General features: G+C 41.9%; 35 protein-coding genes (2 of these 35 running past the window's edge). 11 read left to right on the forward strand and 24 right to left on the reverse strand.

Features of this window, described 5'->3' with window-relative positions; all coding sequences use genetic code 11:
• On the forward strand, nucleotides 1–383 hold the 3' portion of the coding sequence (gene ribH, locus J4N25_RS23070; RefSeq protein WP_207424201.1) for a 6,7-dimethyl-8-ribityllumazine synthase. It extends 106 nt beyond the left edge of the window; 383 of the gene's 489 nt are visible here — the last part of the coding sequence; its start codon lies beyond the left edge, outside the window; it ends in the stop codon at nucleotides 381–383.
• Between the two features lie 382 nt (nucleotides 384–765).
• Nucleotides 766–1104 (forward strand): bacillithiol system redox-active protein YtxJ, encoded by a 339-nt coding sequence (gene ytxJ / locus J4N25_RS23075; RefSeq protein WP_207424203.1) that lies wholly within the window; start codon nucleotides 766–768, stop codon nucleotides 1102–1104.
• A gap of 65 nt (nucleotides 1105–1169) precedes the next feature.
• Here the strand turns inward: ytxJ and J4N25_RS23080 are convergent, their stop codons facing one another.
• Nucleotides 1170–1583, reverse strand: a complete 414-nt coding sequence (locus J4N25_RS23080) for an OsmC family protein (protein WP_207424205.1) — start codon at nucleotides 1581–1583, stop codon at nucleotides 1170–1172.
• Nucleotides 1584–1699: 116 nt separating this feature from the next.
• Here J4N25_RS23080 and lipA point away from each other — a divergent pair, with 116 nt between their 5' ends.
• The gene (lipA, locus tag J4N25_RS23085; RefSeq protein WP_207424207.1) at nucleotides 1700–2590 is read left to right on the forward strand and encodes a lipoyl synthase; all 891 of its coding nucleotides are present in this window, start codon (nucleotides 1700–1702) and stop codon (nucleotides 2588–2590) included.
• Between the two features lie 113 nt (nucleotides 2591–2703).
• Here lipA and J4N25_RS23090 read toward each other — a convergent pair whose 3' ends face one another.
• The 3 genes from J4N25_RS23090 to J4N25_RS23100 form a co-directional block, all read right to left on the reverse strand.
• Nucleotides 2704–4197 carry an NAD(P)H-hydrate dehydratase gene (locus J4N25_RS23090; RefSeq protein ID WP_207424209.1) on the reverse strand — a complete coding sequence of 498 codons (1494 nt, stop codon included), beginning with the start codon at nucleotides 4195–4197 and terminating at the stop codon, nucleotides 2704–2706.
• A gap of 100 nt (nucleotides 4198–4297) precedes the next feature.
• Complete coding sequence (uvrA, locus tag J4N25_RS23095; RefSeq protein WP_207424211.1) at nucleotides 4298–7141, reverse strand: excinuclease ABC subunit UvrA; 2844 nt, start codon at nucleotides 7139–7141, stop codon at nucleotides 4298–4300.
• 154 nt (nucleotides 7142–7295) lie between these two features.
• Nucleotides 7296–8093, reverse strand: a complete 798-nt coding sequence (locus tag J4N25_RS23100; RefSeq protein ID WP_242696000.1) for a lytic transglycosylase domain-containing protein — start codon at nucleotides 8091–8093, stop codon at nucleotides 7296–7298.
• A 275-nt stretch (nucleotides 8094–8368) separates the two neighbouring features.
• Between J4N25_RS23100 and J4N25_RS23105 the strand changes: the two genes are divergently transcribed.
• Nucleotides 8369–9766: a pseudouridine synthase gene (locus J4N25_RS23105; protein ID WP_207424215.1), complete on the forward strand. Its 1398-nt coding sequence runs from the start codon at nucleotides 8369–8371 to the stop codon at nucleotides 9764–9766.
• Nucleotides 9767–9953: 187 nt separating this feature from the next.
• Nucleotides 9954–11036 (forward strand): lactonase family protein, encoded by a 1083-nt coding sequence (locus J4N25_RS23110; RefSeq protein WP_242696001.1) that lies wholly within the window; start codon nucleotides 9954–9956, stop codon nucleotides 11034–11036.
• A 1-nt stretch (nucleotide 11037) separates the two neighbouring features.
• On the opposite strand, the gene bshA is transcribed toward J4N25_RS23110, so the two are convergent.
• The 5 genes from bshA to tilS form a co-directional block, all read right to left on the reverse strand.
• Nucleotides 11038–12171 carry an N-acetyl-alpha-D-glucosaminyl L-malate synthase BshA gene (gene bshA, locus J4N25_RS23115; protein ID WP_207424218.1) on the reverse strand — a complete coding sequence of 378 codons (1134 nt, stop codon included), beginning with the start codon at nucleotides 12169–12171 and terminating at the stop codon, nucleotides 11038–11040.
• A gap of 77 nt (nucleotides 12172–12248) precedes the next feature.
• Nucleotides 12249–14072: a serine hydrolase domain-containing protein gene (locus tag J4N25_RS23120; protein ID WP_207424220.1), complete on the reverse strand. Its 1824-nt coding sequence runs from the start codon at nucleotides 14070–14072 to the stop codon at nucleotides 12249–12251.
• 180 nt (nucleotides 14073–14252) lie between these two features.
• Nucleotides 14253–14507 carry a hypothetical protein gene (locus J4N25_RS23125; RefSeq protein WP_207424222.1) on the reverse strand — a complete coding sequence of 85 codons (255 nt, stop codon included), beginning with the start codon at nucleotides 14505–14507 and terminating at the stop codon, nucleotides 14253–14255.
• 398 nt (nucleotides 14508–14905) lie between these two features.
• Nucleotides 14906–15400 carry a hypothetical protein gene (locus J4N25_RS23130; protein ID WP_207424223.1) on the reverse strand — a complete coding sequence of 165 codons (495 nt, stop codon included), beginning with the start codon at nucleotides 15398–15400 and terminating at the stop codon, nucleotides 14906–14908.
• Nucleotides 15401–15404: 4 nt separating this feature from the next.
• Nucleotides 15405–16739, reverse strand: coding sequence for a tRNA lysidine(34) synthetase TilS (gene tilS / locus J4N25_RS23135; RefSeq protein ID WP_207424225.1), 1335 nt, complete (start codon nucleotides 16737–16739; stop codon nucleotides 15405–15407).
• Between the two features lie 83 nt (nucleotides 16740–16822).
• Here tilS and J4N25_RS23140 point away from each other — a divergent pair, with 83 nt between their 5' ends.
• Nucleotides 16823–18814 carry an OstA-like protein gene (locus J4N25_RS23140; protein ID WP_207424227.1) on the forward strand — a complete coding sequence of 664 codons (1992 nt, stop codon included), beginning with the start codon at nucleotides 16823–16825 and terminating at the stop codon, nucleotides 18812–18814.
• A 42-nt stretch (nucleotides 18815–18856) separates the two neighbouring features.
• Here the strand turns inward: J4N25_RS23140 and J4N25_RS23145 are convergent, their stop codons facing one another.
• The 4 genes from J4N25_RS23145 to J4N25_RS23160 all read right to left on the reverse strand — a co-directional run bounded on the left by J4N25_RS23145 (nucleotide 18857) and on the right by J4N25_RS23160 (nucleotide 26895).
• Complete coding sequence (locus tag J4N25_RS23145; protein ID WP_207424229.1) at nucleotides 18857–19147, reverse strand: hypothetical protein; 291 nt, start codon at nucleotides 19145–19147, stop codon at nucleotides 18857–18859.
• A gap of 13 nt (nucleotides 19148–19160) precedes the next feature.
• Entirely contained in the window at nucleotides 19161–25472 is a 6312-nt protein-coding gene (locus J4N25_RS23150) for a DUF2341 domain-containing protein (protein ID WP_207424231.1), read from the reverse strand.
• A 269-nt stretch (nucleotides 25473–25741) separates the two neighbouring features.
• Complete coding sequence (gene rdgB, locus J4N25_RS23155) at nucleotides 25742–26326, reverse strand: RdgB/HAM1 family non-canonical purine NTP pyrophosphatase (protein ID WP_207424233.1); 585 nt, start codon at nucleotides 26324–26326, stop codon at nucleotides 25742–25744.
• Between the two features lie 29 nt (nucleotides 26327–26355).
• Nucleotides 26356–26895: a hypothetical protein gene (locus tag J4N25_RS23160; RefSeq protein WP_207424235.1), complete on the reverse strand. Its 540-nt coding sequence runs from the start codon at nucleotides 26893–26895 to the stop codon at nucleotides 26356–26358.
• Nucleotides 26896–27145: 250 nt separating this feature from the next.
• Between J4N25_RS23160 and J4N25_RS23165 the strand changes: the two genes are divergently transcribed.
• A complete protein-coding gene (locus J4N25_RS23165) occupies nucleotides 27146–28495 on the forward strand; it encodes a peptidylprolyl isomerase (protein WP_207424237.1) in 1350 nt (449 codons plus the stop codon).
• Nucleotides 28496–28497: 2 nt separating this feature from the next.
• Nucleotides 28498–29460, forward strand: coding sequence for an AAA family ATPase (locus J4N25_RS23170; RefSeq protein ID WP_207424239.1), 963 nt, complete (start codon nucleotides 28498–28500; stop codon nucleotides 29458–29460).
• A 37-nt stretch (nucleotides 29461–29497) separates the two neighbouring features.
• Here the strand turns inward: J4N25_RS23170 and J4N25_RS23175 are convergent, their stop codons facing one another.
• The 6 genes from J4N25_RS23175 to mutL all read right to left on the reverse strand — a co-directional run bounded on the left by J4N25_RS23175 (nucleotide 29498) and on the right by mutL (nucleotide 36657).
• Nucleotides 29498–30394 (reverse strand): Cif family virulence factor, encoded by an 897-nt coding sequence (locus J4N25_RS23175; RefSeq protein WP_207424241.1) that lies wholly within the window; start codon nucleotides 30392–30394, stop codon nucleotides 29498–29500.
• Between the two features lie 155 nt (nucleotides 30395–30549).
• Nucleotides 30550–32010, reverse strand: coding sequence for a cysteine--tRNA ligase (cysS, locus tag J4N25_RS23180; RefSeq protein ID WP_207424243.1), 1461 nt, complete (start codon nucleotides 32008–32010; stop codon nucleotides 30550–30552).
• Nucleotides 32011–32068: 58 nt separating this feature from the next.
• Nucleotides 32069–33193 carry an endonuclease/exonuclease/phosphatase family protein gene (locus J4N25_RS23185; protein ID WP_207424245.1) on the reverse strand — a complete coding sequence of 375 codons (1125 nt, stop codon included), beginning with the start codon at nucleotides 33191–33193 and terminating at the stop codon, nucleotides 32069–32071.
• Nucleotides 33183–34046, reverse strand: coding sequence for a rhomboid family protein (locus J4N25_RS23190; RefSeq protein WP_207424247.1), 864 nt, complete (start codon nucleotides 34044–34046; stop codon nucleotides 33183–33185). The genes J4N25_RS23185 and J4N25_RS23190 overlap by 11 nt, the downstream gene beginning before the upstream one ends.
• Nucleotides 34043–34765 (reverse strand): rhomboid family intramembrane serine protease, encoded by a 723-nt coding sequence (locus tag J4N25_RS23195; protein ID WP_207424248.1) that lies wholly within the window; start codon nucleotides 34763–34765, stop codon nucleotides 34043–34045. Before J4N25_RS23195 ends, J4N25_RS23190 begins: the two co-directional genes overlap by 4 nt.
• Nucleotides 34766–34791: 26 nt before the next feature.
• Nucleotides 34792–36657, reverse strand: coding sequence for a DNA mismatch repair endonuclease MutL (mutL, locus tag J4N25_RS23200; RefSeq protein WP_207424250.1), 1866 nt, complete (start codon nucleotides 36655–36657; stop codon nucleotides 34792–34794).
• A 211-nt stretch (nucleotides 36658–36868) separates the two neighbouring features.
• On the opposite strand from mutL, the gene glgX reads away from it, so the two are divergent.
• The 3 genes from glgX to treY all read left to right on the forward strand — a co-directional run bounded on the left by glgX (nucleotide 36869) and on the right by treY (nucleotide 45243).
• The gene (gene glgX, locus J4N25_RS23205; RefSeq protein WP_207424252.1) at nucleotides 36869–39007 is read left to right on the forward strand and encodes a glycogen debranching protein GlgX; all 2139 of its coding nucleotides are present in this window, start codon (nucleotides 36869–36871) and stop codon (nucleotides 39005–39007) included.
• Between the two features lie 135 nt (nucleotides 39008–39142).
• Nucleotides 39143–40984 (forward strand): malto-oligosyltrehalose trehalohydrolase, encoded by a 1842-nt coding sequence (gene treZ, locus J4N25_RS23210; RefSeq protein ID WP_207424254.1) that lies wholly within the window; start codon nucleotides 39143–39145, stop codon nucleotides 40982–40984.
• Between the two features lie 35 nt (nucleotides 40985–41019).
• Nucleotides 41020–45243: a malto-oligosyltrehalose synthase gene (treY, locus tag J4N25_RS23215; RefSeq protein WP_207424257.1), complete on the forward strand. Its 4224-nt coding sequence runs from the start codon at nucleotides 41020–41022 to the stop codon at nucleotides 45241–45243.
• Between the two features lie 53 nt (nucleotides 45244–45296).
• Here treY and J4N25_RS23220 read toward each other — a convergent pair whose 3' ends face one another.
• From J4N25_RS23220 to J4N25_RS23240, 5 genes are all read right to left on the reverse strand, one after another.
• Nucleotides 45297–46142 carry a universal stress protein gene (locus J4N25_RS23220; RefSeq protein ID WP_207424259.1) on the reverse strand — a complete coding sequence of 282 codons (846 nt, stop codon included), beginning with the start codon at nucleotides 46140–46142 and terminating at the stop codon, nucleotides 45297–45299.
• A gap of 237 nt (nucleotides 46143–46379) precedes the next feature.
• Nucleotides 46380–46925 (reverse strand): GNAT family N-acetyltransferase, encoded by a 546-nt coding sequence (locus J4N25_RS23225; RefSeq protein ID WP_207424261.1) that lies wholly within the window; start codon nucleotides 46923–46925, stop codon nucleotides 46380–46382.
• A 131-nt stretch (nucleotides 46926–47056) separates the two neighbouring features.
• Nucleotides 47057–47932 carry a PorP/SprF family type IX secretion system membrane protein gene (locus J4N25_RS23230; protein ID WP_207424263.1) on the reverse strand — a complete coding sequence of 292 codons (876 nt, stop codon included), beginning with the start codon at nucleotides 47930–47932 and terminating at the stop codon, nucleotides 47057–47059.
• 19 nt (nucleotides 47933–47951) lie between these two features.
• Nucleotides 47952–50075: a cadherin domain-containing protein gene (locus J4N25_RS23235; RefSeq protein ID WP_207424265.1), complete on the reverse strand. Its 2124-nt coding sequence runs from the start codon at nucleotides 50073–50075 to the stop codon at nucleotides 47952–47954.
• Between the two features lie 84 nt (nucleotides 50076–50159).
• Nucleotides 50160–57671 carry the 3' portion of a LamG-like jellyroll fold domain-containing protein gene (locus J4N25_RS23240; protein ID WP_207424267.1) on the reverse strand. It continues 1848 nt past the right edge of the window, so 7512 of the gene's 9360 nt are visible here — the last part of the coding sequence; its start codon lies off the right edge, out of view; the stop codon is at nucleotides 50160–50162.

The raw sequence follows: 57671 nt of genomic DNA on the forward strand, positions 1-57671 counted from the left end.
CGGGAGCGCTTTATAAAGGCGCTTACGACCTTTTGCTTAAGCAGGGGGCTAATCCTGAAGATATTCTTTCGGTATTGGTTCCGGGAAGTTATGAACTGATCTCAGGAGCAGATCTACTGTTAAGCAAACAAAATCTCGATGCTGTTATTTGTCTCGGTTGTGTAATACAAGGTGAAACTCCACATTTTGACTATATATGTAATGCAGTCGCAAATGGAATCGCAAATGTTAGCATAAAACATGCTAAACCTGTGATCTTTGGAGTACTTACTACTTTAAACCAGGACCAGGCGATGGACCGCGCAGGTGGTAAGCATGGGAACAAAGGAGATGAGGCTGCGGCAACGGCGATACTAATGGTTGAATTAGAGAAGAATCTTTGAAACTAATTTGAAAACCTAACGTATTGAATCAGAAATATTAACAATATAAGATCTGTGAAGGCTTACATCTTGTTTTATAAAATAAACAACAGTTCGGCAACAGATTGAGAAACTATTTGATGATTTTTTTCATAAACTGTATCTTTAGATAATTTACTGCTTATGAAAAACTTATCTACAAAAACACAATTAATTCTGATGAAAAAGGTTGCTATCGGTCTACTTTTATTATTTTCAATGGCCACTATATTTGAATCATGTTCAAGTAAAATGTGCCCTGCTTATAATTCATATCCTCGACCAAGAAGAGCATAGTAACCCGTAAAACAGCGGGAAGCGATGGCGAGTGTGAGTTTGGCTGTTTTTTTGATTATCATTATTTATGAACTGGACATTATTAGAAAAAATCGATCAGTTAGATTCGATTAAATCTGCTACGGGCTATAGCTTAATATTTAAACATAGTACACGTTGCTCGATTAGCCTGATGGCAAAAAGAAAGTTCGAGTTTGAATGGGACTCTTTACCTGCTAATACTCCCGTTTACTTTCTGGATCTTTTGAATTATAGAAACATTTCAAACTCAATTGCTGAAATTTTCAATGTTCACCATGAATCCCCTCAACTACTCCTGATTAAAGATGGAGAATGTGTTTATGAGGCCTCCCATAGCGAAATTTCGGCAGAAGATGCTGCAGAACAGATGACAGTTAATTCCTAGAGACGACATTTTAAATAAAAGCAGTAAGAGTTGATTCTCACTGCTTTTATTTTATCTTTTCGTATTTAGCTTTTGGGGGAATACACAAAAGTGATATCCTTAACAATATCAGGGTGAAGGCTATAGAAAACAGGACAAGTTTTGGCTGAATGTTCCAAAATTGCTTTTTCTTTATCTGTGTAATGTCCGGGAAAAGTTATCTCTGCTTTAATTTCACTAACCCTTCTCGGGTCGGCAGCCATAACTTTCGTAATAGTACAGAATGTTCCGTCGATATCTATTCCTCGTTCCCTTGCTGCAATACCCATGATGGTGATCATGCAGTTCCCTAAAGATGTAGCCAACAGATCTGTTGGTGAAAATGCTTCACCCCTTCCTTTATTATCTACAGGAGCATCCGTTATAATCTTATCGCCTGATTGTAGATGAACCGATTCGGTTCGTAAATCTCCCAAGTATGTAATTTTTGATGTAGCCATAATGATGTTAAAGGTAAAAGGATAAAAGGAAAAGGTAAAAGTCTTGTCTATTGATTTAGCGTCAAAATCTTATCTCTTCTGCCTCACATCTCACATCTATGCTGTACATTTGTATTATGATTGAATTGCCGGTAATTCCTGCTAATCAGGTACAACAACAACGCAGACCAAGTTGGTTACGTGTTAAATTACCTGTTGGAAAAGAATATGCGCATGTTCGGGGACTAGTTGACGAACATAAACTTCATACGATTTGTGAGAGTGGTAATTGTCCTAATATGGGAGAATGCTGGGGAGCTGGTACGGCAACCTTCATGATCCTAGGAAATATTTGTACCCGGTCGTGTTCATTCTGCGCTGTTGCAACAGGCAGACCTTTGGCAGTAGACCTTGACGAGCCAAACCGTGTTGCCAACTCAATCAAGTTGATGAACGTAAAGCATGCCGTAATTACTTCTGTAGATCGTGACGATTTGAAAGACGGCGGATCTACTATCTGGGCTGAAACGATCAGAGCAGTGAGAAGAGAAAGTCCGGGCACAACGATGGAAACACTTATTCCTGATTTTAAAGGAATTTGGGATAATCTTTATCGTGTTTGTGAAGAAAGGCCCGAGGTGGTTTCACATAATATTGAGACCGTAAAACGCCTCACGAGAGAAGTGCGTATACAAGCAAAGTACGATCGCAGTCTGGAAGTTTTAAAACGCATCTCTGAATTTGGTTTACGTACTAAATCCGGTATCATGCTTGGTTTGGGCGAAACAGAAGAAGACGTTTTAGAAACAATGCAGGATCTGGCTGATGCAGGAGTGCATATTTTAACATTAGGCCAATATCTACAGCCAAGCAAAACTCACCACCCTGTACTCGACTGGATCCATCCGGACCAGTTTGCTAAATACAAAGAAGCTGGTATGGAAATGGGCTTCCGTTATGTAGAGAGCGGTCCCCTGGTTCGTTCTTCTTATCACGCAGAAAAACACCTGTTCGATTTACCGAGATAAGGTGAAGCTTAAACAACATAAAGGTCTTAATTTGAAAAGGTTAAGGCCTTTTCTTTTTAAATAAAATTTTTCTTTTATAGGGCCAATGAAGCCAATGCCTGCTATGCTTACTATTACAAAAACGCCTTCAGGCTGTGTTGCAATTGCTGGATTACCTCTGAAGCAATAACTACAGGTTTGGCAACATCCTCTCCCGCTTTTCCGTGTAAGTATACACCTAACAAAGCGGCATTCTCAGAGGAATATCCCTGGGCTAAAAAAGATGTGATAATCCCCGTCAAAACATCACCCATTCCACCTGAGGCCATAGCTGGGGTTCCGGTTGGGTTAAAGATACATTGACCGTCGGGTGTAATAATAATCGTATAGCGATTTTTAAGAATGATAAACGATCTTAAAAGCCCTGCTTTTGCCCTCCCTGTTTCCACCCTTTCCCACCAGGAATTGTGGTCACCAAAAAGGCGATCAAACTCTTTGACATGAGGAGTGAGAACAGAGCCTTCAGGTATAGAAGCTAAAAGATCAGGATTTCTAGCCAAAAGATTGAGTGCATCTGCATCAAAAACGATAGGTTTACTGAAGTTCTTGATAGTTTCCTCAAGAATAGCTTTACTGGTAGCAAATATTCCCAGGCCAGGACCAATAGCAAGGGCCGAGTACTTCTCCCAATTTAAATCTTTAGGTAATTCCCCATTAACCCGAAGTGCGGCCATAACTTCAGGAAGGCGAGCATTAAGTGCGGCTAATCCTTCTGCCGGAACACAAGCTGTCGTTAATCCAGCGCCTGTTTTCAACACCGCTTCAGAACAAAGCAGTGCAGCTCCCATAGTTTCAGGAGCACCGGCAACCACTAGTGCATGACCAAATGTTCCCTTATGGTCAAAAGGCTTCCTTTTCAACAACCTCTCCTTAATCAAATTACCTGTCAGAAGCTGGAAACCACTATCCTGAGATTGTATATACTGCTCATCAAGTTTGATATCCACTACCTCAAACCGTTCAATATAGGATTGAGATTCAGGAAGAAGAAAATTAATTTTAGGACGTTGGAAAGTTATAGTGAGGTTTGATTTTACAGCAATATCTTTTGCGCCTACAGGGCCTTCCGATGCAAAACCAGTAGGGATATCTACCGAAACAATCGTCCTGTTAAGGCTTCTTATCCAGATAACAAGCTCCTTCCAGGCACCCTCAAGAGGCTTGTTAAGTCCCGTTCCGAGCAAAGCGTCAATGATAAGCTCTGCATCTTCTACAGGGAAGGGATCAGTTTCTTTAATTTCAACTACGGGTATCTTAAGCGTTTGTATCCTATCAAAGTTTTCTAGAAAATCTAAGGTCCATCGAGATGCAAACCGGATAACTTTCACGGAAAGGTTCAAGTAGCCCTCCTGATCCAGAAGCCTTGCTATAGCCAAGCCATCTCCACCATTATTGCCAGTTCCGCAATAAATAGAAATCGTTCTTTCCTTTTCAGGATAATTTTCACGAAATACAGCAACGAAAGCCTGAGCCGCGCGCTCCATCAGATCAACGGAACTTACAGGCTCATTTTGAATGGTATAGATATCTGCAAGACGGGTTTGCTCCGATGTCAAAAGTTTCAACATTGTCAAGATTTAAACTAGCAGTATAAACATATAATACTTTTAAGCAATTATAGGTTTTGAAAAGATTGATCTAGGTCAGATCTTGTAATACCAGGCTCTCCTACCTCCCCATTTCGATCTTCAAAAATTTTCCTGTATGGCTTTCTTTAACTTTGATCAAATTATCAGGAGTACCTTCAAACAAGATCCTTCCTCCTCCCGAACCCCCTTCTGGCCCCAGATCTATTACCCAGTCTGCTACTTTAACCACATCTAAGTTATGCTCTATCACAAGCACTGTATTTCCATGATCTACTAATCGGTTAAGCACCCCAAGCAATACGTTAATATCTTCGAAATGAAGTCCGGTAGTTGGCTCATCGAGAATATAGAAGGTCTTTCCGGTATCTTTCTTAGAAAGCTCTGTCGCCAATTTCACCCGTTGAGCCTCTCCGCCCGATAACGTTGTGGATGACTGCCCTAATTTAATATACCCTAAACCAACATCGTTCAGGGTTTTTACCTTCCGGTAGATAGAAGGTATAGGCTCAAAGAACGCTACAGCATCCTCTATACTCATATCAAGGACATCACTTATAGATTTTCCACGATACCTTACTTCCAGCGTCTCCCGGTTATACCGTTTCCCCTGACACTCTTCACAAGGAACCTGCACATCTGGAAGGAAATTCATTTCTATTACCTTCATTCCTGCGCCCTGACAGGTCTCACACCGGCCTCCTTTTACATTGAAAGAGAAGCGGCCCGGCTTGTATCCGCGGATCTTTGCTTCGGGTAATTGCACAAATAACGCTCGTATATCAGAGAACACCCCTGTGTAGGTTGATGGATTAGAGCGAGGAGTCCTGCCTATAGGAGTCTGATCTATTTCAATAACCTTATCAATATGCTCCAGACCTTCTATTTTCTTATAAGGAAGTGGGGTTTTCTTCGCTCTGAAGAAATGATGATTTAAGATGGGATACAACGTTTCTGCAATTAAGCTCGACTTACCGCTTCCAGATACTCCTGTAACACAAAGGAATTTCCCTAGAGGGAATTCTACGGTAACATTTTTGAGGTTGTTACCAGTAGCATTCCTAATGATCAGCGAATGCCCATTCCCCTTTCTTCTTTCCTCAGGTATAGCAATCCCCTTTTCCCCGCTTAGATAAGCAGTAGTAAGCGTTGAAGCTTTTTTAACTTGTTCCGGAGTTCCTTCAGCTACCACTACCCCCCCATGTACTCCTGCTGCAGGTCCCATATCAATAACGTGATCTGCTTCCAGGATCATGTCTTTATCGTGCTCTACCACCAAAACAGAGTTTCCGATATCCCTCAGGTTCTTTAATGCGGAAATCAACTTGGCATTATCCCGCTGGTGAAGTCCGATACTTGGTTCGTCCAGGATGTACAGCACGTTCACTAACTGAGATCCGATTTGAGTAGCCAGCCGTATACGCTGCGCCTCTCCTCCCGAAAGCGTTCTTGCGGTGCGGTCTAACGTAAGATAATTTAATCCCACATCAAGCAAGAAACCAATCCTCGCTCTGATCTCTTTAAGGATTTCTTTAGCAATTACATTTTGCCTTTCACTCAAGCGCTCCTCTAAACCCTCGAACCATTCGGAAAGCCTGGACACATCCATGCTAGCTAATTCGAAAATATTTTTATTGTCAACCTTAAAATGCAAAGACTCCTTTTTCAAACGGGCACCACTACAAACAGGGCAGCTTTTCAGAACGCGGTAATTCTCCAGATCCTCGGCTGCTTCTTCGCTCTTACGCTCCGTTTGCTCCTCCAACATTTTAATGATACCGTCGAAGGTGATCTGGTAATTCTGAACGTTCCATTTATTATACTCTACGGGAACGGTAAGGATTTCCTCAGAACCGTTCAGTATAATATTAAGGATGTCTTTTGGAAGTTTTTCAATAGGGGCTGATAAAGAGAATTCATATTTTTTTCCAAGAGCCTTCAGGATCTGGAACATCCAGGTTTCCCTGAATTCACCCAAGGGAGCTAATCCTCCCTGTAGAATACTTAATTTTGGATTTGGAATTACTGAATTTTCATCAATTTCGTAGATATACCCAAGTCCATCACATTTTTCACATGCACCATAGGGTGAATTAAAAGAAAATGTATTTGGCTGAGGTTCATCATAAGAGATACCTGAAACCGGATCCATTAAATAACGGCTAAAGAAGAACTCGTTATTCTCCTGGTCTGCAATCTTGATAATACCTTTAGCGGTTTTTAAAGCTATTTGTATAGAATTCTGTAGCCGTTTGCGGTCATTCTCTGCTACAATCAGGCGATCGATCACCATTTCGATATCGTGGATCTTATACCTGTCCACCTGCATCTTGGGGGCAAGATCCATGATCTCGCCATCTACTCTGACTTTAAGGTAACCTTGTTTCCTTATTTGCTCAAACAACTCGCGGTAATGTCCTTTACGACCTTTAACTACTGGAGCAAGGATATTGACGGCCTTACCATCAAATTGCTCGAGGATATTGCTGATCATTTGATCTTCAGACATCCGCTGCATCTTCTCGCCCGTCACATAAGAATAAGCCTCCCCAGTACGGGCATAAAGCAAGCGCATAAAGTCGTAGATCTCTGTGATCGTACCGACTGTAGAGCGTGGGTTTTTAGAGGTGGTCTTTTGTTCGATGGCAATTACAGGACTTAAACCTGAAATCTTGTCGACATCCGGCCGCTCCATCCCTCCCAGAAATTGTCGCGAATAAGCGCTGAAAGTTTCCATATAACGACGCTGCCCTTCTGCATAAATAGTATCAAAAGCCAATGAGGACTTTCCGCTACCACTTAAACCCGTGATAACAACCAGTTTGTTCCTTGGAAATGAAACATCTATGTTCTTTAAATTATGGACCCTTGCACCGTAAACTTCAACTTCGCTTTGCTCTCCTAAGTCTGGGGTAGTTATACTCATATTAAATGATGAAATAAGGGGCAAAGATCACAAATTGTTTGATGAAAGCCTATCCTTTCAAAGTAAAAAGAGGCAGTACAAGAATCCTCCAGGAACCTTCACTTTCTAAAAAGGACCCGGTCTAATTCTAATACAACCTCTTTATGGTAAGTGTTTAATTAGCAAGTATGGTAAATGCCGGTGTTGAGCTCAATTCGGTATTGAAGCTAAACACGTTAATTTGTTTGGGAGCTGGCTCCCGCTTTGCAGCAAGCAAATTACGACTTCTGCTCACATAGCCATATTTTGTTGGCTTTTCAATAATTTCCTTTACCGATACGATCTTGTAAAGGTAGGTGGCTGTTTCGCGGTTAAGCCGCATCTTGTAATAGTTGCGCTGGCGCTGGCGATACATCTCCCTTCTAAGATTGTTCTCGCCAGTGTTGTAAGCTGCAGCCACTAAAGTCCAGCTGCCGAACTCTCGAAACAACTCCTTCAGGTACAAACAGGCTGCCACAGTAGATTTGCGGATATTTTTCCGGTCGTCCCTTTCATCATTCACCTTTAAGCCGTAATTGCGGGCAGTTCCGGGCATAAATTGCCAGTAACCTGCTGCTCCACGATGTGATACACCGTCAGAAAAGCCGCTTTCGACAAGAGGAATGTACTTGAAATCTTCAGGAATACCATGAAGCTTCAGGATCGGTTCAATCACGGGGAACCAACGGGCTGCCTTCTGATGCAGTTTGTTGGTACCAACATTTCGATAATAATGTGCTCGTAGATGCTTGTTTAAACGCCATGCCACACGGGCGTCATTAACAGGGATTCTTTCATTAGCAAACTCGAGCGTTTTTAGAGATTTTGTTGAAGAAACTTCTTTTTCTTCTTTCTCTTCAGAAGGGACGTCCACTTGTTGTGGAAACGAATCTATGCGTTTTCGGGATGCGCCACTGATAACGTATTTGAACATTACCGTGACTAAAAAAATCGCCGAACACGCAATCAAATGTTTCTTAATCATGCGTTCCGTTCTATAAGTTAAACAAAGAAAGTTTTACAAAGGTAAACAATATATACTTAATAATCAAACACTTACAATTTACAGCTCTATTTACGCTCTTATTTACAGGGGTTTACGTTTCGTTTTTTCTCTAAAAAACCTATAAATAAAGCAAAACAGATTCCCGGTTTGCCACGTTAAATTCCTATCTTTGCACCCCATTTTAAAGAGGTTACCAACGTATCATGTCATACAAAAACAACAGGAACAGTCGTGAAGACAAGTCCTTAAAACACAAACGTTTTGAAGGAGGTTCAAAAAAAGAACAACCGGACAGTTTCAACAGTGGAAAGAAGAAATTGTTTGGCGAAGGTCAGGACAAGCCCTTCAGAAGCCGTTCAAACTCGTCTGATTCCGGTAAAAAAACCGGCGACAAAAGCTTTGAAAAACGCGAAGGTCGCAGCTTTGAGAGCGGAGAAGGTAGAGGCCGACCAAGCGGAGGTTCATTCGCAAAAAAACGTTTTGAAGGAAGCAGATCTTCAGAAGGAGGATTCGAAAAGAAACCCTATGGAGACAAGAAATTTGGAGACAAGAAATTCGGTGAGAAGAAGTTCGGCGACAGGGATAAGAAGTTTGGAGATAGCGAAAGAAAATTCGGAGACAGAGATAAGAAGTTCGGAGATAGCGAAAGAAAATTCGGAGACAGAGATAAGAAGTTTGGAGATAGCGAAAGGAAATTCGGAGACAGAGATAAAAAATTCGGAGATAGAAAACCTTTCGAAGACAGAAAATCAGGAGAGAAGAGACCTCGCAGTACAGGCGAAAGAAAACCTTTCGATCGCAATGAAGGCAGGGAGTGGACGCACGAAGAGCGCTTAGCGCCAACAACCCGCAGCAGACAAAATGCACCTTCTTCCCGGGAACCTGAATTAATAAGATTAAACCGATATATAGCAAATGCAGGTATCTGCTCGAGAAGAAAAGCAGATGAATTAATTGAAGCCGGAGTAGTTTCAGTAAATGGAGAAGTTGTTTCCGAGCTTGGATTCAAAGTAAATCCTGCTAAAGATGTGATCCGTTATAACGGAGAAACTCTGAAGCGTGAAAAAATGGTTTATGTCCTTCTGAATAAACCAAAAGACTACATTACTACTACCGACGATCCTCAGGAGCGTCGCACTGTAATGCAATTGGTGGAAAAGGCATCCCGAGAAAGGATATATCCGGTTGGGCGATTAGACCGCAATACTACAGGACTATTACTTATGACCAATGATGGCGACCTGGCAGAGAAACTTTCTCATCCAAGGAATAGTATCACGAAAATATATCATGTAGAACTTAATAAAAGTCTCTCTCAAGGCGACTTTAACAAGATAGAATTTGGTCTGGAACTGGAAGACGGTTTAATTAAGCCAGACAATGTGAGCTATGTACAGGGTGCCAGCAAACGTGAAATTGGTATCCAGATCCATAGCGGAAAAAACCGCATCGTACGTAGGATCTTCGAACATTTAGGATATGAAGTGGTAAAGCTGGACCGCGTTGTTTATGCAAATCTTACAAAGAAAGATCTTCCTCGTGGTCGCTGGAGATATCTGGACGAAAAAGAGATCGTACAATTGAAACATTTTATAAAATAAAAGAATCAAGCTCCGGGTAACCGGAGCTTTTTTTTGCTCCACACTTCTCACTCAGAAAAATTCTACCCCTACATTTTCCCTCTAATCCTGAGCTGTTGAGAATTTGTTTAAGGAATGCTTAACTTGCAAAAACAATTTATCTGTTATGAAATTTATTGCACACACTCTTTTCCTAACATTTCTATCTATGACAATCACTAAAACAGAGGCTCAGAAATTAAACCTCCTCATTGGCACTTATACAAAGGGTACCAAAAGTGAAGGCATTTATGTTTACGAACTTGACGGCAAGTCTGGAAAAGCGACCTATAAAAATAAAGCCACGGGCTTAACTAACCCCTCCTATTTGGCTGTAACTAAAGATGGAAAGCGAATTTATGCGGTTTGCGAAGCAGAGCCAGGCAAAGGAGCCGTAGCAGCTTTTTCCTTCGACAAAAAAAGCGGTGGTTTAACTCTCCTGAACACCAAGCCCTCTATTGGTAATGGCCCTTGTTATGTATCGATCGATAAAGAGAACAAACAGGTTTTTCTTGCAAACTATGGAGGAGGAAGTGCTACAGCTATCGGTGTGAATAAAGATGGCTCACTTAATGAGAAAAGCCAGTTCATCCAGTACAAAGGAAGCAGTGCTAATAAAGAACGCCAGGAAGCTCCGCATGTGCATTCTACCGTTATCTCTCCCGACAACAAGTACCTGATGGTAAGTGACCTGGGAACGGATAAAATAAACATTCTCGAAATCACGGCGGATGCGGATAAACCATTAAAAGAGCGCGAGGTAGTGAACACCCGGCCAGGCAGCGGTCCACGTCATTTTGATTTTCATCCCAATGGAAAGTATGGCTACTCTATTCAAGAGCTCGACGGAAATATCAGTGCTTATAGCTACGACGCCGGTACTTTAACTCTAATCCAGGATATCTCCGGATTACCTGATGGCTATAATGGAAGGATCTGGGCTGCTGATATTCATGTGTCTCCTGATGGAAAGTTCCTTTATGCTTCTTACCGGGATGATATTAACGACCTGGCAATCTTTGCAATAGACAGCAAAACAGGTAAATTAACCTTAGCCGGAAGACAATCAACGCTTGGAAGAGCACCAAGAAATTTCGCAATAAGTCCGGATGGGAATTTTGTATTAGCAGCAAATCAGCTAAGCGATTCGGTAGTAATTTTCAAAAGGGATAAGGAAACCGGATTATTAAACGATACAGGAGAACGAATTACTGTCGCAACTCCTGTATGTATAAAATTCGTTAACGAATAAGCTAAACTAAATTAGCTTCAAGGACCTCCCTGTAGTATTGTTCATATATAGGGAGGATCTTGCTTAGCTCAAATGTCTTCGCATGAGCGAGTGCATTTTCTTTGAACTGATTTAACCTGTCTTTATCTTCCAGGATATAAATAGCGTTCTTCGCCATTTCCTCTACATCTCCAACGTCGCTCAGGAACCCTGTTAAACCATTTACATTTAATTCTGGCAGACCACCAGTATTAGAAGAAATAACAGGCACCTTACATGCCATTGCCTCAAGAGCAGCAAGACCAAAGCTTTCTGAATGTGAAGGCATCAGGAAAAGATCAGCTACTGAAAGGATCTCCTCTATCGCATCCTGCTTACCCAGGAACCTAACATCATTACCAATCTCCAGCTCGCGACTTAGTTGTTCGCAGTTAGAACGGTCAGGCCCGTCGCCTACCATTAGTAGTTTTGAAGGCAAAACATCATTAACCTTTTTAAAAACCTTCACAACATCGGTAGCCCTCTTTACTTTTCTGAAGTTAGAGGTGTGAACCAATATAACTTCATCATTCGGTGCTATTGCCTTCTTAAAGTGATCTTTCTTCTTTAAGCTGAAACGGTTAAGATCGATGAAGTTCGGAATTACCTTTATTTCCTTGTGAATGTCGAAATGCTCATATGTTGCTTTTCTCAGATCGTCGGATACAGCGGTAACTCCGTCAGATTGATTAATCGAGAATGTAACTACCGGTTTAAAAGTTACATCTTTCCCGATAAGCGTTATATCTGTTCCGTGCAAAGTAGTTACTACCGGAATATGAATGCCATACGTAGCAAGGATCTGCTTAGCCATAAAGGCAGCTGAAGCATGCGGAATTGCATAGTGAACATGAAGGATATCTAACTTTTCGAATCGCACTACATCAACAAGCTTGCTTGCAAGAACGGCTTCGTAGGGCGAATGATCAAACAATGGATAGTTTGAAACAGAGACCTCGTGATAATAAAGATTCTCAGAAAAGAAATCCAGCCTTGCCGGCTGACTATATGTTATAAAATGAACCTGATGACCATTACCTGCGAGCGCCTTTCCTAATTCGGTGGCAACAACACCGCTACCCCCAAAGGTAGGATAGCAAACAATTCCAATCTTCATATACAAATTAAAAGAGAAATTATGAAGAGATTGTTTCCTGCCCGTCAATTCTTTAAGCTTAAACAAAGAAGCAACAATTATGTCCTGGCTTTTCTCAATGCTTCATAAATCGCGTCCTGTATTCTGGGTCGTATTTTTAGGGTAGATAATTTATCTGACACTTGCGGATTAACACGATTAGACAAAAAAATATAAATAAGTTTATATTGAGGATCTACCCAAACACATGTTCCAGTATAACCGGTGTGACCAAAAGTTTGGGGAGAAGCAAGTTTGGACGGGTAGGTGCCTGTTTCCGGATCCCACCTGTCAAACCCCAGTCCCCGCCTGCTAGTCTCAGACTGTCTGGAGGTGAACAAAGAGATGGTAGAGGGTTCAAAATACTTCACCCCCCCATAAGTTCCCCCATTTAATATCATCTGAAATAAAATTGCCAGATCATTAGAGCTTGCAAATAGTCCTGCATGACCTGCAACCCCTCCTGCCATGGCAGCCCCCTGATCGTGAACGTAGCCTTCCAACAAAGTCTTCCTGAACAGCAGATCCTGCTCCGTTGGAATGATCCTACTTTTGGGAAAGCGCATCCGTGGATTAAATCCTGCTGTCTGCATTCCCAATGGTTGATAAAACTCCCTTTCAACGTATTGATTAAGTGGCAGGGCTGACTGCCTCTCAATGGCCTCTTTCAGGAAATACATACTCAAATCGCTGTACTCATATTTACCTCTTTTATTAATTGAGCTTCGCAACATTTGAGGAAGCATTACCTCTTCGTAATAGTTCTTTCTTAAATAATAACCATCTGCAACCTTCACTGAATAAAGCCCAGAAGAATCCCGGTTAAAATCTACAGGCTTAATATTCCGATAGAATGGGATAAAAGGAGTTAACCCCCCTTCATGAAGCATTAACTCCTTTAAGGTAAGATCGTTCTTAGTGGTAGACCGGGCAATAGGAAGATAGGTTCCAAGGCCTTGGTTCAAATCGATCTTTCCCTGCTCGCATAATCGCATGGCCGCAATAGTAGTAGCAGAAATTTTAGTCACTGAAGCAAGATCAAAAATATCCTCTACCTTATCTTTCTCTTTACTACTATAGGTATGAGAACCATAGCTCTTATTAAAGATCACCTTTCCATCCTTAACAACCATTACCACCGCCCCTGGAGTAGCTTTCGCTGTTAGAGCCTCACTCATTATTTTATCTACTGGCAGTGCCAGATCTTCTGTCCGTATTCCCAGCTCTTCCGGCACAGTGTATTTCAAACGAATAGCTCCAATTTCAAATCCATCTCCTTTCTTAAAAAAACGGGATACTGTAGTTGATAATCTTGCCTTGGACTCTACTCCTCCAAAAACGAGTTGAGCGGTATGAGTAGCAGATACCTCTGACTTCTCCGCTGTCCAGATCACAGGTACCTCCACATTGTCCAAATGCTTCAAACTCTGGGCTTCACCGAAAAGGACCAACAGAACCGACTTACTTTTACTGAGGTCAAGAATAAAATGAAGGATGCCTGGATCTGAAACTGTACTATCAGTTAGTTGAACTATAACGGTTTGATAAAGTTTCAGGTCAGTATTCAGCTTGTCTAATCCCAGAGCCTCAGTATACTTAGACGAGGAGAATTTATCGACTTTGGCAAATTTGTTCAAAAGACTGTCAAAGGTTAGGGCATACCGAAATCCTATATTCACGCTAGCGATGCGATTAGACACAATGTCTTTAATAGGAACAAGTCCCGGGGCATTTCTTAGCAATACTGTCGAACTCTCGACTCTCTTTGCTTCATCCAGCCAGGATTGGTTATCCTTATGCGGAAGTTCTGCCGAAAGGAAAATGAACAGTGAAGCAATAATCAGGGGAAATAGAATGAAATATTGTAAAGAGAGTTTTCTCATTAATCTGGTCGATGCAAAAATTTATTAACGAAAATAACACAGACAGGTGATATAATGCTAAATAAAGTTTTGGAAAACCTCAATAAGTAGTAGAATAAAAAAAGTTTGATTGATGAGATGTGTATAAACTAATTAGGTTAGGTTAAATGGTGTAATAAAACCCGCAAAAAACTACTCTTCCTAGTTGAAGGTACGTCTTTGCATAACGAGCGCTTGAACCTCATGGGGTTCCAGTTGTAATAATAGGGAGCCTAAAAGAACGGCATTTTTATCCCCAGACTTGAAGCCCCGGATCACTGCCTTACGAATAAGATTATAGTCAACCTTTCCGTCGTTACAATAGTTAGAAATAGTATGTAAAAAAGTGTTTGACGGCCTCTTTGCCATCTTATACAGAATTTCCTTTACCTGACCTTCCACTTCTGCTTTATCCATAAACGTCAACAGAGTCTATAGGCTGGTATAAATTGCAAGTGATAAAACTACCATAAAAAGTAGCAGATACATAAAGGCATCAAATCTTCTGTTTTCTGCATAAGAGAACTTCGATTTGTGGTAGGGAGCCTCTTCCGGAGTGTACGTTTTCAAAATCATAAAAAATGGGATTTAAGATGTGACAATACTAAAGCAAAGTTTAGTCCATAAGATTGAAAATCAGTGTACTCTGTCTCCTTCTACCGAATAATTAAGCAGGGAAATTAAAAATTAACTTTTGGTTTAATAAAAGGTGTAAGAAAATCAGCACACTGAACAAAAAAGTGGTCGCAGTGTATAGCTTTTTTACATATGTACTAAATACACTATGCTAGCTGTTTTCCAAGGAATTAGATGTCCTAATAAGCAGTTTTCTTCATCAACTCGCTCTTTATTGCCCTCTCCAATTCATCAGGTTTTCGCGTGCCGATAATGTATTCAAGCCCATCCCTGTCAGTTAAATAAATAGCTTCTTTACCACTGGCATAGAAGCGGATCTTACCATTTTGATGGAGATTGTAAACAGGATTATTGATGATAAAAGAATTGTACTTCTTGCGTTCCACTCTTACAATGCTGTTCAAATCAATCTTAACGAGCTTGGTAGTCCACAGCCCATCAAGTATAAGACTTCCGTTCCTGACAGCCGTTCTGTAATGGACCATAAACAACATAATGATTGAAACAACAAATATCCCTGCTCCTACTAATAAGAACAAGTCACCATTCCTTTCCTTCCCTTCGGTGATATAGTAGGCGGCAATACAAAATAGGATCATCACAGCACGAATGCTTATGCGGTTAAAATCACGTCCCAGGTATTGTTTTTCTTCGAATACAGGCTTGCTGCTCATGCTCTTAGATTTGCTTGAATATACTAACTTTTTTTGTTTCGGGGCCTACCCTATAACGGTCGTCTGTTCTGTAGCCAATTACCCACAAAATATCCCCGTTACCGTTAACTAATAGGGGAACACGTTTTTTTTGTGTTAGTGGAATTTTCAACTCCCGTAAATAATCGCTCAATTTCTTCTTCCCTTTCATACCAAAAGGAAAGAAATAATCACCGTCGTTCCATAGACGCATCTTCAAAGGGTATTGTAACAAACTTTCATCAAAAAAAGCCTTCTCCCTGTTTTTTTCAATAAAGACATTTTCAAAATCAAACGATTCCCGCTCGTAATTCTTTGCCATAAAATCAAGCTTGACCAGATCGATTGACCAGATTACTTCTTCTGCTAATTCAAACAATTTCTCCTCCAGAAGCAATTTGCCACGATCCAGAACAATAAGATGAGTAGCCGATTCGTAAACTTTCCCAGGCTCCCCTATCCAGGTTGCTACTAAATCAGCAAGAACATTTTCTGAGAAGCCAAAGGGTCTAAAGAGCTCAAACAGTAATAATTCCAGGGGCTCCAATTGCTTTAGTTGCTGCAGATCGATCTCAACTGTCCCCTCGGGAAGTTTCTTAAAAAGAACTTTCCTTAATTCATTAACCTGTATGTTCAAAAATTCCTCAAGCTGCCCAAATCGTCTACTATTCCTTTCAAAAGTTTCGTCTAGTGCAGGGTTTAACTCCTTCAGCTTTGGAATAACTTCTAACCTTATCTTATTTCTGGCATATTTGGCCGAAAGGTTTGAACTATCTTCCCTAAATGAAATCGCTTCTGATCTGATAATATCATCTATATCTTGACGCTTAAGAAATAGCAGAGGGCGCACAAAATTCGCCCTTTTTGCCTGAATGCCATGCAATCCGGCAATTCCAGTTCCCCTTGTAAGGTTAAGCAAGACAGTTTCTGTAACATCGCTGCCGTGATGGGCCAATCCTATGACTTCATAATTATGATCCTGTCTTATCTTCTCCAGCCAGTTATGTCGCAACTCCCGCGCAGCCATTTGAATTGACAGTTTATGGTCAGCAGCATAGTCAAGGGTGTCAAATCTTACAGAGAAGAAACATACCTGTAACTCATCAGCAAGCTCTCTTACAAAAGCCTCATCTCCATCTGATTCTTCCCCCCTTAATCCAAAGTTACAGTGCGCAATACCAAAAGGGAGCGATGCTGCGTTAAACAGCTTTACCATTAGTACCGAATCGCGACCGCCACTTACTGCCAGCAAAACTTTCTTGCGAGTATCAAAAAGCTGCTGCTGTTGAATAAATGTTAAAAAGCGATCGGTTGGCAACATAGGTCAAAAGTATCATTTTATTGTTTAAAGACTTATAATACCCTGTGGTACTATTTATCTTTTTAAAAGACTAATTTTGCGTTGTGAGAAAATTTTGTTTTCTAATACTATTTACCCTTGCCGCGATCAACAGCTTCGCCCAAAAAGGGAAGCAGGTGCAACTTACTTCCTCCGAATCCTTCAAAGGCTTCACAAAGCAAGGAGTAATGCGGATACTTAAACCTATCTTTTCACAGGAAGGATCAACCCTTACTGCTGATAGTGCAGATTTTAACCAGAACGCCAATACTTTTGACGCCTTTGGAAACGTAGTGATCACCCAGCCGAATGGAACAACGATTTATTCTGATCTGTTGAACTATAATGGTACAACCCGGCAAGCTATCCTTACAAATAACGTCAGGTTAAATGACCGTGGGACACTTCTAACAACCAATTTCCTAACGTACAATCTCGGTACCAGGATCGGCACTTACCTTAATGGAGGTAGGATCGACAATCAGGGAGATATCCTTACCAGCAAAAACGGCTATTATTTCGCAACCACCCAGGATGCCTATTTCCGTTACGATGTGGTAGTGAACACCGCGGATGCGATTATTAAGACAGATACGCTGAAATATAATACCGCGAATCGCATAGCTTACTTTTACGGACCCACCAATATTAAAGGTAAAAAAGATCGCACCAATCTGTACACAGAGAATGGCAATTACAATACTTTAACTGGCCAAGCCTACTTTGGCAAAAGAAACACTTATACAGATGGAAGTAAAACGTTAAAGGGAGATAGCCTCTATTATGACCGCAGGATAGGTAATGGACGAGCTATTGGACGAGTAACCTTTATCGATACGGTTCAAAAAAGCACACTTAGGGGAGACATTGGCGTTTACAATCAGCGGGACGAGAGCGCTTTCGTAACCGGACACGCATACGTGATCCTGGAAACTAAGCAGGATTCTAATAAGGTTGATTCGATCTATATGACGGCAGATACTTTAAGGACTAAACTGATCCTTTTGAAAGATCTAAGACCGGCAAATGAGGAGGAATTGAAATCAAACGAAGAGGTTGCTCAGGAAGAGCAGACAGCAGAAGGAGCTGCTCCGGAAGGTGCACCTGCAAATACATCCGGAGATACCCAGCCAGCAACCTCCTCTACAGGAAACTCAGAGCAGGAAACAGTACAGGAGACACCGGCGGAACAACCGGAGAACGAAGAGAAGAAAAAGCCTGCAAAGAAGAAACGAGGTCTTCTGGGAATATTTAACAAGAAAAAAACGGCACAACAAGATTCTGTCACCAATATCGGTAAACCCACTTCGGAGGATAGAAAAACTGCGACACTACCGGCGAGTAGAGATTCAGTAACAGCTGATTCTGTAACTTTAGCCAAGGCAGTCGCTAAAAACCCTGCTTTAGACACCGCCCGCACACGTATTGTACTGGCTTATCATAAGGTGAAGATCTTTAAATCAGACCTTCAGACAAAGTCCGATTCGGCCTTTTATAGTTATGCAGATTCGATCATTAGATGTTATAAAAGTCCAATCATCTGGACTCAGGGCTCTCAACTTTCAGCAGATACCATTTTTCTTAAGTTAAAGAACCAAAGGCTGGATAACATGCTCCTGCAACATAATGGCTTTATTGCCAGCACGCAGCTAGACTCAAGCAAGTTTAACCAGGTTAAAGGGAAAGTACTAACGGGCATTTTTAAAGACAATAAGCTTTATCAAATGTACGTGGATGGGAATGCGGAAAGCATCTACTACACAGTGGAAGACAGCGCTTATTCGGGGATGAACAGGACATTAAGTAGCAGGATGCGACTGCAGTTCGAAAACAACAAAGTGCAAGAGGTCATGGTGATTCGAAAGCCGGAAGGAAAGTATCACCCGATAGAAAAGATAAACAAGGACGATGAAATATTGAAAGGTTTCATATGGAAACCAAATGAGCGACCGAAATCAAAAGAAGAGATCCTTGGCATAAAAAGAACAACTCCGGTTAAAAGAAAAGTCCCGGCAACGAAGCCTGCCGCTACTTCAACCCAAAAGAAAAAGGGGTAGGCCGTATCGGTCTTACCCCTTTTTCTTTGATCGCCTGGCTTACTACTTGTCAAGCCCGGCGTTCTCCTTCAATTCGTGTTGTCTCTTGTACATTTTAACCGCTCCGAATAGTACAGCTGCCATGAACAAGAACGGCACACCGCCATCCAAGGGCATGTCAATGTTATTGTCACTCCCACAATAGGGATACATATCTGCATAGTCCTCCGGATCCAATTCGCCCGCCTCCACTGCTGCTTCAGCTGCTGCACATCCCCTATCATCTGCAAAACATGGTTTATAAAGAGCAGAGAGGATGAATATAATCCCTGTAAGAAAAAATCTTTTTATCATGATTGCGCTAAGTCTAGTTTTTGATGAATTTTAACCTTGCTATGATCTCAGAAACTTCACCTCTCAAATCAAGTATATACACACCTGGCTTCAGGTCTGCTACATTCAAAGGCAGCATATGATTATTATCCACTTGCTTCTGTCGGATAATTTTGCCTTCCGGACTCACTATGCTCCAATGTTTAACCGAATAGGCTTTATCGATTACAACGTTCAATACATTGCTGGCTGGATTTGGATAAAGAGAGACTTTAGCGTTGTTTTTCAGGCTATAGTTTATAAAAGCCAGTGAAGTGTAGGCAGATTCATCGTTTTCATTTAGTAATGTAAGCCTGTAGTAATTAATACCTTCAGCTGGATTTTGATCACTTAGGCTATATGTTCTCTTTACAGAGGATGTTCCTGATGCTTTAACACGGTTGAGCTCAGTGAATTCAAGACCGTTTAAAGACTTTTCGATGAGGAATTCTTTAGACCCATTTTCAGAAAGTGTTGTCCATGACAACTTCACTTCATTGTTTTGCTTTTTAGCTACGAAGCTTCCTTTTTGGAGTGGGAGGACTGAAGGAGGACTGATGATAAGTTTCAACCTTCCCGTTCCATAGCTTGCTGCAACAGATTTATCAATTGTGAAAGGATAGCTTACACTAGTAGAAGTAACTTCCACGGTCTTGTTCAGGTAATTATCCACCAGCGCCATTTGAGAATTGCCAAGGGCGGAAAGATCTGTAAAGCTCAATTTTACATCTTCTGTACTCTCTGCGTTCACATTTAAGGGAATAATAGTGGTTGTAGTTGGTGAAGGCAAAGCGTTGATCACTAATCTAACATTATCAGAAGAAAGGCTGCTGAATGTTACTGTGCTGGAACCGAAGGCTGTTGCATCTTCATTAACTACTGCCTTAGAGTTAAAGCTCGGGTTAAATAACACTACAGCTTCCTCTATATTGCTTTTACCTTCGAGATTCATCCTTAAAATCTTAGTGGATGAAATTGCCTTAACTGAGGGCTTTTCTACTCCAGGTATTGATATCGACAAGTCACTTTGGCGGGTCGACAGAAGTTTAGCCGGGGTTTCTGTACCGGTTGATATTACTTTGTCACTCTCTTTGAACTTCACGTAAGATCCGGAACCTGTGGCTTTAGCATAGAAAGCTAAGCCTGGTTGGATGTAACGAAGAGTGCCACCAGTGTAGGTGGATTTGTCGGAAGCGTTTACAGTAACGCCATTCAAATATGTTGCAAATCCTCCCTTAGGCTTTGCAACCACCAATTGGGTACCCACTCCAGATTTCTCCACAGTTTCCCAGTCAATCACCGCCTGGTAAGGATTTCCGATCAGGTTAAAACCATCCCGGGCTGTTTCTTTATTATCTGTGAATGTAAAATCCACTCGAACATCGCCTTGGTTTAAGGTACCTTCCAGCCTTACTGCCGTACTTTCTGGATTAGCAAAAGGCTCTTTAAGCTTATAAGAACTTGTAGAGTTTTCCCTGGTGTAACCACTTCTGTCACCGCGATAGTAGACAAATACTCCGAAGCCAGGCGGCAAGGCCTCTTTAATATTGGCAACGTCAACAAACTGCGATTGCGTAACCTTAGCTGGTTCCCAATACCTGGTTAAAGTAGCAGCATCGGGCCTCAAAGCTCCTCCAGGATCGAAACCATTACTTGCTCCTCCAGGTCCAGTAATGATCATTGATTGTTGCAACTTTTGATAAGTAGTTGAACTACTGCTTTCTTTAACAGGGGAAGAGAATGATCTTGCCCCACGCATTTCATAACCGCCGCCTGTAAAAAAGATCTCAGCATTTACATTGCCGACGATTGAAGTACCACTAAGTAAAGGTGCAACGGCCGCTGTTGTTGTAGCACTTGCTTTTAGATTTAAAAATCCATTTGAATTCAGGGTATTTCTTGATATCTCTACCAGATAGTAAACGTCCAGTCCTCCGCCGGATAAAGTAACGTCTCCCCCTGAATTATTTATTACAAGCTTTCCAACCTGCCCATTCGTGGTAGCGTTTCCGATGTATTTTTGCTCCGTTAAGGCTCCGTTGAAATTAAGCGCAGAACTATTTTTATCGTTATAGAGTAAACTTCCATTATTGTAGAAGTCACATTTAACATACAGTTCCTTACCATTTAAGGATAAGCTTGCACCCGACGCAATGGTTAACCCGTAGGCCTTGAGATCCGCGGTTAGCACTGGAAACGTGGATGCTCCGGCAGGAATAACGAGTGTCACATTTCCATTATTCGCTGGAAGTAATTTATCTTCTCCACTGGTGGTACAGGTCCAATTACCGGCGGCGCTTGGGTCTGTACTAACTGCACCAGTCCAGGTATAGGTTAGAGCTCCCGGCATTAATTCGGCTTTTTCATAGTCAACCTCTAAACTTCCATTGCTGGTATAGACCGACTGGTGGCCTTCAATATAGGTTTTAGCTGTATTCCAATCAGAACTTGGACTTGATGGTTCACCGATGTACGTAGCGGCAGTAAAAGCCGGTGTATGGGTAGCATCCGCCACCTCAGTACCAAAATAAACGTAGATGCTGTTTGGAGTAGCGCTTAAACTCGGCAGTTTTACTCTCACTCTAATCGTCCCAGTAATGGCATCGTACCCTTGTATCTCGTAATTGAGCTGCTCGGGATAGCTAGGATCAACAATGGCAATATCTGGATAGGATGATGAATTGACCGCGCCCACACAGTTATTTGATAACTTTAGATTATCATCCTGAATAGTAAGCAACGCAGGAAAATTAGTCAGGCTGGAACTAATCCCTAAATCGCCATTATTTAAATTAACAGTTTTTATGAAGGCGTATTTGGTACTAAATTCATTAAAGTCTGTAACCGAAATAGTAAAGTCCTGTGTAATTGTTTTGGTACCGTCGTCGGCCTTAACAGTAATAGTGTGAGAGCTAGCAGTTTCGAAATCAAGACTTGACGCAACAGTTACAACGCCAGTTGTTGGATCGATCTTAAACCTTCCGCCGGCGTCATCTACAAGGGTAAAACTTACGGAAGGAGCTCCCTGGTGTTCTGCATAGGCAGTGATCGGAACAACAGCACCTTTTCTCACACTCTCAGAAACAACATTAACAGCTGCATTTTTATCAACAATATCTGACAAAGGTTCATCCACATTCAGCAGAGCTATAGTAAAGGTTTGGCTCGAAGTATAATAACCATCTGAAGCCTGAACAGTAATTGTATGAGATTGAGCTTTCTCGTAATTTAATAAGGCTTTATTTGCAACAGAAACAACACCGGTAGATGAATTGATGGTAAATCTTCCTCCAGCATCATCAGTTAAGGAATAAGTTACAGGGTTTTGATCAGGGTCTACCGCAGAAACTGTAAGTCCTACCAAAGTGCCATTCTCAGAATTTTCAGGAACCTCGTTGGGGAGACTGCTGATATCTGTTGGGGTGGAAGGAGCGGAATTAACATTTTCTAAAGAACCATATGAGCTTATGAAGGTAGATCCTCCATTTAAACCCGTACCAAGGTTGGATGGATAACGCTGAATGTTATATTCAGTGGCAATCCAATCGGGGCTTTTGGCAACAGAGGAGACGCGGAACTCGTCGATGAGACCGCGAAACTTGTAATCAAATTGCGAGTTCTCATTCGGAGCTCCATTCCCGATATACAAAAAAGAACCTACCGTTCCGCTATTATTTACGGATTGGGAGCGGTATAACTGACCGTTCAGATAAGTTTTGAGGTCAGTTCCATCCATCACTGTTTGCAGGAAGTACCAATTACCCGTGCTAAGAGGGGCAGGGCTACCTATATGTCTTGTGCTATAATTGTGTCCCAGATTGAATTCAGATTCGGCTGTTCTATCGCTATATACCCCCATTTTATATCCCTTCCCATCTCCTCCCTGATTGGAGCAGACTTTTCTGTCTACTCCTACTTCCGAAGGGCTAATCCAGGCCGAAATAGTAAAGTTGGTGGTAGTCGGTAGCTCATTTATTGTTTTAATAACCTCACTGCCATTGAAGTTATAAGCACTTCCTATTATCCCGGAAGTTAGGTTATTTGTATTACTTGTAAGTGTAGCATTATTCAATCCTTTACCATCTTTAATGCCACCTAGTTTTGTTGTATAAGTACTTTCATTGAAGTGAAAGACAGCCCTATAATCTGATCCCCAAGTGTCCTGGGATGAATGAGTGGTCGGATTACTTGAACCAAAGTACAGGTAAATCTCATTATTAATCGATTTCTTCAAGCTTGGAATTTTAACCCAAACCTTCAGAATGCCGTTAGCTGCATCATAATTTTCTATTTGATAGCTGAGCTCACCTCCAGAAATTTGCGACGTGGAAACTTCCTTAAAAGCAATATCGTTTGCCGTGGCCGATTTAACTTTATCGCTGGCACTTCCAGTATGCTTTAAATCTGTATCGTGGATTTCCAAAAGGACAGGAAAGTTTGTCAGTTCCCCCGAACCACTTACATAATTATTGGCATTCAGCGTTAATTTCTTCCTGTACAGATAATTGCTGTAACTATTACCTGTCGAAGCCTCAAATACATCTGTTACAGTAATCGTAAACGAGGAGCTCTTTTCCTCGCCATCACTGGTTGCCTTTACAATAATGGTGTATGATGGGTTAGCTTCGTAGTCAATCAGCAAACCGTTTTTAACAGTAACCAACCCTGAGTTAGCGTCGATCGCAAAACGACCACCAACATCATCAGTCAAAGAATAAACTACTGCTTTACCTCCATTCTCTGCCGAGGCCTTAACTCCGACAGTAGTACCTGCCGCTGAATTTTCAGGTACAGTATTTGGATCAGGATTAACATCCTTCGGTGCAGCAAACTCCTCTGTTTCATTTTTGACATTAATTACAAAGGAAGCTGAAGACGTGGTGTAGGTATTATAAGCCAGAACGGTGATGGAGTGCGAGGTGCTATTTTCATAATCTATTAACCCGGCATTAGCCACCGTAACAACACCTGTTGTGGAATTGATAGCGAAACGGCCTCCGGCATCATCTTCCAGGTAATAGGTGACAAGCTCGTTGTTTGTCGGTGTATTAGGGGATGAATGTATGGTTAAACCAACCGTAGCACCATCCGTAGTAAACTCTGAAATTTCGTTTGTTGCACCATCAACATCAACAGGCGCGGTCGGTTGCGACGCTAAAACCTCTACAGTACCGTAAGTTTTGATAAATGGCGTGCCGCTAATACCCGCTTGATTATTATATTCCGTTTTAATCCAGTCTGCAGACTTGGCGACACCAGAAACGCGAACTTCGTCAATCATTCCTTTGAAATAACGAAGGTCTGCGCCCTCTGAAGGACTTCCAGAAGCTATGTATAACAAAGAACCAAGATTACCATCGCTCCCCGCAGCATTCGAACGGTCCAAGACGCCGTTCACATAGGTGCGGATATTTGCATTAGTCTCTCCTTCTCCAACTGTTTGCACAAAATACCATTCGTCTGCTTTCAAGTCAGTACCCCCTGGAAGATCTCTTGTTTTATTTCCAAAGCCTCCATAGGAGTGCTCTAACTCAAGTTTGGTCTTATTATCGCTATAATAAAGACCCATTTTAAAGCCCTTATTATTGCCGTCAAAGTTGGACATGACTTTCTGGTCAATCCCAGGCCCGACAGTTGCCGGCTTAATCCAGGCAGACATTGTAAATGGTGATCTAGTATTACTAGACGCCACCGATGAAGCCGTCACTATATTCTGGCTCCCAGTAAACCTATACCCCTTTCCAATTTTCCCCTCTTCCAAAGTAACAGTATTACTACTCAGTGTTCCGTTATTCGAACCTACACCATTGATAACTCCCCCGCTCGTAGTCGAAACCGAGCCCTCATTAAAATGAAAAACAGCCTTATAGTCAGATGTCCAGGTATCCTTGGCAGCAGGATGTGCAGGAGGAGCTGGTGATCCGAAATAGAAGTAAAGGACATTGTTAGAGGCTTTTTTTAAAGTTGGTATTCTCACCCACACTTTTAATGTACCTGTAGCGGCGTCGTAACTCTCGATCTGATAATTTAGTTCAGAGCTTTGATCTCCGGCAGCATCAGTAAAAGCAATGTCATTTGCCGTGGCCGACTTTAACTTATCAGTGATCTTCCCCTGCCGGATCAGATCATTGTCAGTAATGGATATCAAAACCGGAAAATTGATCAGGTCGGCATTTCCGCTAACGTAAGTTGTCGTATTTAGCGTGAGCTGCTTTCGATAAGAGTAATTGCCGTAATACTGAGCCATTGAAAGCAAAGGCATAAAAATGCCGGCAAAAATTAGGATAAGGCGAGTGTTTAAGTTCATTTTCCTGCCTAATTGCGAATTAAAAGGTTAATAAAATACCTTTAGGGCCTCATCTAAACCCTAAAAAACAATAAAAATAAATACGGCTATTTTCCCCTATTCTAAATGGTAAAAATCCGGCGAGAACCGGAACTATTTAAAATAAAAATAGCTGTGAGTCGTTGGCGTAAATATAGGATTAGCGCCCAACAAAGCAGAAATAAAATCAAAAAAAGATTAATTCACTTTAAGTAGAAGGAAATAGAAGAGGTAGCAACGCAAATGATAGCTTAATCTTTAGTTACAGAGTTTAAGAATTCGACCATTTTTTGAATAGCAATTCCACGGTGACTTATATTATTTTTCTCTTCGCTACTCATTTCGGAAAAAGTACGATCATAACCAGCTGGCTTAAAAATAGGATCATATCCAAAGCCTGCGGATCCTCCCTTAATTTGGGTAATTTCACCTTCAACACTGCCTTCAAAAAAATGCTCTTGGCCATTAAGGATCAAGGAAATAACACAGCGGAAACGTGCCGATCGCTCCTCCTTCCCTTCCATCTTTTTCAATACAAGCTGAAGGTTCTCCTCCGAGTCGCGGGAGCCCGAATAATGTGCAGAAAAAACACCTGGTTCTTTATTTAAAACATCTACTTCTAAACCCGAATCGTCTGAGAAACAATTAAGTTGAAAACGTTCGTAGATGTAATGACTTTTTTGAGAGGCATTAGCTTCGAAAGTAATACCGGTTTCAGGAATATCATCAAAACAGCCTATTTCTTCCAGGGTCATCAGTTGAAACTTGTCGCCCACGAGCGCTTGTACCTCTTCAAGCTTATGTTTATTATTCGTCGAAAATACCAGGGTCTGCATCTTTAAGATTTACGGTCGAAACCAAATTATTAAAACGTTTTCATTACATTCCAGAAAGCTTTCTTCTTCTCCACATCAGTCATCATCTCCGAGAACGCGAAAGTAACAAGCACTTTCAGCCCCTCATGTTCAGATATCTGATTCAGTGGAAACGCCGGCAATTGTAGTTGCTGAGGATTAACACCAAAGATAACAACGCGATTAGAAGCAAGGAATGTTTTAAGATGATGAATATTGGCAGAGGGATATTTATTCAAATTCACCAGGGCAACGTCCTGTATATCCATTTTTTTAGCAGCAAGAATACTTTTAAGGGCTTCGAGCTCTTTAGCAGGCATATACTGCTGTCCCGGACAATTCACAAGAATTGCAAAGTACTTGTTGTTTTCACCCAGATAATCAAAAGCTGCTATATCTTCAACGGCCGCCAATTGAACCGGAGCCGTAACACTTGTACTATCCTGTCCCCCTGCAAGGGCCGTCAAAGACTCAATCGGGTCAACCAAATAAAGCTCTTCCGTGATTAAAAAACGTAATGCTATACTGTGTTCTGCTCTTAATTCACTCATCTCCCACCAAAATTAAGGATTTCATCACATGCTTGGAGACCGAACATTCAAGTTTTTGCACAATAAATAGGCCTGTTAAAAATAGTTAAATAAAGTTTTCGTTATAAATGGCAGAAGAAATCCACTTACCTTAGCGTCCCGTAGCTTATATTTCAGAAAATGATCGAATAATAGATTATTCTGATAATTTTGCGGGATTCTGGATTAACACGTAAAAACCTGCCGAAGGGCATAATTATTAATAGAGAGAATGAGAAAAATTCTAGGGGTTATTGCAATTTTAATTACCTCACTTACTAACATATACGCGCAACGGTCTATAAATAAAATCGTAGCTGTTGTAGGCGACAATGTCATCTTGCAATCGGATATAGAAAGAGATTACGCCAATTACATTTTGCAGGGAAACTCCGAAAACCCGGAAGTTAAATGCTACCTGGTCCAACAAATGCTAACACAGAAACTATTGTCTCAACAGGCTGTTATTGACTCCGTAACAGTTACGGATGATGACGTAAGCGGTGAGGTTGATCGTCGTATGCGTGTTTTTGTTCAGCGAGCAGGAGGTCAGGAGAGATTAGAAAAATTCCTGAACAGATCGGTATTGCAATATAAAGATGAAATCAGGCCAGACGTTCGTGAACAAATGATCGCGGAAAAAATGCGTTCTAAAATCACAGAGAACGTTGCAGTAACTCCTCTTGAAGTTAAACGTTACTTCGATTCTATTCCTAAAGACAGTCTGCCCTACTATAATACAGAAGTTGAGATCGGCGAAATTGTAATTCATCCAAAGCTTACAAAACAAGAGAAAGAAAGCTTCCGGGATAAAGCAGAGTCATTAAGGCTTCGTGTAAAAGGAGGAGAAAGCTTTGAGACCCTTGCAAGTGTTTATTCACAGGATCCAGGCTCGGCACCTGAAGGTGGAGACCTAGGCTTCTTCGACAGAACGGCAATGGTTAAAGAGTTCAGTGCGATGGCTTTCAAACTTAAAGCAGGAGAGATTTCCCCGGTTTTTGAAACAGAATATGGTTTTCACGTTCTGCAAGTAGTTGAAAGACGCGGAGAACAGGTTCATGCTCGTCACATCCTAATAAAAACTGAGCCAACAAATGCTAGTCTCGACCGCACTAAAGCTCATATCGATAGTATTCACAGAGACGTTGTGGCAGGGAAATTGCCATTTGCTACGGCTGCGTCTTTATTCTCCGATAACAACGACACTAAATTTAGTGGTGGTATGCTGTTAAACTCCGAAGGAGTTTCCAGCCGTACTACATATATCCCTACAGATAAACTGGATCCTTCTGTATTCCTTACTGTTGATACAATGAAGGTTGGAACTTACTCTAAACCCGAATTATTCACCTCAAAAGAAGGTAAACAAGGATACAGGTTCTTCTACCTGAAATCTAAAACGCAACCTCACCAGGCTAATCTGGATCAGGATTTCCCTAAGTTGAAGGAAGATGCATATCAGGACAAACTGAACAAAAAGGCTAGTGAGTGGTTTGAAAAGAAACGTAAGTCGACATATGTCAAGATTGATCCTGAATTTCAGTCTTGCTCGAGCTTAAAACTCTGGACATCCACCAACTAAATATGACCTACAAATCGGATATAGAAGCAATAGATGCACTTAGTGCATCTTACAAAAAGATCAGAGAAGAAATCGGAAATGTCATTATAGGACAAGACGATGTAGTGAAGTCTGTATTAATTTCTATATTCAGTAATGGCCACTGTTTACTGGTCGGAGTACCTGGCCTGGCAAAAACTCTTTTGGTTCATACGGTAGCGCAGGTGCTCGACTTGAGCTACAATCGTATACAATTCACGCCCGACTTAATGCCATCAGACATAGTCGGTAGCGAAATACTTGGAGAAGACCGTTCTTTTAAATTTATCAGAGGCCCGGTGTTCTCCAATATTATCCTTGCGGATGAGATTAACAGGACTCCTCCAAAAACCCAGGCAGCCCTTCTCGAAGCTATGCAAGAGAAGATCGTTACCGTTGGGGGGCAAACCTATCCTCTTCCCAAACCCTTCTTTGTTCTTGCAACCCAAAATCCTATTGAACAAGAAGGAACCTACCCCCTTCCCGAAGCGCAGTTAGACCGCTTTATGTTTAATGTGTTCTTATCCTATCCATCATTTCAGGACGAGGTAAGAGTGGTAAAAAATACAACAGCGAATAAACAGTTCGATCTGCAAAAGATCCTCAATGCAGAACAGATCATGTACTTCCAGAAACTCGTCAGGAACGTTCCTATTACAGATAACGTACTGGAATATGCAGTTGGATTGGCAGCTAAAACTCGACCTAATACCCCAACTGCCACAGCCGATGTCAATAAATTTTTAAGTTGGGGTGCCGGACCAAGAGCATCTCAATTCCTTGTTCTTGGAGCTAAATGTCATGCAGCAATAAGCGGGAAATATTCTCCCGACATTGAAGACGTACAGGCCATAGCAGAACCTATTTTAAGACATAGGATAGTAAGGAACTATAAGGCTGAAGCCGAAGGTATTACTACCGAGGAATTAATAAAAAGGCTTTTTTAAAAAAACTTACACAGGCAAACAAGGCAAAGCCATTTGTTTAATTTTCAATCTCTTTTTCCTTTGGAGCAACTTCCCCTGCCTCACTGTAGATCTGTAGAATAATATTCCACTTATAACCAGGCTGAACTTCCCAAATGCGTATATAATGATACTTCTTTGGCCCTAATTTGGTATATATAGTAGCGTCACCTTGTGTGAAGGCAAACTCGCCACTATAAGCACGATCTACTTTAAGAGGAGTTGAATTCTCACGGAAATCCTTCTTTGCCCAGAAATCCATTATAGCTTTCTTACCAATGATTGGCTCATAATCAGGCAAAATAAGGCGGCAGTTTTCCGAAAGGAATTCATTCATAGCAATCTTATTATTCGCCTTTTCAATCGTACTTAGTAATTTATCAGAGCTGAAAACAATGTCTTCTCGCTGCTGCAAGCGATTTTTCGAACGCTGATGGACAAACTTCTCGTCAACAGGATTGGCAAAGTTCATTGCTCCCTTCTTTGCTGGCTTCTTATGAGATACTCCAAGGTCTACCGCTAGCTTCCACTTTCCCTTATCGTTCTTTTTCCAGATCGAAACATAAGTCCCATAGTACTTGGCAGGACCGTCCACAGTTTCTTTGAAAATAAAAGGACCTGTGGAGAAACCCCAGTCAAGGCTTTTGGAGATCCTTGCGAACTCGGGCTCCCAACTCATGTATCCTAAACTATCAGGCTGATTGCGGTAGTATTTCACAGCGCTCACTGGTTCCGGCCTGAAAACTATGGTCTTCTTGTCAGAAACTTTCAAAAAGGCCTTCTTCAAGCCTTTCTGGCTAACCAGAGCCGCGAAATTGCTCTCATTATTCAGGATCTGACTAACCTTTACTGTGGTTTGAGAATATGCAGTTGTTAAAAAAAACAGAAGAAAAGTAATAACTGAGAGTGATTTCATCAAGAATAATATTTCATCATAGAAGACAAACCAGCCGGGAGGATTTATCTTACTTGAAAGGTACTACTTCAAAAAGCAGGAAATTGTTTTGTTAGCTAGAGTGGGTATATCCTAAAGGTGACGAAGCCTCGCATCTTTAGGATATACCGATTCACTTAGGCCTTTGTCCAGGTTGTACCTTCTTTGCTATCTTTTAGCTGGATTCCAAGGTCCTGAAGGCCATTTCTTATTTTATCTGAGGTTAGGTAATCTTTATTGGCTTTAGCCTCTGAACGAAGCTGAATAATAAACTCCATGATCTTACCTATGTCATCCGTTTCCGCTTTCTCCACTTTAAGACCCAACACATCGTATACAAAGTCGTCCATTAGCAACTTCAAAGCATCAATATCTTCTTGTGTCACCTGCGCCTTTCCATCATAAACCCCGTTGATGATCCGTGCAGCTTCAAACAGCTGGGCTATCACTACCGGGCTATTGAAATCATCGTTCATAGCATCGTAACAAGCTCTACGGATGTCTGCTACGTTCACATTTGAGGAAGCAGAAGGTTTAAGCTTATCCAACAGGTCGATCGCGTTCATTAAACGTTTGAAGCCTTTGTCTGAAGCCTCTAATGCCTCATTCGAAAAATCAAGCGTACTGCGGTAATGAGCCTGCAACATAAAGAAACGCACTGTCATTGGCGAATAGCCTTTCTGCAATAAGGGGTGATTTCCTGTAAAAAGCTCGTGCGGAAGAAACCCGTTGCCCGCCGATTTAGACATACGTGCACCGTTAACGGTTAGCATATTGGTATGCATCCAGTATTTAGCAGGGGAAGTATGGTTACAAGCTTGCGACTGGGCTATTTCATTGGTGTGATGAGTGGCGGCGAGGTCCATTCCTCCGCCGTGAATATCAAAGATATCCCCCAGATACTTACTGCTCATGGCAGAACACTCGATATGCCATCCTGGAAATCCCCATCCCCATGGAGAAGGCCAACGCATAATGTGCTCAGGCTTCGCTTTGATCCATAGTGCAAAATCTAAACGGCCCTTTTTCTCATCCTGCCCGCCCAGATCCCGGGTATTGGCAAGAAGCTCCTCAAGGTTCCGATTGGTGAGGATAGTGTAGTTATTATCCTGTGAATACTTCTCTACGTCGAAATATACCGTTCCATTTCGTTCATAAGCAAACCCATTCTCTATGATCTGCTTCACCATTTCTATCTGCTCGGCAATGTGCCCGGTAGCAGTTGGCTCAATACTTGGAGGTAAAGTGTTAAATAATCGCATTACGTCATGGAAACCGATAGTATATCGCTGTACGATCTCCATTGGCTCCAATTGCTCCAGCCTTGCCTTTTTCGAAAATTTATCATCTCCCTCATCCCTGTCGCCTTCTAAATGCCCTGCATCGGTAATATTACGAACGTATCTTACCTTGTATCCCAGATGCAAAAGGTAGCGGTTAATCAAATCAAAGGAAACAAAAGTGCGGCAGTTACCTAAATGAACATCACTATATACAGTCGGACCACAAACATACATCCCTACAAAAGGAGGATTTAAAGGTTCGAACTTTTCTTTTGTACGGGTAAGTGTATTATAAATAACAAGGCTGTTAGTCATTTTGCAAACTTAATAAAATAGAGAAATAAATGAGGTGATGAAATATGGGGAGAACAGATTATTTAAGCTCCACATCGGAGCGAATGGGATAATGATCAGAAAGCTTTTTCTGTATGATACAATAGTTCTTCACATCGAAATCATTCGAAGCAAGGATATAATCGATCTGGAAATTTGGAAAATCACCATTATAAGTTACACCAAATCCGCTACCCTTTTCCCTGAAGCTATTCTTTATGCCTTTACAAAGCGTATTAACAGTGTATGATGCCGGAGTATCATTAAAATCACCTGCAATAAGATAGGGCAAACCGCTATCCAATGCGTGCTTCCTTAGTATCTTCGCCTGTTCGGCTCGTTTAAGGAAAGCATTCTTCAACCTGCTACCTATCCTTTTAGATGACTCGGCATTGGCGTTGGCTTGTTTAACCTCCTTAAGATAATCATAATCCTCGGGCTGAAACTTGATCGATTGAAGGTGCACGCAATAAATCCTGAAGCTTTTATTGCCAACCTTGAAATCAGAATAGATCACTTGATTCCCAGCATCTGTATTGGGGAATACTATCTGACCTTTATTCCTGATCTTGTATTTTGAAAAGATAGCCAATCCTATTCCCTCATAATCGTTGGCCATAATATTTTCGAGATAGTAATGCTCAGTATTCAGGATATCCAATACAGATTTGCGGATATTGAATTCTCCCTTTTTCCTCGAGTAGAATTCCTGGATACACAATACATCAGGTTGTTCATTTCTGATCACGTCCAGCATCTGATCCTTAATCACCTTATCGTTCTCCGAATCAAACTTCTTGAAATAGTGAGCGTTCCAGGTAAGAACACGAATAAAATTTTGTGAAGATTTAGGTACTTGTATCCCTGTAGAGCCTCTGAAGCCTATGTTACCAGTAACAAACTTCCAACCCAACAGAATAACTGCCAGAGATAGCAGGGCAAACTTAGCCTTTCTAAAAAGCCAATAAACAACAAATGCGACATTTATTAACAGCAGAAAGGGATAGGCTAAGCCAAAAAATGCAAAGGGCCAAAAGGTTTGGGGGTTGATAAAGGCTGCAAGATAACTCAAGAGCAAAGTAACGGCAGCGATAGTATTCAGCACAAAAACGCTTTTACTAAAGTACCCGATAGATGATCTTTTTTTCCTCGTTTTACTCCTCATTCTTATTGCTTGCCTTAAAAAGCAACTCTTTTTCCTGCTTTGTTAGGCTCTGATATCCTTTTTGTGAGATTTTATCTAATATCCTGTCTATAACTTCCTGCTCGGGAATGTCGTTTGTAAACCTGGGAGCTACCTTTTCCCGGTGCACTACTTTAAGCTTCGGCTTTTTATGGAACGTTTTACTCCAGTCGTTTCCTGCTTTAAGTTGTTTAATATAAACGAATCCAAGCAGAGCTCCCCCTAAGTGAGCTATGGCTCCACCCGCATTCAGCCCTGCCATACCTATTACATCGATCACTATATAAATTAAGGCCAGATACTTCAGCTGAACACTTCCAAAGATGAGCAAATGTAAATTATAATCAGGAAGCAAAGTGGCCGTAGCAACGATAATAGCCATTACACAAGCAGAAGCTCCCACAACAGTCGCTGCGGTAATAGAGTCTTTATAACCGGGAAATACATTATAGAACAGAATGAACAATAAGCCGCCAACTATTCCTCCCGCTATGTATGTAAAAGTGAATTGCCGTGCGTTCAAAAAGTCTTCAAAGATGCGTCCAAACCAGTACAAGGCCAGCATGTTGAAGATGAAGTGAAAAAGGCCATCGTGAACGAACATATACGTAAACAAGGTCCAGAACTTATAAAGCAGTGAGGGCATAAACGCCGGCAGCGCCAGGTTTATCTTCAGAAAAGGAATAATTCCCGTTTCCATACGGAAAAGGAACTCCACCACATTCACCACTGCAAAAAACAAGAAAACAATGGTATTGATACCAATAAAAAAGTTCATGCGGCTTCCCGAATGCACCATTTTATACCATAAATCGCTAATTACAGATCTGTTCATAAAAACCCTCCGGGACGTCTGATCCCCCAAAGTTTAATCAATATAAAACCGAACAATGCGCCTCCAAGGTGCGCGAAATGTGCCACCGAGTCTCCCGCGAACTGTCTTACCCCTAAAAATAATTCTATTAGTACATAAACAGGCATTATGTATTTTGCTTTTATAGGTATCGGTATCAGCATAATAAACAATTCGGCATTGGGAAACAGCATTCCAAAGGCTATCAATATTCCAAATATAGCACCCGAGGCCCCCAACATCGGAATATAATAGATCTCTCCCAATTTCTGCAAGGCTTCTTGATTTGGCGACTGATAGGTTTCGGGGTTCAGTGTAATTCCCCCTGTTAATGAATACACTTCAAAAGCCTGAATAGCCATTTGAAGTACTAATGCCCCCAACCCCGTCAGAAGGTAGAAGTTCAGAAACCTCTTTGAGCCCAACACATACTCTATTGCTGATCCTAAGCTGTATAGCGCAAACATATTAAATAATATATGTAAATAGTTTTGCGGGCTGTGCATAAACATATACGTTATGGGTTGCCACACCCTGAACTTAGGGGAATCAAAGTAATGAACCCCTAAAAGATCAACGAGCATCATGTCTCCCCCTCTTCTGATAACCAGAGTTGCGAGGAAAAAAATAATATTTATTATAAGGAGGTTCTTTACAACCGGGGGGATATTATCGAAAGGAGATGATCTATAGCTGTTCATTTAATGTCATACCGAATTACGGCTTTTTATTTTTCAAATTTCTGTAAAAGATCGTCCATGGCATAAGTGATAACAACCGGTTTCCCTGTAATGGACGAATTAGGCATTTCACAGGCGAATAACTGATCGATCAGATTGTTCATTTCCTCCTGCGTTAATGGCGTTCCGGCTTTGATTGCCGCATTTCGTGCAAGCGTACGGGCCAGATTATCACGCTTATTTAATTTCAAGAGCGTGAAATTGTTTTTAAAACCCTCTATCAAATGTTCAAGCATTTCTACCTCACTCACATTTGCACTTATGTCTGCAGGGATCCCCTCAACAACCACGGTATTTTTACCAAACTCACGTACCTGGAAACCCAGCGACTGAATATCTGGAAGCAGCTCCCTCACCAATTCAAAGTCTATAGCGCTAAGGGTCACAGTTTGAGGAAATAAGCTTTGCTGACTTGCCCCTTTATGCGTATCAAGCTGCTGCAGGAAACGTTCATATAGAACACGCTCATGTGCTCCCTGCTGGTCTATCAGCATGAAACCTGATCGGATCTGTGAAATGATAAAACGGTTATGCAACTGAAATATTTGACGATCGCTGGTTTTATGACTCTTTTTCTCGATCCCTGGCTCAAGTTCTATTTGCTGCTGCTCGGCCGTGGGAGTTTGAACGATCTCGTACAAAGAACCCCAATTCTTGCTCACATCCTTCTTGTCTGAACCAAAGCTTCTTTCAAAATAAGAAGATGAAGACGAAGAACTAGACCGGGCTTGTTTCTGATCTGCAGCAAAAGGATTAAAATCCGGATTGAAGGTGATCTGCGGCGGCACAATATCTTCAGGTGCTTTCTGAGAGATCATGTGGCTAAATCCAGTTTCCTGATCAAAATCTATAGTTGGCGTGATGTTGTATTGCCCCAACGACCGCTTAACAGCAGAACGGATGATTGCGTAGATCGACTTCTCGTCCTGATACTTGATCTCCGTTTTAGTGGGATGAACGTTTATATCAATTTTAGAAGGATCTATTTCAATAAAGAGCACATACAAAGGATAAGTCTCTTCCGGAAGCAGATCTTCAAAGGCCGTAAGGATCGCATGGTTGAGATATGGATCCCTGATAAATCGCTTGTTGACGAAGAAAAACTGTTCTCCTCGCGTACGTTTCGCAAATTCTGGCTTACCTACAAAGCCCTTCAGATTTATTATTGTTGTGTCTTCCTCTACCGGAACCAGCTTTTGGTTGTAAGAGTTTCCAAAAAGATGGACAATCCTTTGTTTAAGAGTGGCCTTCGGAAGGTGAAAGATTTCGTTCCCGTCTGAGTGAAACGTAAAAAAGATTTCCGGATGGGCCAGCGCAACACGTTGGAACTCGTCAATGATATGCCTTAATTCAACAGAATTGGCCTTGAGAAAATTGCGTCTTGCCGGAATATTATAAAACAGGTTCTTAACACAAATAGAAGTGCCTGCCTGCGCAGAAACTGGTTCCTGCTTAATTACTTCTGAACCTTCTATACAGATTAAGGTTCCCAGCTCGTCTTCATGTTTCCGGGTTTTAAGCTCCACTTGTGCAATAGCTGCAATCGAAGCCATGGCTTCCCCTCTGAAACCCATTGTCCGGATTGCAAAAAGATCCGTTGCCTGCCGGATTTTCGATGTCGCGTGTCTTTCAAAGCACATACGGGCGTCTGTGATACTCATACCGCATCCGTCGTCAGTTACCTGAAGTAAGGACTTGCCTGCTTCCTTTACAATCAGTTGTATTTTAGAAGCACCAGCATCAATAGAGTTTTCCAGAAGTTCCTTTACCGCCGATGCGGGCCTTTGCACTACTTCCCCTGCTGCAATCTGGTTAGCCACCGAGTCTGGTAAAAGCTGTATAATATCCGACATAATCGTAGCAAAATTAATTAAAATAAAAGGGGAATAAAGGATAGACCTGTAAAACTGCGGATCAATTATTTGTAAAAAGAAAGATTAGCTCAGGCAGTTCGGTGTTTTTATACGCATGCCTTTCCGCTATAAACACCTGTTTTCAAATTCTTCTGAAAACCCTTGCATATCTGTAAAACATTTCTTACACATTTTTCATTTTATTGCCAATATGAGCAGACTAATATATCCCGGAAGTCCTTATCCGCTTGGTGCAACCTGGGACGGAAAAGGTGTTAACTTTTCTATATATGCGGAAAACGCAACTGGCGTAGACCTATGTTTATTTGACAGTAACGACGATTCAAAAGAGAGCGAACGGATTAAGATCCAGGAGCGTACTCACCATGTTTGGCATGTATACATTCCAGACATGCAGCCGGGACAGCTTTACGGGTATCGTGTGCACGGCCCTTACGAGCCTACAGAAGGCCACCGGTTTAACGCGAACAAATTATTAATAGACCCTTATGCCAAGGCAATTGCCGGTACAGTACAGTGGCATGATGCACTTTTTCCTTATGAAATGGGACACCCTGATGAGGATCTAAGTTTCAGTAAAACTGATAGTGCTCCCTACATACCTAAAAGTGTTGTTATAGATCCGAACTTTGATTGGGAAGGAGATGTTGCTCCAAAGATCCCGTATCATAAATCAATAATTTATGAAGCACACGTAAAGGGATTTACTCAAATGCATCCGGACATTCCGGAGGAGATAAAAGGGAGCTATGCTGCTATCGCCCACCCGGTAACAATTAAATACCTGAAGAAGCTTGGAATTACCGCTATCGAACTTCTTCCAGTACATCAATTTGTACGCGACCGTTACCTCTTCGAAAAAGACCTTACCAATTACTGGGGCTATAACACTATCGGTTTCTTCGCTCCTGATGTAAGATATTCAAGTAGCGGCTCTCACGGCCAGCAAGTGATAGAATTCAAGAATATGGTGAAGGAACTGCACAAAGCAGGAATTGAAGTGATCCTGGATGTTGTGTATAATCACACAGCGGAAGGAAATCAGATGGGCCCTTCACTTAGCTTCCGAGGCATTGATAACGCCTCCTATTATCGTCTGGTAGAAGATAACAAGCGCTATTACATGGACTATACAGGCTGTGGAAATACGCTGAACGCTAACCTGCCGAACGTGCTACGTTTGATCATGGATAGCTTAAGGTACTGGATATTGGAGATGCATGTGGATGGTTTCCGCTTTGACCTTGCATCAACACTTGCACGCGAACTTCATGAAGTGCGTCGCTTAAGTGCCTTTTTTGATATAATCCACCAGGATCCTGTAATTTCACAGGTAAAACTAATTGCCGAACCATGGGATATTGGTGAGGGAGGTTATCAGGTAGGTAAATTCCCTCCGGGATGGGCTGAATGGAATGGTATGTACCGCGACTGTATCCGTGACTATTGGAGAGGAGAAGAAAGTGTACTGGGTGAATTTGCCGAACGCTTTACCGGAAGTTCAGATCTGTACAAAGATGATTACCGTAAACCTACGGCTAGTATCAACTTCATTACAGCACATGACGGATTTACCCTGCACGACCTGGTTTCGTACAATGAAAAACATAACGAAGCGAACGGCGAAGACAATAATGACGGAGACAGCCATAACCGCTCCTGGAATTGTGGAGTAGAAGGACCAACAGACGATCCGGAAATTATTGAACTAAGGAATAAGCAAAAAAGGAATTTCCTTACCACCATGTTCATTTCACAAGGCGTACCAATGCTTGTTGCAGGAGATGAAGCAGGCAGAAGTCAGGGCGGAAACAACAATGCTTATTGCCAGGATAATGAAATTTCATGGATCAACTGGGCCGATGCTGATAACGATCTTCTGGAATTTACCAGCAAACTAATCCACTTTCGGAGGCATCATCCGGTATTTCGCAGACGTCGCTGGTTTAAAGGACAGCCAATAAAAGGTGTTGGCGTGGAAGACATCAACTGGTTTTTACCCGACGGATCAGAAATGCCCGATGAGGCATGGGGTGATAACTTTGCTAAATCCATCGGCGTGTTCCTAAATGGTAAAGGAATCCGGACGGTTGGACCAAAAGGAGAACCTGTACTCGACGACCACTTTTTTGTGATATTCAACGCGCATTACGAGCCTATAGAATACGCATTACCTACAAAAAGGTACGGTAAAGAATGGATAAAAGTGATTGATACCCATAGTGGATATATCAATGACTCGAGAGAAGGAGAAGTATTTGCTCCAAAAGAAACCGTTATGGTAGAGGGCAGATCTGTAATGGTATTTAAGCAGATAGTACCAAGATAAAAACCTTTTACTGCTCCTATACCTCTATCAAGAGCTTTTAAGTCGGGGAAGCCGAAAATGCTTCCTCGACTTAATTATCTAAACCAGGCATCGCTAACATGGCCAGGCAGATTTCAAAAAAAACATTTTAATCTAATGAAAAACAGAACCTTGGGCGTAAACTTCAACGAGGAAGGCCAAGCGGAAGTGCTTCTATGGGCACCGAAAGCTGAGAAAGTTGAGATTCTTTTAAAGGAGACTGGTAAAAAGATCTCTTTGCTGAAAGAGGATTTCGGATATTGGTCTCTAACCACTTCAGAGATAAAAGCCGGAGACCGGTATATGTTCGTCCTCGACGGAGAGAAAGACAGACCAGATCCAACCTCGCTTGCACAAGAAGACACTGTTCACGGCCCCTCCGTTGCTGTTAACCTTAACACTTACCAATGGAGCGACCAGGACTGGCAGAACCTCGATCTCGACAAATACATCATTTACGAGCTGCATACCGGTACTTTTAGTCCCGAAGGCACATTTGAAGGGATTGAAAAGAAGTTGGACTATCTGCTTGAACTTGGAGTAAACGCTATAGAGATCATGCCTGTAGCCCAATTCCCTGGAGGACGTAATTGGGGTTACGATGGAGTCCTTCCATTCGCCACCCAAAATACATATGGAGGAGCAGCGGGACTTCAGCATCTGGTAGACGCCTGCCATAAGAAAGGGATCTCTGTTATCCTGGATTGCGTTTACAACCACATGGGCCCTGAGGGAAACTACCTTGGCGATTTCGGGCACTACTTCACAGATAAATACAATACCCCCTGGGGAAACGCTATAAATTTTGACGACGAATGGTGTGACGGTGTTAGAAGATATTTTATAGAGAATGTACTGATGTGGTTCCGTGACTTCCATATTGATGCACTGCGACTTGACGCTGTACATGCCATCAAAGATTTCAGTCCTGTACACATCCTCCGCGAGATAAAGCAGAATGTGGATCAGCTGATGGAGGAAACAGGAAGAAGACATTACCTCATCGTAGAATTAGATCTGAACGACACAAAATTCATTAATCCCCTTGAAAAAGAGGGTTACGGGATGGATGCGCAGTGGGTAGATGAATTCCACCATGCGCTGCGGGTAACAGCCGGAGGAGACAGGAATGGATATTACTCAGACTTTATAGATGTAGATCACCTCGCCAAAGCTTACAAAGACGCTTATGTTTACGACGGACAATTCTCTCCTCACCGTAAAAAATCATTCGGAATCAAGGCTGAGAATAATCCCGGAAAACAATTCATCGTCTTCTCGCAGAATCACGACCAGGTTGGGAACCGTATGCTTGGAGAACGCACCAGCCAGCTGCATAGCTTCGAGATGCAAAAACTTCTGGCAGGATCGGTGCTCATCAGCCCCTATATTCCGATGCTCTTCATGGGCGAGGAATATGGCGAACCCCACCCCTTCCTGTATTTTGTAAGTCATACCGACCAGGAATTAGCCGAACTAGTAAGAAAAGGACGAAAAGCAGAATTTGCAGCCTTTCATGCAGAAGGAGAAGCACCAGATCCGGTAGCCGAAAGCACCTTTCAGGAATCCAAGCTTCAATGGCATTTACCACAGGAGCAGCCGCACAGCATCCTTTTCAACTACTATAAATCGCTCATTCAGCTAAGGAAAGAACACCCTGTGCTAAGTAAGCTGGATCGAACGCAATTAGAGGTGGATCATCATAAAGATGAGCAGGTAGTTATCCTTCATCGCTGGAACCAGGGAATTAACCTGGTGTTCATCATGAACTTCGCCAGCACGCCTAAAGAAGTTACTATCCCAGGCCACAGTGCACAATGGCACAAATTGCTTAATTCTGCTTCCGCAGAATTTGGAGGATCGACAGAGATACCCGATTACGCTGCAGAAGGTGAAAAGATCAGCATCCCTGCAGAGGCAATTATCATTTACCAAAACAGCGCTACGCAGGCAAGCTAAAGACATTTATGTATAAGAAATAACGAAAACCTCACATGTTTAACCCCATATCTACATACCGCTTTCAGTTTCATAAAGAATTTACTTTTGAAGCTTTTGAAAAGATCATTCCCTATTTACAAGATCTTGGTGTAGGCACAGTCTACGCCTCTCCTGTATTTCAGTCAACTTCGGGCAGTACCCATGGTTACGACGGATTAAATCCTCACAAAATAAACCCCGAAATAGGGTCTGAAGAGCAGCTCCTAAGCATAAGCCAAAAGCTGAAGGACCAAAACATCAGCTGGCTCCAGGATATTGTGCCTAATCACATGGCTTTCGATCCCAATAACGAATGGCTGATGGATGTATTCGAAAAAGGCAAGCAATCTCAGTATGCGAATTTCTTTGATATAGGATGGGAAAGCCCGGTACATGGGGGAAAAATAATGGTTCCTTTTCTTGGAGCGACACTGGAAGAAGTTATAGAAAACGGAGAGTTGAAGGTTGATTATAAAAACGGAAGGTTTGGACTGGCCTATTATGACAGCTTTTATCCACTAACTCCCCGTTCCTATCAGAGCCTATTAGGTTTAGTAAAAGCACCCAATCAGGCAATTCAGCAATTACTCGCCCAAATGCAGGGGATGCATCAGGTGGAGGACGCTGAGGTATATTCGAGAGAGTGGAACGAGTTCCTCTTACAGCTGGATTCGCTGCAAAAGAACGAAGCTTCTCGGGCGGCGATAGCTGAAGCTATAAATTCCGTTAACCAGGACCGCGCCCGACTAAAGGAGATCACTTCGGAACAAGTTTATGAATTGTGCCACTGGCAGGAAACTGACACACAGATCAACTTCCGCCGTTTCTTCACGGTAAACGGCCTTATTTGCCTGAATATCCAGGACAAGGATGTATTTGAACACTTCCACCAATATATAAAGAAGCTCAGTGAGCAGGGGGTGTTTAACGGTCTTCGAATAGACCATATCGACGGCTTGTATAATCCTACGCAATACCTGGAAGATCTTAGAAAGCTGAGCGGTGAAGAAGCTTATATTGTTGTAGAAAAAATTCTGGAACCCGGTGAAGACATTCCAAAACGCTGGCCGATACAGGGGAATACAGGCTATGACTTCCTCGCCATCGTAAACAATCTCTTTACAAATGTAAAAGCAGAAAAAGCATTTACTAAGTTTTATGAAAAACTGGTCGGCGATAAAACAGCAATCGAGCAGCAAATACATAATAAAAAAGCGTACATACTGTATAACCACATGCAGGGGGAGCTTGACAATCTTCTTCAACTATTTTTGAAGCTGGACCTGGTGGAAGAAGCAGATTTAAAAACGATTGAGACGCAGGACCTTAGAGAAGCAATTGGCGAAATTCTTATTCACTGCCCTGTTTATCGATATTATGGCAACAGCCTTCCTCTTGACCCGGAAGAAGCAGAAGAATTGAAAGCTATAATCAAGAAAATAAAGAAAAATAACAATAAACTAAAGGACGCATCAGACCTCATCGAGGAAGTTTTGCTTGAAAAGACCAACGACAACAATCCTGCATATAACCAAAAAGCCCTTCAGTTCTACCAGCGCCTGATGCAGTTCTCAGGCCCCTTAATGGCTAAAGGAGTGGAGGATACCTTGATGTATACCTATAATCGATTTGTAGCGCATAATGAGGTGGGCGATTCTCCCGAGGCATTTGGTATCACTGTAGAAGAATTCCACGAACGCATGATAGATAGGCAGGAGAACTGGCCTCTATCCATTAATGCCACCTCTACTCATGATACTAAGCGTGGCGAAGACGTACGTGCCAGACTGAATGTCCTTACTGATATAGCTGACGAATGGCTGGAGACTGTAGAACTATGGCAGTACCTCAACACCCATCTGAAAGAGAACCATAATCCCGAGGTGAACGACGAGTACTTTATCTACCAAACCGTGGTGGGTTCGATGCCAATGCCTGGTCAGGATGAAGATAACTTGAAAAACCGCTTAAAGGATTACCTGGAAAAGGCATTACGTGAGGCGAAAGATAAATCAAACTGGACCACACCGAACGAGGAATACGAAACAGCAACAAAGAACTTCGCGATCTCACTTTTAGATACCGATAAGCCATTTTTCAGGCATCTCCAGAATTTGCAAAAGAAGATCGTTGATTTCGGAATCCTTAATTCGCTGGCCCAGGTACTTCTAAAATTCACTTGTCCGGGTGTTCCGGATGTGTACCAGGGTTGTGAATTATGGGATCTGAGCCTCGTAGATCCGGATAATAGAAGACCGGTTGACTATCAGAAACGCCAGCAATGGCTTTCCGACTTGAAGGCGCAGGATAGCAATTCAGAAGCAAACCTGAAACAGCTCTGGGGAGACCGCTATTCAGGTAAGATTAAATTATGGCTTACTCAGGCTTTATACAATGAACGGAAAGCCGCCAAAGAATTGTTCGAACAAGGAGAGTATGTGCCGCTGAAGGTGAAAGGCAAGTACCAGGATAATGTACTTGCGTACGCTCGCAAACATAAGCAAACCTGGTATATTGTTGCAATTCCATTACATGCTGCAACTATAGCCAAAGAACAGGAGAGCGATCTGCTGGATATCAAATGGAAGGAAACGCGCATAATACTCCCTAAAAATGCACCGAAGGATTTGGAGAACGTCCTTTTAAAAACAAAAGGAAAAGCAGATGGAGAGCTATTTGTAAAAGACTTATTTGCTCAAATCCCTTTCGCGCTCTTAAAGCTTTCAAAGCCCGAAAACCCTCGTAGTGCAGGTATCCTGCTTCATATTACTTCCCTTCCATCACCTTTTGGAACAGGAGACTTCGGACCGGAAGCAAGACGCTTTGCGGATTCGCTTGCCGCTGCCAAGCAAAAGCTATGGCAGATACTACCGCTAAGTCCTACAGCAGCGGGACAAGGATATTCTCCATACAGTGCCATTTCCAGCATGGCGGGCCATACGCTATTGATCAGTCCCGAGCAACTAGTGGATGAAGGCTTGTTGGAACCCAAGGACTTGAAGGGAATAAAACTCCCCTCTAAGGAGAAAGCCAATTTCAAAGAAGCGGAGAAAATTAAGGATGAGCTATTTGAAAAGGCCTATCAGAATTTCAGAAAGGGCAGCTACGCCGAACTTGATGCAGCATTTGTTGAGTTCTGCAAAAGCGAGGCTTACTGGTTAGACAGCTATGCCCTTTACATTGCTTTGAAGCTGAAGAACGAAGGAAAACCCTGGTACGAATGGGATCGCAGGTATAAATTGCGGGATGAGGCAGCGCTTAATGAATTCCGCGAAAAAGAGGGATATATTATCACCAAGACCCAATGGCTGCAGTTCATATTTATGAAGCAGTGGAAAGAACTAAAACAGTACTGCAATAGTCTTAACATACGCTTATTCGGCGATCTTCCTTTTTACGTGAGTTATGATTCTTCAGACGTTTGGGCTAACCCGGAAATCTTCGCATTAGATGAAGAAGGAAAACCACTTGGTGTAGCTGGTGTTCCTCCCGACTATTTCAATGAGGACGGCCAGCTATGGGGAATGCCGATCTTCCGCTGGGATGTTCTGAAACAACAGGGATATGAATGGTGGATCAACCGCATCCGTAAGAATATGGAGTTGTTTGATTACCTCCGTCTGGACCATTTCAGGGCATTTTCCACCTATTGGGATGTACCTTCCAGCGAAGAAACTGCTAAAAATGGAGAATGGAAACCCGGACCCGCGTCAGACTTTTTCCAGGTTCTGGAAAGCAAAATTGGAAAATTACCTTTCGTCGCAGAAGATCTGGGAGACATCGATCAGCCAGTATATGACCTGAGAGATGAGTTTCAGTTCCCGGGAATGAAAGTGCTGCAGTTTGCATTTGGAGATAACCTTCCTGAGTCAATTGACATTCCTCATAATTACGGACAAAATTTCCTGGCCTACACAGGGACCCACGATAATAACACTACTTTAGGTTGGTTTCACAAGGAGGTAGATAACAATATGAAGCAGCGGATAAAAGCTTATACAGGTATTGAGCCGAATGACAACAATATCCACAAACTTCTTGGCCGCTTAGCCTATTCGTCAATAGCAAAAACAGTGATCCTTCCTCTGCAAGATGTTTTAGGTTTGGATGAAAACTACCGGATGAATACACCGGCCGTAGCCGAGAACAACTGGTCATGGCGTTTATTGCCAGATCAACTGAAGAACAAGCATATCAAGCGACTGCAGAACTGGGTAGAAATATTTAACCGGGAATAAAGACAGTTATAATAGAAAGGCAGGGCCCCGCATCATAGCCTTGCCTTTCATTCTTATCCTGGTAACACCAGGAGAGGCAATTTGGAATGCCGAATAAGGACTTTTGTAGTACTGCTATGAAAGATCCTTTCAAGCAGGTTGTATTTTCTGTGAACTACAGCGAGGATATCCACATGCTCGCTAACTGAGAACTCCTCTAATTTTTTTTCGATCTCGTCTCCTGATATTCCCTTGAAGGAAGCGGTACTATTGTTTAGTCTGTTAACAAGGTCGATTATTTGTTGGTGCTCTTCCTCAGAAGTTACACCCTTAGGGGATACATGCGTAACCACTACTTCACTCTTAAACAAGCGCGCAAATTCTGCAAGGAAGTCAACCTGTTTCATATCTTCCAGTTGCAGGTCGGTAGCAAGCGCAACTTTTTTAATATCTGCTATGTCAGTTTTTTCAGGAATAAGAAGGACGGGGCAACTGGCATTATCAATAGCACCGTATGCATTACTTCCAAAAAGGAAATTACTGATACCATTGTCTCCTTTGGTTCCCATTACAACTAACCACACCTGATTTTTTTGAACTACCGAGGCAATGGTATCCGCTACAGTGCCAAAATCACAAAAATAATTCACCTCGGGTTTGTAAAGATTTTTATCTCCACTAGCAATCTTCTTCTTTAACCGATTGGCCGTTTTCTCCAGCAATGCCTTGCTTTCATCCTCAATGATACTGTAAGTTTCACTCTGCCAAAAGATCGCTTCAGCTGCAGGGATAACTTCAGGAACAAGGCAGGCGTTATAAACTAAAATATCAGCACCTGCACGCTCTGCTACTTCAACAGCCAGTTCGGCCGCATGGTCTGCCTTTTTGCTAAAATCGGTTAAAAGAAGAATCGTTTTCATAACAAGAGAATTGAAGGTTAAACTATAAATTTCGGTTTTATATATTTTTAAACGAATGACCAAAGTCATTCTACGTAATATATATCTTGCTATTATTCAGGCTTATTGGCATATACAAGGTACAAAAAATAGCGATACGAAGCAAGTAAAAAAGAAGCCAATTGAAATGCTGGTAGCGTACTAATAAAAAAGGCCTTTGCATTGCTGCAAAAGCCTTCATATTGATTTTATTTTTGTTTATAAAGCTATCTTCTCGGCTTTATCTTCATGCTGTAGTTCCAGAAAATAATAATATCGATATGGATCGCCGGTTTCAACAGATCCGTTTAAAACAAGGTTCCTCGAAGCGCCAACTTTGCGAATCACCCTTTCACTCAGAAAGTTGGATTTGTCGATAATGAATTTGAAATACTGTACTTTGTAAAGGCCTCCCTGTGATTTTAATAGCTCTATCGCCTGCCTGGCAATTCCCCTGTTCCTAAATCCCGGCCTTACCCAGTAAAAAACATTCGCAATACCTTCGATCTCGTCGAACTCGTCGATCCCAATTTCCCCTATGAAAACCTCCTTGTCGGCTGAGAATATTCCATAATGCTTTAGTGGACTTTCATCAAGGTTCTTTCCCACCGCCTTCTCCAACCAATTCAAATTGTTCGTGATATCTTTAATATTATCACTAATGTATTTAGAGAAGGGATCATGTCTAAGTTCGCGCAGTGCCTTTTCCCTTAATCTGGCATGAGCAGGCTGAAGCGGAATTAACTCTACCCTATCTAATATCATCCTTGCATATTCCTTTCATTGCGGAAAGATAAAAGAAAAAGATTTAATTTCTAACTCCCCTGTTAATTCAAAGGGCTCCTGCATTGCTACAGGAACCCTTCTACTTTAGCTGGAGAAATTTATTTTGATACTTAATCGATCACTTTTCCAAAGCTATATTGCAGGAACAGTTGATGACTACTTTTACTAAGGCCTGCATTCTGGGCTGAACTGCCACTATCAAAACCGTAGCCCAAATTCAACTTCTTAAAGTTAAACCCTGCTCTTAAACGTACACTTTCCTGTGAAGTATAAGAGGCTTCCAATACGATCTGCTTTTCCAATTCGCTATACAAACCCATCTCGTACCAATTACCCAAAGTTTTAATTTCTTCGTAGTAGAAGTTAGGCCGGATGTCCACTCCATCAAATTCAAAGGTGTATCCAATATAAGCATTATAATTTCTACTGATCACTGTGTTCCCTTCCATCGGTAAGAACTCTGGTGAAGACACAGCCAGTTGTAATCCTTTCCATTGATATAAGGCTCCGGCAGATACCATTAAATTTCCTTCCTGATACGCGTCTCCGTACAGCACCGGGTCGGAGGTATTAGCGTTCATCACCTCGCCCCGGTTAATACTTTGCTTAAAATAAGCTACCCGTGATCCCAATGATAAACTTTGATTAGCACTAAGCTTAACACGATAGGCATATCCAGCTCCAAAACTTGTTCCTGAAAAAATCCCTGATTTCTGACTTTGGAGAGAGATACCCGCACCATGGTTTTTTCCAAAATTAGAATGCATCTGGAACTGCGCACCCACCTCAGTATTTACTCCGTCAATTGTGTTGCGGTTATACTGAACCGTGCTTTTTAATCCTCCCTCAGAGGTTAATGCACCTGGATTAATATAGACGAGGTCCCAATTTTTGAAGAGGTAATCCTGCACGGTTTGGGCAACCAACTTGTGCCCTGTACTAACCAACAGGAATAATATTATAAAAAATGAAGTATTCTTTTTCATCTTAATCTGTCTTGATAGGTTAACGAAGTATGGATAGAGTACCTTTGAAGGTTTTTGTCTTGTCCTCAGACTGCACAATGTAAATATAAGTGCCTACGGGAAGCTCTTTACCTTGGAAGCGACCGTCCCAAAATGGTGATTTATACCCCTTCTGAAAGAAAACCTCTTTACCCTGTGAACTGATCACCTTGAAGGTATAGGTTTCATATAGGTGGCCATCTTTAATCTCCCAGGTATCATTTATTCCATCTCCGTTGGGCGTGATAACATTCGCCGGCTGAAAATTAACTGTAGCGTCCTGAATGATCGTGATCTCTTGCTCTTCCTCCGAGGCATTCACACCATCATATACGCTTATCCTAAGTTTATAAGTTGGGTATGATGAGTAAGACAAAGTTTTTTTCAAGGTCAAAGTACCATCACTTGCTAATTGGAATGGAGAATCAGTCTGCAGCAAAGTATAGGTGATCGGAGATCCATCCTTATCAGGATCAGTAGCCTCTAATTGGGTGATCACTGTTCCCGGAGCAGTTTTCTCATTCAACTCGATCTGCTTCTTAACCAACACCGGTTTTTCGTCATTCTCATTCTGCAGCTGCACATTGAAGGTATAAAAAGCTTCGTTAGCACCATCAGCAATTCCTATTCTCAGACTGTGACTTTTAGCTTTCTCGTAATCCAAAGCCGACTTCACCAGGATCAAACCTTGCGGGGTAACTTCGAACAATGGATTGGTGTTCACTATACGATAGGTGAAAGTTGTAACACCGTCAGCATCGGCCGGTAAAAGCTGGTGAACTAAACTACCTAAAGCAGCCTTCTCACTCATCTGTATAGTTTCTTCCTTCACAACCGGTGCATTATCATTCAGATTTTGAATATTGAAGGTTATTAAAGCACGGCTCTCATTTTTCCCATCGTTAACCATCACCTCCAGAGTGAAGCTCTTTTTATCCGTTTCGTAATCGATAGATTTTGCAATCTTTATCTCTCCTTTCTGCTCGTGGATACTGAATTTCCCATCCTGGTTGCCGTCACTGATCCTGTAAGTAAAAAGGGAAGAACCATCCGCATCAGATAGCTCCATGCGGTAAACCAAAGTCTCAGACTCTTGATTTTCAGGAATTGTAATCACCTTTGTCAATACTACCGGAGCTGTGTCATTTTCGTTCAAAGCAGTAACCGTTAATACTTTCTCAACAGTGCCACCTTTTCCGTCATCAGCTTTAACCCTTAATGAATAAAACTCCTTTACTTCATAATCCAGCTTTTTAGCAAGGCTTAACTTATTATCAGTTATCTGAAAATAAGCGTTATCGGTTGATCCTGTACCAGCCACTAAACTGTAAACAAAATTAAGGTCGCCGTCAGGATCCACTCCTTGTAAATTACCTACAAGGGTACCTATTGCTGAGTTCTCGCTAAGCTGAAGATTACTTAAGGTAATATTAACCGGAGTAGCGTTACCGTACTTTACTGTCACTTTAAACTCTGCCGACTTAGTTTCATCCGGTGCTATAATTTTATAGGTAACAGGTGCCGTAAAGGTATTTGCACTTACCTTACTAGTTTGCACCAAACCACCAACCGACACTTTTGCAACAGCCGGAGTGGTGTACTCGGCTATAAGGTTACTAAGTGACGACCCGAAAGGGACAACCACATTAATATCGTTACCTACAATTTCTGATTTCTCCTGTCCTGGTAATTTGTAAGTTAAAAACTTCGCCTCTGAACTTAGGCGTGGGTATGAAACTACAAGCGGAGCACTGGTGGAACCGGTCAGCTTTTGAATTTCGAACTGCTCTGTCTGTTCTACATTAACGGTGCGGTTAAGTTTTGCATCGTAGATCTTGAATTTGATCAAGCCTTCCCCCGTATGGTTGTAGATGTTCATGTACACCACATACCGGTTAATGGAGGAGATATACGTAAGTTTCCCTACTCCGCGGCATTCATCATTAATAAAAGCCCCTAAGGTAGTACTTGAATTGTCGGCCTCTACACCGTCGATATTCAAGGCAGCCACAAGTGCCATCTGATAAGCGTACTCCTGTGAGTTAACAGACCATGAAGGAGCCTGTGCCCGGGAGGACTGCGAAATCAGCATGATGACAAATGAGATAAGTAAAAATTTCTTCATCAGAATATTATGAATTTCTTTATAGACTTTCCTAATCAGTATTAAAAACCTGCACACGCCGGAGCGCATGCAGGACTGAAAAGATTATTTTTTAATTACTTTAATTGTCTCCTTGTGTTTCCCTTGAGTAAGACGAACGATATACATTCCTGGAATTAAAGAAGCTTCGTTTCTCGCATCCCAAACAAACACACCGTTTTCCTCAGGCAGTTTTGCGTTCACAAGAACACGAACTAACCTTCCTGACATATCCAGAACTTCGATTACCGTGTTCTGTGATGGATCATTTTTCCATTTCAGTGTTACTTCAGTTTCGAACGGATTCGGATAAGCAATTAACTGAACTGTTGCTTCCAATTTGTCCAGCACCTTGTCGGTAGTGAACATAAATGGCTCTGTGAGTGTACCAGCAATGTTGTCGCTTTTGAACACCACTGATTCTTTCAATGTACTGATTAAGTTACCCTTAGCATCTCTGTAAGAGAAAGTCACAAGTTCGTTCTGGTTATCACTATTAAGGGTTACGAAGAACACTGGCTTTCCTTCCACCATAATTACACTTCCCCAACCTGCCTGCTCTCCTTTTGAGTTCAGCGCTTTGATAACTGTTCCTTCCCGAACTGTCAGGCCTTCAATCGCTGCAATCATATTCATGTTGTAGCGGTAAGCAGAAGGTTTTTCAGCGAAGACAGTGAACTGCCTGTTATCCTCTTTGGCTGCAGCAGCAAGTGTTTTAGCTGAGCCCTTTACTGAAGCAATTGTTGTTGCTCCAGAGTTGATAGAAGCTTTAGGGAAGACAAACTTAACGTCTCCAGTTGCTGACGACTTGATCCGGTAACCTTCACCGATCTTCAGATAACTTAAGCTTCCAATCCAGCCCATATACTCGTCGTATATCGAGAAGCCAGTCTGACTCTTAATAATGTCGCCACTTTGAAGTTTCACTCCAGCAAGCGCATCCTTAACCGGCATACTCACTTGTGGTGTATAACCAACCCAGTTCCAGCCCTTTTTCAAGGTGATCTGCTCATTGGCAGGATTTAACATACCGCCCTTAATCCTAAGGTTAGCATCCGCACTTACTCTCAGTAAGTAGCTGGCGGTGTTATTTACCTGCTTTCCAGGAGGAGCCCAAGAGCCCATAGAGTGGTCGGCGGTCCATTGCTGATCCATGAATACACTCGACTTGTCGAGGATAGCAGGATCGATTAATTTATCAAGTGTAGTGTTCTTAACATTCACGTTGAACGATAACCAGTTCCAACCTTGTTTCAAGGCAATATTCTGATAAACCTCATCTGTAGCAGTTAATACCAATGGATTAGATGGAGCACCATACACTTCGCCGTCGCGGAACACCAGTTCGGCAGGAGTAACATTCGTATGCACCACCCCAGCAGATGCATTCCAGATGTTGAAGTAAACTTTTTCAAGCTCATTCACTTTTCCGTAAACATCCATGAACAACAAGTACTTGTCGTAGCCTGCTACATATTTCACTTGTGCAACACCTCTTACCTCTCCGTTTACAAAGGCTGCTACCTTATCATCAGGGTTGATAGAGAACTTATCGTTGATCTTGATCTGAGCAATCACGCTCATTGATTTGTCGAAGTTTGCAGCATTCACTTTCCAATCTGGTCCAGGTGCAAACACTTTCAAATCAAGCGTTAGTTTCTCGTCGTAACCGAAGTTCGTGCGAAGGAACAGGTCATTCTTGTAGTTACCTATATTCAAACTTTCCTCAACAGTGAAGGTGATCGTTTTCCGGCTATTAGGTTCGATTGTACCAGCAGCAGGACTTGCAGTTAACCATGCAGGCATTCCTTCCAGGCTGTATTTCTCCTGACTACCACCCTGATTTACGATCTGAACCTCGAAACTCATCGGCTTATACAATTCCTTCTCAAACTTCCGGTTCGTGTCGTTCCATTTCACCTGGTTCTTGTCTACGAAAACTGACCAGGTTCTTACTCCCTGCATTACGTTGTTGTGTTTGTCCATGATACCTCTTACAGAAACATCAAGGATAGTTTTCTCAACTAGGGCAGGAGTTTCATTTAAGGTGATCAGGACCTTGTCTCCGTTCACCACGAAATTGAAATCTACTGATTGTTCCGGCTGAGGCCTGTCGATTAATGGAGATATAGTAGTATAGCTTGCATTATTAAACACAGCTACTGACGTACTCTTACCACTCAAGTCTTTATCAGAATTTGAAGAAAGCATTACACCGCTGTTGTCAACGTATGTCTCGAACGGTAAATAGATCTGCAAGTCAGGAAGCGTTGCAGCTTGCTTAATGTGCATCGAGCGCTTAATTTGCTCAGCAGTTCTTGCAGAGTTCCACAATCTGAATTCATCCAGCTTACCTGTAAAGTTCTGAGTAAAGCTGCTAATCAGGTTACCATTATTCTCCTTATTCTCGTAATGTGTACCAAGATAAAGTGACGCAGAAGCCAGCTTTGTAAGCACATCTGCCTTGCGGGAGTTCTTCAACTCTCCATCCAGATAAAAGGATAAATTACCTCTTCTATCAGTTACCATAGCGATATGGTGCCATTGATCGTCAAGGATATTGTTATCTATTCCTTTAAATAGAAGCTCGTTGTTTTTCAGAAATAAACCGCCTTTTCCATCAAAGTCTAAAGACCACTTCATATCGGTATTATCCTGATATGCTGAGAATATGGTCGACTCTTTTGCAGCGCTTCCTGCTTTCACCCACAGTTCAAGGGTGAAGTCTGTATTTTTAGTAATTGGCGCATGAGCTGCCGGAACCTGAACGTAGCCGTTACCAGTTAAGTTAATTGCTGAGGAAGCAGGCTCTGTCATCCAGGTTGCTGTTGTCTGAGCATGAAGTGCGCGAGCAGCATCTTTCAGAATCTTGCCACCCAACTCATTCATTGCCCAACTACCTACCAGGCCACGCTCTGATCCATTTAATTTCTTAGACTGACCTGCGTACACCTCATCACGGCTTCTATAGATATCCCAAACGTTCAATCCGTAAAGGTCACCATGGTATTTCGCAGTAGCAGCAGTTGTTTGGCCTAAACTTATGCTACCAAGGCCTGTAAACTCATTTACTTGTTCCTTCTCAGCCAGTTGCTGATCGTTAGCATACATGTTTACCTTCTTCGTTGCCAGGTCATAGCTTACAGCGTAATGTGCCCATGTATCTGCATCCATTGTCTTGGTGGAAGTGATACGTTCCTGACCATTCCATTCAGCATATAATTTGCCAGAAGCATTGAAACCGATATTGAGTGTTTCTGCACCTTCTCCCTGAGAGAATACCACATGATCTGTAGCATTTGATTGCGGTCTTGCCCAAAACTCAACTGTAAATGAACGCTGATTCAAACTTAAACCTACCGGTATCTTAGCGAAAGATTCCTTGCCATCAAATTTCTGGAAGGCACCGTGCGCACGTTTAGATCCGTTCAATACACCCTTTATAAGGATATCATTTTTGGTCACTAACCCACCTTCAATCTGCTCTCCAAACTGAATCATGATCTCATCATTAGGTGAAAGGATACCATCAGCAGGCTGAGGTGCTCCAAATACCAATGGAGGCGTAGCATCTTTGATACCTGTTCTTACCTGAGAGTAGTTTATCGAACCATCAGTACACAGAGATTTTGCACGCATTTCATAATTACGATCAGGAAGATCAGTTACTATCCAATCGTAAACAATAGTTGGTTTACCATTAATTTTGCTGATAGCAGCATTTTTATCTTTAGCTAATTCAGCATCATAATCAGCCTCTTTATTGTAGAATGTATGAAGAGTTGCCCAAGTATTAGAGGCAGTGCTCTTGTATTGTAACTCAATAGATTTGAATGAAGCAAGGTTTACATCATAACCGGTCATTTCCACTTCAACCTTACCATTCGATTCAACATTGGCAAGCCAGTTGTCCAGTGGCTTTTTCATATCCACAATGGTACAAGCCGGATCGAAATGAGCTGAGATGTATACTGTATCAGCCACGTCGTCCCTTTCGCAAAGTGAATGCAGGATGATACCGATCTTTTCGTAATCGTATATTGCACCAGGTCCTTTTTTAATCGTTAGAGTCTTCTTAAGCACTTCACCAAAAGGAACGTGGAATGCTTTATTAGCTGAGGCTCCATCAATAGATACAATTGCACCATGTGGATTAGTACCATCCAGAACCTGAACTCCTAACCACGTATCATCAGCCTCAGTTTCGCTAAGATTTTCAAGTTTCATTGTAAATACTGCAGCATTTGTTTCAGGTACGTTTGAAACTACTGCCTGCTCAACCGCGATTGAAGGAACTTCTCTTCTCATAGTTGCAGCATTCAGAATTTCACCTGGCTGATAGTATTTAGTTTTTTCCTCTCCCTGGTAAGGACACATAGACTGACCACCACGGGTGAAGAACATTGGAGAGAAGAATCCATTATTAGTTTGAGATCCATTCTCCTGGTATTTATAGTATTCTGCCCAATCGGTGGTCTTCCCAGTTTTAGTCTGGAATTTAAGATCAGAAGGATCTATAACATCTACGCTATAGTAATCACCCTCATCACCGTCCGAAAGAACGTAACCAAAATTGAGGCTGTTGCTACCACCTGATCCATCAGATCTTGTTTTCGACGTACCCCAGGTTGTACTGGTTTCAAGAACAATCCCGAAAGAGTTGATCTTGTAACCCAAAGCAGTTTCCAAAGAACTTTCAGAGGCAATCTCAATAGTATTGGTTGTGCTCCATTCATTGGTCATTGTTTTATCCCAGGTGTAATTAGTACCACCGTCGAAAGAAACGTTATTGCTTTGTTTAGCATTTTGTCTGCTGATCACCTTGTTTGCCTCGTTATCACGTAATGCTTTCTCCCAAAGTGCAATTTGCTGATTGTACATGTAAACAGAGTCAATATATCCTGCTCTCGGAGGATTGAAGTCGTAACTAGGACCACCTACTTTGCGGATAGAAGAAGCTCCTTCTTTAGGCAATACCCATGCTGAAGCACCAAAAGCTTTCTTATCGTAATTGTCTGCTCCATAATTCTTGTGGTCAACCGCAAGCTTGGAGGTGTAATAAGCTTTAGTTTTTGCATTAGTGAAAAGACTATTCCTTAGTGCTTTTATTTCAGGGATTAGTTTCTCTTCGATATGGAATTTCGTATACATGAAACGCGTACCGAAGTTGTTTTGCGCTGCAGCAATACCTTGACGCCTGATCAACGCATAATTTTTACCATCTATTTCGATCAAGTCTGTTCTTGCAAAGCCAAATTTCTCAAATTCGTCGGTCCACTCCACCAGTTCAAACGTCTCCGTTTTACCGATAATGAAGTTCATCGCACTACCCACAAACAAGTCGCCCTTGCTTCCTACAAAATCAGGACTACTGCTGGTTTCCCATGACTCGGCGATGTCGATAGTTTCAACAAATTCACCTTCCTTAGTAGCACCGCGAGAAACAGTTTCACCGCCGCCAATATCATTGATGAATTCGTTCTCAAGCTCAACCTCTACGCCAACACCTGTTGAAGTAGTAAAGGCAAGACCCAAACTTGCTGCCACATTGAAGCCTTCGCTACGTGAGCTGGTTTCGCTTAGTGACATTGTTTTTGACATGGACGAACCTTTAGACAGGTAAGAATAACTTCCTGTTCCAGGAGGGTCACGAAGTACAAACTCCACTACGCTTGGTCCTTTGGTTACAAATCCAGAACCTGTAGAAACTGATCCAAGGATATAACCTTTTACTGCCGGGAAGGCTTTTACTGGATAGTCTCCTACTTTAATAGCTAGCTGAAGACCTTTTAAATAATCACCATTTAGATTAGGAATGGTTGCATTAAACTTATAGTTCAGTTTTCCTTTGCTGTCATTCAGTTCGAATGATTCATCCTGGTTTCCTTGTTTCAGGCTGTTTGTAACTCTAACTTCAGCACTTGTAATTGGAACTCTCGTAAAACGAGTTGCATCACTTTCCTCTTTATCCGCATTCTCATACTCTTCGTAAAAATGGATCGGATATTCATACTCTGCATTCATTTTAAATACAGGAGCACCGAATAGAAGTGATTTGTCTGCTTTAACGAGATTAATCGTTTTGTCGCCAACTTTATAGGTAGACTCCCCTATTGGTTCACCTTCGTTGATCGTGTATTTTGCATCAGAGTGTAAAATGAACTGGCGCTTGAAATGATAAGCAGCTGAGTCTACTTTCTTGGTAGTTACTTTGGTATCGTATTTATATTCCCAGCTATATCCATCTACAGGAGAGGTAAGATCAAGGATCTTCTGATCACCAAAGTCGTAGTAGTCATTAGTGCTCTTTCTTCTATTTAATGTTCTTACCGACTGAACGATAAATCTTTCAGGAATAATGCGAGCTACAAACTCACCGTATTGCTCGTCAGTAACAATTTCTAATGTTCTTTTAGTAACATCTATAGAATCCAGAGCTGCCTCTTTTTCCGGTCTTAAGATGATCTTTGCGCGACCAAGGTTGTTTGCAGAAAGCCTTACACCAAGTGATTTTGCTTCTTCCACCTGTCCACCAGCAACACGTCCGCGAACCATTACTGTAGTCGTATCGATCAAGTTGTATCCGCCTCTTAAGTTTTCCTGGAAGTCATGAAGACCTCTGGATGGGAAAGCTGGATTAGCAAAGAAGTGACCCGGCTTACTGAATGTAACGTTGTGTTTACCGATTGGAACTAATAGTTCATAATTTCCATTGGCATCAGATGAAACAGGCTCATTGTTCGAGTTGAGGACTTGTTTTCCGTCAACCATCACTTTTACACCCTGTACAGGGAACTGTGTTCCTTTATATTTAACTGTACCATACATTCTGAATGCAGATACGTCTTTGAAGTCTTTACCATTATGGGTAAGTGCTCCGTCTCCAATAAACAATGTCATTGAAGAGGCTTCGAATTTATGGATACCCAACATCGGAGTGATCTCATAAATTTCACCAGCCCCTCTAAACTGGATATTGGTCATTTTATAATCCCCTTTAGCATCAGTGAATGCAACGTTAGCCAACTGGCTTTCGGAAGGCACTACAGTGCTCCACTCAAAGTTTCCGGAGATCTTACTATGATTCTCATTAAACTTACGTCCTGATTTCGAAACGTCGAACCCATTGGCCGAGAAGCCCTCATCAAAACGCAAATAAGCAGTCAGGCCAGTTTCTCCACCCACCATAAAACGGGAGTAATCTCTTTCCAGCTCTTTTCCATCATGAGCAACAGTCCAAACACGAACCTCATCTAATGTTCCTACGAAACCCTGGTTTTTAGAACGGCTGTTACCGATGATTAAAGGAAGATTTTCATCATCTGCTTTAACGAAGGCACTGTTTAGTTTTTGAACTGCGAATACAGAATCGTTCACCACCCAGTTAACGTCATTAGCACTGGTTAAGCTTACAGACAAGTGGGTGTATTCGTTATTCCTGAACAAGACCTTAGCATCAATACTTGATTGTTCTGCGCCTGATTGAAGTACAAAGCGACCATTGGTATAAGAAAGTTTAAGTCCTTTCCCTGCCTCATACTGGTCATACAAAACGTAATCCTGATTGATGTTCTCCGG

The sequence above is a fragment of the Desertivirga brevis genome (genome assembly GCF_017355835.1).

Excerpts from the sequence above, each read along its gene's own strand:
- treY (WP_207424257.1), top strand. The coding sequence starts at position 41,020 with ATGTTTAACCCCATATCTACATACCGCTTTCAGTTTCATAAAGAATTT.
- rdgB (WP_207424233.1), bottom strand. The coding sequence starts at position 26,326 with ATGCAGACCCTGGTATTTTCGACGAATAATAAACATAAGCTTGAAGAG.
- bshA (WP_207424218.1), bottom strand. The coding sequence starts at position 12,171 with ATGAAGATTGGAATTGTTTGCTATCCTACCTTTGGGGGTAGCGGTGTT.
- tilS (WP_207424225.1), bottom strand. The coding sequence starts at position 16,739 with ATGTTGCCAACCGATCGCTTTTTAACATTTATTCAACAGCAGCAGCTT.
- J4N25_RS23125 (WP_207424222.1), bottom strand. The coding sequence starts at position 14,507 with ATGGATAAAGCAGAAGTGGAAGGTCAGGTAAAGGAAATTCTGTATAAG.
- J4N25_RS23175 (WP_207424241.1), bottom strand. The coding sequence starts at position 30,394 with ATGAAATCACTCTCAGTTATTACTTTTCTTCTGTTTTTTTTAACAACT.
- J4N25_RS23185 (WP_207424245.1), bottom strand. The coding sequence starts at position 33,193 with ATGAGGAGTAAAACGAGGAAAAAAAGATCATCTATCGGGTACTTTAGT.
- J4N25_RS23110 (WP_242696001.1), top strand. The coding sequence starts at position 9,954 with ATGACAATCACTAAAACAGAGGCTCAGAAATTAAACCTCCTCATTGGC.
- J4N25_RS23225 (WP_207424261.1), bottom strand. The coding sequence starts at position 46,925 with ATGATATTAGATAGGGTAGAGTTAATTCCGCTTCAGCCTGCTCATGCC.
- J4N25_RS23195 (WP_207424248.1), bottom strand. The coding sequence starts at position 34,765 with ATGAACAGCTATAGATCATCTCCTTTCGATAATATCCCCCCGGTTGTA.
- J4N25_RS23130 (WP_207424223.1), bottom strand. The coding sequence starts at position 15,400 with ATGAGCAGCAAGCCTGTATTCGAAGAAAAACAATACCTGGGACGTGAT.
- J4N25_RS23080 (WP_207424205.1), bottom strand. The coding sequence starts at position 1,583 with ATGGCTACATCAAAAATTACATACTTGGGAGATTTACGAACCGAATCG.
- J4N25_RS23220 (WP_207424259.1), bottom strand. The coding sequence starts at position 46,142 with ATGAAAACGATTCTTCTTTTAACCGATTTTAGCAAAAAGGCAGACCAT.
- J4N25_RS23160 (WP_207424235.1), bottom strand. The coding sequence starts at position 26,895 with ATGAGTGAATTAAGAGCAGAACACAGTATAGCATTACGTTTTTTAATC.
- uvrA (WP_207424211.1), bottom strand. The coding sequence starts at position 7,141 with ATGAGTATAACTACCCCAGACTTAGGAGAGCAAAGCGAAGTTGAAGTT.
- J4N25_RS23170 (WP_207424239.1), top strand. The coding sequence starts at position 28,498 with ATGACCTACAAATCGGATATAGAAGCAATAGATGCACTTAGTGCATCT.
- J4N25_RS23145 (WP_207424229.1), bottom strand. The coding sequence starts at position 19,147 with ATGATAAAAAGATTTTTTCTTACAGGGATTATATTCATCCTCTCTGCT.
- J4N25_RS23090 (WP_207424209.1), bottom strand. The coding sequence starts at position 4,197 with ATGTTGAAACTTTTGACATCGGAGCAAACCCGTCTTGCAGATATCTAT.
- treZ (WP_207424254.1), top strand. The coding sequence starts at position 39,143 with ATGAAAAACAGAACCTTGGGCGTAAACTTCAACGAGGAAGGCCAAGCG.
- J4N25_RS23230 (WP_207424263.1), bottom strand. The coding sequence starts at position 47,932 with ATGAAAAAGAATACTTCATTTTTTATAATATTATTCCTGTTGGTTAGT.
- J4N25_RS23150 (WP_207424231.1), bottom strand. The coding sequence starts at position 25,472 with ATGAACTTAAACACTCGCCTTATCCTAATTTTTGCCGGCATTTTTATG.
- J4N25_RS23105 (WP_207424215.1), top strand. The coding sequence starts at position 8,369 with ATGTCATACAAAAACAACAGGAACAGTCGTGAAGACAAGTCCTTAAAA.
- J4N25_RS23165 (WP_207424237.1), top strand. The coding sequence starts at position 27,146 with ATGAGAAAAATTCTAGGGGTTATTGCAATTTTAATTACCTCACTTACT.
- J4N25_RS23120 (WP_207424220.1), bottom strand. The coding sequence starts at position 14,072 with ATGAGAAAACTCTCTTTACAATATTTCATTCTATTTCCCCTGATTATT.
- glgX (WP_207424252.1), top strand. The coding sequence starts at position 36,869 with ATGAGCAGACTAATATATCCCGGAAGTCCTTATCCGCTTGGTGCAACC.
- cysS (WP_207424243.1), bottom strand. The coding sequence starts at position 32,010 with ATGACTAACAGCCTTGTTATTTATAATACACTTACCCGTACAAAAGAA.
- J4N25_RS23100 (WP_242696000.1), bottom strand. The coding sequence starts at position 8,093 with ATGTTCAAATACGTTATCAGTGGCGCATCCCGAAAACGCATAGATTCG.
- J4N25_RS23235 (WP_207424265.1), bottom strand. The coding sequence starts at position 50,075 with ATGAAGAAATTTTTACTTATCTCATTTGTCATCATGCTGATTTCGCAG.
- J4N25_RS23190 (WP_207424247.1), bottom strand. The coding sequence starts at position 34,046 with ATGAACAGATCTGTAATTAGCGATTTATGGTATAAAATGGTGCATTCG.
- lipA (WP_207424207.1), top strand. The coding sequence starts at position 1,700 with ATGATTGAATTGCCGGTAATTCCTGCTAATCAGGTACAACAACAACGC.
- ytxJ (WP_207424203.1), top strand. The coding sequence starts at position 766 with ATGAACTGGACATTATTAGAAAAAATCGATCAGTTAGATTCGATTAAA.
- mutL (WP_207424250.1), bottom strand. The coding sequence starts at position 36,657 with ATGTCGGATATTATACAGCTTTTACCAGACTCGGTGGCTAACCAGATT.